The organism is Streptomyces sp. NPDC059875 (genome assembly GCF_042731085.1).
Taxonomy (GTDB): domain Bacteria; phylum Actinomycetota; class Actinomycetes; order Streptomycetales; family Streptomycetaceae; genus Streptomyces.
Genome location: NZ_JBHWJZ010000001.1, coordinates 57,672 through 115,342 on the forward strand (window position 1 = coordinate 57,672; position 57,671 = coordinate 115,342).

The window sequence follows — 57,671 nt, forward strand, 5'->3', positions numbered from 1 at the left end:
GAGGGCCCGTCTGAGCCGGGGCGGGCCATGAAAGACCGCCCGCCCCGGTCCTGCGTCATCGCACGTACTTCGCCGGCTTAGTGGCGGCGTTGAGCAACGCCTCCAGCGGTCCGCGGCGGAAGAAGCGGGACCAGACCGCGGCGAACACGATCGCCCCGAAGATGAACGTGAGCACGGGGATCCAGGACGTCTGGGTGCTTTCGCCGGCCGATACGCCGACCATGGACTGCGCGAGGAAGTGGCCGACGTAGGCCGTCAGCGACATGGTGCCCACCGCGATGACCGGCTTCGCCAGGCGGCGCAGGCGCGGCAGGCGGTCCATGAGCACCGTCGCGCCGACGATCACGAGGATGGCGACGCCGACGCTGCCGATGATGTCGAAGGTGGTGCCGCTGTGCGGCCCGGCAGACAGCAGTTCCGAGGCCGCCCGCTGAGGGGCCTCGAAGGATCCGCTGCCGAAGGACGACGCCTTCTCGAACCCGGCGGACGACTTGCCGTCCTCCGCCATGCTACGCAGAGCGTCCTTGCCCGCCAGGAGCAGGGACAGGCCGTACGCGCCGACGGTCAGGGCGGCGCCGAGCGCGGCCAGGCGACGCTGGACGGAGACGGCCGAGAGGTCGAGGCGGGCCAGTGCCATGCCGGCGACGACGAACGACATCCAGGTGATCGTCGGGTAGAAGCCGGTGAGCAGCAGGTCGAGCACGCCGACCTCGCTGAGCTTCTTGAGCGGGTCGTAGGCGTCGACGGTCTGCTGGACGGACTCACTCAGCCGCGAGTTCAGGACGAACGCCAGCTGGGGTGTGACGAGCGCGAGCCCGGCCGCGGTGATCGCCAGTGCCTTGGCGGGCAGCCGCAACAGGGGCAGGGCGAGGAGGAAGTAGACGCCGTAGAAGCCGAGGATGATCACTCCCCCGTACTCCATCGCCAGCACGGTGCCCAGCGTCAGCAGGACCACGGCGCGGATCGCGATCCGGGCCTTCGCCTGCCGGCCGGCCAGGCCGGTCTTCGGCTCGCGGCGGCCGGCGATCAGCATCAGCGAGAACCCGGCGAGGGTGGCGAACAGGACCGACGAGTGCCCGTCGGCCAGGTACCGGACCCAGGTGCCGGCGCCGTGCGTGGAAGAGAGCACCGGGCCGATGTGGACGATGTACATGCCGAACACTGCCAGCGCACGGGCCAGGTCCACCCCGACCAGGCGTCCCATCGAGGGGCCGCCCGAAGGTTTTCCGGCGGAGCCGGGCGAGGCTGCGGGCACGGGAGACGCGATCTCCCGCGGAGCTGACGTCGCCTGCGGCGGCTGTATCTGTGTCATACGAGCAATCTCCCGGTGCCGTGCCGAGGCGGACCATCCGGCAGGTTTCGGTGGCACCCCCGCCGACCGGCCGGGACCACCCCGCCGACCGGCGGGCCGGGCGGACGGATCAGAGGTGGTGGTCGATGGCGGGCAGGAGGGCTTGGAAGGTGGCCCCAGAGGCGGGTTCGCCGATGGCGGTCAGCTGCCACGCCCCGTTGATCCGGGAGATCATGGCCATGATCTGGGCGGTGTGGGAGCCGCCGCCGGACAGGGTGTACCGGGCGAGTTCAGCCCCCGTCGAGTCGTCCACCAGGCGGTAGCAGGCATTCTCGACCTCGTCGAAGGTCGCGCCGGTGAAGGAGTTCACGGTGAAGACGATCTGGTCCACTTCCGCCAGCATCCGAGTGAAGTCGACCGTGATGGCCTCATCGTCCCCCGGCCCGTCGCCGCCGGTGCGGTTGTCGCCGGAGTGCTTCACGGCACCGAAGATGCCGGTCAGGTGCTGGAAGGTAGACGACCTCCACGACTCGCCGGCCCGCGTACAGGACCGCGGAAGCGTCGAGGTCGATCTCGATGGGGCCCATCAGCCTTCCGAAGAAGCCCGTGCGCGTCCGCGCCTACCAGCCCAGCCCCATCCGTACGTGGCTGAGGGGGGTCGTGTCGGGCTTGGTCAGGCTGATCCTTTGGCCCTTGGTGAGGTCGATGGACATGAAGAACTCCCGTAGTGGGTGGAGGCGAAGGGGGTGGCCGGGGCCGAGCGGGACGGTCGGCGGGTAGGAACCGCCGCCGCGCGCGGAGGGGATGTCCACGCGACGGCCGGCAGAGAGGGGCGGGACGGGCGTCCCTGGGGTCACCGGCGTACTCGACCGAACCGTCCGGGCTCGTGAGGTTGTTGTAGAAGACGAAGAACGCGTTGGAGGCGACCTCGACGCGCTCGCCGCACAGCAGCGCGCCCGCGTCCAGGTCGTAGTCGGCGCCCGTGGTGGCGCGTACGTCCCAGCCCAAGCCGATCTGGACCGCGGTGAGGCCCGGAGCCTCCTTGCTCAGCGAGATGTTGCCGCCCTTGGACAGCGAAACACTCATGACGTTTTCCCCTGGCTTGGGTGCACTCGAAGGAGGACCGCAAGGTCCCGTCTGGGCGGCAGGCGGTAAGGCGTGGCAGACAGGCAACGACCGCTGCGACGGCACCGGCGAGCAGGGTCCGGCTGGTGGCCGACATGGGTGCTCCTTGCTTCTGCTCCTGGCCGACCCACGGCCACGGCCACGGCCAGCGGACACCGGATCATCCGTCCGTCGGACAGGGCCGACGCTCCCGGCGTCCCGGCTTGCACGTCCCCAACCTCGCCGATGCTTCGGCCCGGCTGTATCCGACGGGTGACCGGTCACCACCCGCCATACGGCGGGAGGATCATCCGCCGCTCGGCGGCGGTCACAGACCGGGACCGTCGCCGCTCCGCCACCCCCGCCACCTGGCGGGGTACGTATGACCCGTTGCCGGGTGGTGAATCCTCCGGATCCTCACGAATCTGCATCAACCACCCCGGCGACCGCAGCCGTGAAGCCTCACCCGACCGTGGTCACCCCGCGGTGCCGCCGCGCGGCGGCCACGGCGAGCGTCTGGTACCTGCGTGTCATGGCTATGCCCAATGTGCTGGCGGTGCTGTCCGTTCCCCTCCGCGACCGGGTGCGGGAACACAACAAGGGCGAGTACTCCACGCCGCGCGCTTGCGCCTGCGCATCGGACGCAGGGCGCCGTGGTGGACCACTTCGCCGGCCCTGCCGACACCTCACGACTCACCTGGTGGAGAAGCAGACGCTGCCGGTCCCCGGCAGCAGACAACCTTCGGCCGGCGGCCAGATATAGCGGCCGGGGCATGCGAAGAAGTCGTTTCCCGCATCGGTCGTGCTCACCGGCTACCCCGGCAACGCCAAGTACCTCATCAAAGTGCTGCGGGCCCCGTCTCCCCCTACTCCGACAGGGCGGCCACCAGGGAGCTGGCCAGCACCGCGCCGTACACACCCGCGACCAGCACATGGGGCCGCTCGGCCAGGCGGCGCAGGGCACGGACGGGCTGACGCAGGAGCAGGCAGGGCAGAGCGGGGCGGTCCTCGAAACGGTACGGACATCGGCTGCGGCCTCCGGACTCGGCGCGGGGCCACAGACCGATCGCATGGACCGATCCCACGGTACGAGGACGACGGGCGCCATCCGCCGAGCCTCGCCCGTCGGCTCTGCCGACCGGCCGGAGCGCACCCCCCGAACGGCTGGAGCCGACCCGCCGGGTGTCCACACTCCAGGGGTGAGCACGCCACCACGTACCCTGCCGGACGTACGGTCGACGTCAGGCGAACCCGTACAAGCACGCGAAGCACCTGGGCGGGGTCGCAGAGCAGCTGGACAGAGCAGATGAGAGCGTGAGGCGGAGCGCCGGTGATCCGGGTAGTGGTGGTGGACGACGAAGCCCTGGTGCGGTCCGGGTTCCAGATGATCCTGAACGCGTCCGACGGCATCGAGGTCGTAGCGACCGCCGAGGGCGCCCAGGCGGCCGACGTGATCCGACGCGACCTGCCGGACGTCGTGCTCCTGGACATCCGCATGCCGGACGTGGACGGCCTGACCGTCCTGCGGCAGATCCAGGAACTGCCCGAACCGCCGTGCGTGGCCATGCTGACCACCTTCGACACCGACGAGTACATCCTCACCGCACTGCGCTCAGGGGCCTCCGGCTTCCTCCTCAAGGACACCGAGCCCGAACAGCTCGCCCAGCTGGTCCGCACCCTGGCCGCGGGTGGAGTGGTGATGTCACCGAAGGCCTCACGCGCGCTGCTCCGCAGCCACCCGGGGGCCGGAGTACCTCAGGACGCGGACGTCGCGCGCGTCAGCCTGCTCAGCGACCGGGAACGCGACGTCCTCACCCTGATCTCGGAAGGACTCTCCAACGCAGACATCGGCACCCGCATCCACCTGAGCCAGGGCACCGTCAAGGACCACGTCAGCTCGATCCTCACCAAACTGCGGGTCACCAGCCGCGTCCAGGCCGCACTCCTCGCTGAGCGCGCCGGACTGCTCACGCGCACCGACGACGGCCCGACACGGGACAACGGACGATGAGCACGGGCCGGGCACTGTGGCGGCGCCTTCCGCCCTGGGCCGTCGACACGGGCCTTGTGATACTGGCCGCGCTCGACGCCTGGATCAACCTCCTGGGCGAGGGCACCCCTGTGATGTGGGCCTGCGCCGCCGTCGGCTCCGCCGGACTGTTCCTGCGCAGACGCTTCCCGCTGGCCGTCTTCCTGCTGACCCTGCCCATGACCCTGTTCATGGACGTCGCGGTCGCCCCGATCGCCGCCCTGTACACACTGGCCGCGTCCACCCGCAACCGCCCGCTGCTGGCCGGCTGCGCGCTGCTGAACGCCACTGCGGGCACCCTCGCCTGGCCGCTGTCCGACGGGTTCGACGGCGACCGGACCTGGACGCTTGTCCAGTTCGTGTACACGCTGGCCACGGCCGTCGCCCCCGTCCTGTTCGGCCAGCTCGTCCAGGCCCGGCACGACGTGGCCCGCCAGCTCGTCGAAGTTGAAGAGGCCAGGGAGCACGAACGCGCCCTGTACGCCCAGACCGTCCTCGCCCGCGAACGCGCCCAACTGGCCCGCGAGATGCACGACGTCGTCTCCCACCAGGTCAGCCTCATCGCTGTACAGGCAGGAGCCCTGCAGGTCGCCGCCAAGGACCCCGACGCCCGCGAGGCCGCCCGCACCATGCGCACCCTCAGCGCGAACACCCTCGACGAACTCCGCCACATGGTCACCCTGCTCCGCGCCTCTGGCGGCAAGGAAACCGAACTCACCCCCCAGCCCACCCTCGCCGACCTCCAGCAGCTCATCGCCAACAGCGGCATCGAGACCACCCTGTCCGGAGAGCTGCCGGCCGACATCAGCACCACCGCCCAGCGCACCGTCTACCGAACGGTCCAGGAAGCCCTGACCAACGTGCGCAAACACGCCCCCGGAGCCCGCGCCGACGTCCACCTGTGGCACGACGCCCACCACTTCGGCGTCACCATCACCAACACCACTCCTACTCGTCCGACCGTCGCCCTGCCCAGCGCCCGCCACGGACTCATCGGCCTGAAAGAACGCGCTGAACTGCTCGACGGCACCCTCAGCGCCGAAACCACCCCACAAGGCGGATACAAGATCGAACTACGAGCCCCCGCCCGGCCCTCCTGACAACAAGCCAGCCGATGCTTCCGGAGGCCTGGTCCGCTTCAACATGCGTGACCCTCCGGATCCGCCCGGCAGATCGCCCGGCTGCATCCGATCCACCGCCGGGAGCCGCAGCCGCAGCGGCCGGCCGATCAGGCTGCGGCGGGCGGCCAGGACCACCGACTCCGCCGTCCGCTCGAGCACATGGGCGCCGAACGCCTCGGCCACCGTGCTCAGCAGCACCAGGACAGTCAGCGCCAGCAGGACTGTGGAGAGCGTGCCGCCGGACGAGAGCCGGTCGACCAGCACCTTCGTGGCCAGCGGCTGCAGCAGCCCTCCGGCCGCCTCCACCAGCGCCAACAGCAGACCGAGCACGACGACCCACCGGTGCGGGCGGACATATCCGTACAGCGCCTTGAGCGTCTCGTGGACGCGCAGGGACTCGGCACCCTCGCCTCCGGGGCGGATGCGGTGTTCACAAGATTCCTTTCCTACGTGGTCTGCCCCGCGCCTGGTCAGCGGCGGGGGGCATCGGCCCGCAGAAGGGCCTCGGCTCAGCGAGCCAGTTCGGCGGCCGTCACGGCGAGCGGGTACACAACGCATCGCGGAGATCAGGGCGTGCGGCAGCCAGAAGGAGGCCGCTCGCCACCAACGCCATGACGAGGAGCTCCCAGAACTCGCCCCTGGGCCGCCCGACGTCACGTCGAGTCACTGTCTGGGCCGGGGACCGACGGGCGGTAGCGGGCACCTTCTCCTGCGTACGGTGGGTCATGCCCCCAGCCTGAGAGCTCGGGCTCTCCGTCGGCCATCCGGCGATCGACGGGTGGACCCCCGCCAAGTGGCTGGAGAAGCCCGCCCATAGTGTGACCAGAGGAACACAGCGCTGACGGGGTCGTCCGTCAAGGTCAGCGGCTCAGGATCAGAACCGTGCCGCCTCGCGGCTGGCGCTCGCCCGGGAAGGTGCGCCATGACCACCGGCCCATGCACCGCGAACGGAGCCGTCCGCTGCGACGGACGACCGCCCTCCGACCAGGTGTCGCACTGGTCAGGAGGGCGGCATTCCATTGCGGACAGCACGCCGGCTCGGACGTCAGACGTGCGTCCGTTCCGGTGTTGGCGTCAGGACGGGTCGCCGTACTGCAGGCCGCGTCCGTTGGTGCCGACGTAGACGCGGCCGTAGGTGTCGGGGTCGCCGGTGATGACGCCGACGCCGCGGATGGCGCCCCACTGGTGGGCCTCGTCGTTGACGCGGAGCCAGGTGGCGCCCTCGTCGGTGGAGCGGAAGACTCCGGTGACGTCCTTGACGGTGCCGATCAGGTACAGCGCCTGGTAGGAGGCGCCCGGCGCGGCCTTGCCGAAGCCGAGGGCGGAGGCGGACTGCACCGTCTTGAGCGGGGTGAAGGTGCGGCCGCCGTCGGTGGAGTGCAGCAGCCCCTTGGTGCTGCCGGCGATCCACAGGTCACCGGCGATGCCGGGGACGGCTGTGAGCCGGCCGGACGGCAGGTTGCCTGCGCGGGCGGTGAAGGTCGCACCGCCGTCGGTGCTGGCGTAGAGCGTGCCGCCGGACAGTGAGTAGAAGGTCCTGGCCGAGGAGCGGTCGGCGACGACCACGGCGTCGTCGCCCAGGCCGCTGACCCTCGACCAGCTCGCCCCCTTGTCGGTCGAGCGGTACGGGGCCTGGCCGGCCTGGGTCCAGACGATGGTGGAGCCGTCAGCCGCGAGCGCGACACGGCCGTCCTGGGCACCGGCCACCGGCTCTGCCTTGAAGCCGTTCCAGCTGCTGCCGCCGTCGGTGGAGTAGGCGCCGTCCTGCGCGCCGCCCCGGCCGACACGGACCATCATCGACGGGTTGGCCTGAGCGAAGTCGATGTCGGTGCTGTTGGTCATCAGCGGGTTCTTCAGCCGCCCGGCGGGCACCTTGGTCAGGGAGTCGTGCCGGAAGCCGCCCTGGTCGCCCATGGAGGTGATGACGGTGGCGCCGCCGGGAGGGGCGATCGCGTCGATCAGCGCGGTCTCTTCCAGTCCTCGGGCGCCCATGCTCCAGTGGCTGGTACCGCCGCTGTCGGACGCGGCCGCGTCCTTGCTGCGCAGGATGCCGTTGCCGGTGCCGTACAGCACGTGCCCGGAGTCGAAGGGATCGATGGCCAGGGCGGTCATCCAGTGCCCGGTGTGGGTGCCGACGTAAGGAGCGGCGGAGGCGTTGCGCACCGACTTGTCGGCCAGCGCCTTCCAGGTCGTGCCGCCGTCGGTGCTGCGGTAGAGCTCGTCCTCGGGCCACCAGCGGCCGAGGGTGGTCACCATCACCGTGGACGGCTTCTGCGGGTCGACTGCGAGTCCGGAGAACCCGTAGCTGCCCTGGGACGGGGAGATGTTCTTCCACGCACCGCCGGACGGCGTGTACTTCCACACCGAGCCCCCCGTCACGCCGTTGGGTCCGAGGGCGTTGGTGTACGACAGGTACAGCGAGCCGTCACCGGAGAGCACGCCGTGCTGCGGCAACTGGCCCGTGGGCTGGCCGGGGACGGCCTGCCAGGTGCTGCCGCCGTCCGTGGAGCGGTACAGGGAGGTGGACCTGTCGGCGACACCGACGTAGACCGTCTTGCTGCCGGCCGGGCCGTACGTCACGAAGGAGATGCCCGCGCCGCTGCTCGCCCCGTCCTTGACGGGGAACGAGGAGACCTGACTCCATGTCGCGCCGAAGTCGGTGCTGCGCCACAGGCCGTTCTTGCGGGTGCCCAGCAGCAGGGTGCCGTGGTTGGCCGGGTCGATCACGAGCCGCTCGCCCGCCCCGCGGCCGTCCTCGTTGCCGCCGACCTTGAACGGCAGATCGGTGCGCTTGAAGGTGCGGCCCCGGTCCGTGGAGCGCAGGATCGCGCCGTTGCCCGCCCACTCGTTGGTGTAGGTGCCCGCCATGAGGTAGAGCCGCTGGGGGTCGACCGGGTCGGTGGCCACCGAATCGATGCCCAGCAGGTTCCAGTCCTTCTCGCCGATCCAGTCGGTCAGCGGGATCCACTGCTCGGCCGCGGCGTCCCAGCGGTAGGCGCCGCCCATGTCGGTACGCGCGTACAGCAGACCCTTCTCCCGCGGGTTGAACACCAGCCCGGTGACGTAACCGCCGCCGACCACCTGGGCGTTCTTCCACGCGTACGGTCCGGTCCCGGTGGCCGGGGCCTCGGACGTCTTCACCAGCTTCCACTGCTGGTTGGTGCTGCCATGGCCGCCGTACTGGATGACCGCCGCGCCGTCGGCCGTGGAGCCTCCGGAGACGTCCAGGACCTGGCCGCTCCTGCGGGAGGTGAGGGTGACGGCGTCGGAACCGCTCACCGTGTCGATCCGCCACTCCTGGGAGGCGGAGGAGCTGTCGGTCTGCTGCTCAGCGGCAGCCGCCTGCGCGGTCGAATCGCCCGCTATGCCGAGCACTTTGCCGCTGTTGCGGTTCACCAGCTCGTAGTAGCCGTCGCCGGTGGACCTCAGCCTCCACTGCTGGTTGGCGGTGGTCTGATCAGTCCACTGCTGGATGCGGGTGCCGTCGGCGGTGGAGAAGGCGTTGACGTCCAGCACCTTGCCGCTGCGTACCGAGACCAGCTTGTAGTAGGCACTGTCGTCGACCGTCGCGGCCTGCGAGTCGTCCTGCACGAACAGGAGGTACGGCACGACGGTGGCGGGCACACCGAGCAGCAGAGCGGTGGCGGTCCTGCGACGGCGGTGACGTCCGCGGCGCCCGGCGTTGGTGGGGTTGTTCATGGGGGGTGTTTCTCCTTGTGTGCAACCGTGGATCGGGCAGGTCAGCGCTGCAGGGTGAGGACACCCGGCCGGTACGGCAGCTGGTCGTAGGGTCCGCCCGCGGTGGGGGACTTGCCCTGGTACAGGAACTGCAGGTTGCAGGGGTCGATGGTCATGGTCTGGTCGGGGTTGGTGCGGATCAGGTCACCGTGGCTGATGTCGTCGGTCCAGGTGGCACCGCTGTTGGCCTTGCCCGCGAAGGGGTTGCTTTCGCCGGCGGCCTGCGGGGTCCACGAACCGCTCAGGCTGGAGGCCGTGAACGAGCGGAAGTAGCGCCGCTCGTTCGCACCCCGAGCCTCGACGATCATGAGGTACTGGTTCTGGCCCTGGACCTTGTAGACCTGCGGCGCCTCGAAGAGGTTCTTCGCGGTGTCGCTCATGACCGTCGTGTACGACGAGCCGAAGTTGCCGGGGAAGTTCCCGATCGGCATGCTCGCCCGGTAGATCTTGCCGTTGTCACCGGCGAAGAACAGGTACATGTTCTGGTCGTCGGCGATCAGAGTCTGGTCGATCGGGCCGGTGCCGGATTCGGTGCGGGGGATGCTGCCGGTGAACAGTGGCTGCGGCGCGGACCAGCCGTTGGGGTTGGTGGGGTCGCTGGACGTGCGGTAGCTGAAGGGCGACGCACCCCACTGGTACGCAAGCACCCAAACCTTCTTGGGCGCGAAGTAGAACAGTGTGGGCGCCACCGCGTTCTGGCTCATCCTGGACTGGCCGGCCGACGCCATGTCCGACCAGTTCGTGAAGGGGCTGAACGCCATCGAGCCGTATGAGGTACCCGACGCGCTCGACGCGTAGACCAGGTGCTTACCGTCGTGCGTCACGTGGGTGAAGTCCTTCACCGCGGCCCACCCGTTCGACGGCTGTGCGAGGGGACCCGTCGAACTCCACTTGTACGTCGACGGAAGAGCGCACGTGCCGCCGCCCGTCCCGGTCGGGGCGGTCCACTTCTGGTTGCCGACGGACGCGCAGGCGTACAGCTGGATCCTGGTGCCGTTCGCGGTGGCCGCGCCGACGGCATCGAGGCACAGCCCGGACTGGACACCGGTGATCGTGCCGTCGGCGTTGACGTTCCACTGCTGGTTGGCGCCGCCGTTGCAGTCCCAGATGACCACCGAGGTGCCGTTGGTGGTGCCCTTGCTCTTGGCGTCCAGGCACTTGTTGTCGTGGACCTTCAGCTGCTTGGCGGCGGTGTAGGTCCAGCGCTGGTTGGCCTGTCCGCTGCAGTCCCACAGTTGTGCCTGGGTGCCGTTGGCGGTGGCGGAGCCGGGGACGTCGATGCAGCGGCCGGAGGCCACGCCCTTGATCTCCCCGGTACCGTCGGTCGGCTTGGCCGGGGTGGTACCGGAGCCGGACTTGAGAGCGTTCATGACGGCGGTGTACGCGGGCTTGGGCTTGCCGTTGTTGTCGAACAGCAGGGGACTTTCGCCGCTGCGCCAGGAGTCGCTGTCACGGACGCCCCACACCGTGATGCCGGTGCACCGGGCCACGGACAGGCAGGTGCTGACCGAGTGCGCGTAGTGGGTGGGTGATGCCTGGGCGATGTCCAGCTCGGTGATCTGGACGTCGACACCCAGGGCGGCGAAGCCGGCCAAGGTGGTCTTGAAGCTCGCCGGCGGGCCGCCCGCCCCGAAGTGGCTCTGGAAACCGACGCAGTCGATGGGTACGCCACGGGACTTGAAGTCCTTCACCATGCGGTAGACGCCCTGCGTCTTGGCGTCCGACCAGTTCTCGATGTTGTAGTCGTTGTAGCAGAGCTTGGCCGAGGGGTCGGCCGCGCGGGCGGTGCGGAACGCTTCCTCGATGAAGCCGTTGCCGAGCACCTTCTGGAAGACCGAGTCACGGAGCCGGCCGCTGCCGCCGTCGGCGAACGCCTCGTTGACCACGTCCCAGGCATAGATCTTGCCCTTGTAGTGGGTCATCTGAGTGCTGATGTGGTGGTTCATCACGCTGCGCAGCGTCTTCGCGTCGCGGATGGAGCCGACCCAGGAGGGGAGCTGCGAGTGCCAGACCGTGGTGTGGCCGCGTAGGCGCTGGCCGCGTGCCAGGGCACGATCGACGATCCGGTCTGCGGGGCCGAAGTTGAAACGGCCGCGGGACGGTTCGATGGCGTCCCACTTCATCTCGTTCTCCGGGGTGATCATGTTGAACTCCCGGTCCGCGATCGCGGTGTACGCGGAGTCGCCGAGCCTGCCGGCGGCCACGGCCGTGCCGAAGTACCTGCCCGAGGGGGCAGCCTGGGTGCCCAGGCCCGCGGCTCCGGCGGAGCTGGGGAGGAGCGTCACGACGCCGGCCACCAGCGCCGTGGCCGACAGTCCTATCGCCCATGTCCGGCGTCGCCGGCGGAGCCGGTGCAGGCCCTTCATGATTCTCCTCGGGAGCGCTGCGTACCGGTCGCCCGGAGTTCGTGGATGTGCTGCGTCATGGGGGGAACTTTCTTCAGGGGTTACGTCAGTCGGGGAAGTCGGCCTGCCGCGCCGGTACGTCATGGCGGGCGGCAGGAAGGACACCCCTGAAGTGGAGGCTTCCGAGCGCGCAGGCTCGTAACAGAAAAGTCGCGCCGTCCGCGGGATTGCCCGGTGATGCATCTCGCAGGCGGAAAGCGTTATGCCGGGCGCCCCGGACTGGTCGGCCCTGTGGAGAGCGAGCGCCGCGGAATGACCGAGGAGCGGTGCTCAGGCCCTGCGCACGATGAACGAAGCCTGGCCGGCGAAGGCCCGCGTGCCGTCGGAGCCGTCGAGCCATACGCCACCGTCACGGTGGCGGAGGACCGATCCGGGATAGTTGTGCGCGAGCAGGGTCACCGACCCGGCGACCGCCCCGGGACGGGGACAGAAGGTGGCGTCCTCACGGAACAGTTCGCTGCCGTCGTCGGCGCTCAGCCGCAGCCGCAGGTAATGGTGGCGGAGATACCGGCCGTCTGCGGCGCGGAAGGTGACGCACCGCGTGTCGGCCAGCCCCCCGACGACCGTGAAGGTGACGCGTTGCCGTGCCTGCGCGCCGCCGGACGCGGAGACGCGGTCGAGCGTCGCGAAGTCGCCGGTGTAGGTGACGAACAGGCCGGGCTGGTCCGCGGACTCCAGCGACCGGGCGCCCAGCGGAACGGTGCCGGCGACGGCGGACGGGCTCACCGGGGACGGGCTCGCGGGAGACGGTCCGGCCGACGTGGTGGTGCGCGAGGGGAGCGGCGTGGGACGGCCGACGGTGGGAGCGGCGATGACGCCGGGCTCCCGGTGCGCCGGTTCGGGCCAGGTCGCGTAGGTGGCGGTCCCGGCGATGAGCACCGCGCCGGTGGCGAGGCTCACCAGCGGATGAGCGGTCACCGCGTGGAGTTTGCCGGCCAGCGCGCCGTGCAGGCCACCGCCGCCCGTCGCCGTGCCGACGGCGACGGGTGCCGTGGCCAGCCCGGCGGCGGCGGTCGTACCCGACAGCAGGCCCTTGGCGGCCAGCGCGGCGACCAGTCCGGCCGGGACGGCCAGCGTCGTGAGGCCGAGGGGCAGCAGTTCGGCCGGAACCCGCTCCGTCGACGCCGCCACGCAGACCGGGCAGCCACGGGTGTGCCGAGCTATCCGCTTGCGCCACACCGATGCGGGAAGGCCGTCCCAGCCGACGACGGTCTCGCCCAGCTGCGGACAGCGCGGGTCGGCCTCCAGCGCGGCGACGATCGTCCGGCACGACTCCAGCTGCTCGCGCATGCGTTGCAGGCGCACGCCGACGTGGGGGACCGTGAGCCCCGTCGCGGCGGCGATGTCCTCCCGGCTCAGCAAGCCGGCGCATTCCTGCCACCACAGCGACAGCAGCACCCGATGGTCCGGGTCGAGCCACCGGCCGGCTTGGACCACCCGACGGCGCTCGTCCGACACATGCAGCCGCAGGATCGCCGTGTCCACAGGCTCGGCGCCGGCGTCCGGTATCCGGCGTGCCTCGTCGATGACCGTGGTCCGGTCGGCGAACACGTGCTGCCGGTGCCAGTGGGTATTGATCTGGCGGATCGTGATCGACACCAGCCAGGACCGGAAGCTCTCCGGGGCACGCAGGGCTGGCAGGTCGCGCACCACGCGCAGCAGGGTTTCCTGGACGACGTCGTCGGCGTCCGCATGCCCGCTCAGCGCCCGTCCGACGATGTTGTAGACCAACGGCAGGTACGCGGCGATGAGCTCCTCGCGCGCTCGATCGTCACCGGCCTGCGCCGCGACGACCAGATCCGCGTGGTCTGCGTCCTTGAGCCCCATTCCCACCTTCTCCAGGGGAGCGATCCGCCGAGTACGGCGGCACACCCTAGCCTCGACGAAGGCATACGGCCAAAGCCTGCGCCTCGGGCGGACGGTCCGGCCCGTGCCGACATGGAAGGCCCGGTGCCCGGGGGGTGTGTCCGGTCGCACTCGGCCAACTCGCTGACGGCCCATTCAAGCCGGCGATCTCGGAAGGCCGCGCGCGGTGAGGCTCCACGCTCCGAAGAACCAGTGTCCGACTCAGCACCAGGTGATGCTGCTCGCCTTCAAGGCCATCGCCAGTGCCGCACTGGACATGCCGCTGCCACATGGCGCAGTGGAGGAGTGGCAGCGAGCGCAGGCCCCGACGGTTCCCTGTACGGGATGCCGTTGGTGACGGGGATGCTGCACCTCGCGCTGAGACGGGCCGCCCCAGACCATTTCCTGACCTGACGACGGCTCGCCCGTGGAGGTCCCGGGCCGGCTCGACACCTACCGCTTCATGACCTTCTACCTGGACAGCGACAAGGCCAACTTCGAGGACTTCTACGGCAAGGTCGTCGACCAGACCTGGCTGACCGGCAAGGACCCGAACGCTGCCGCCCTCCGCCACACCCGCCAGTCGGCCCACAAGCCCCCGTGCTGGCGCGTCACCTCCGTCAGCCGCAAGCTACCCGACACCGTCCCGGACATCGCTCCCGCGCAGGAGAAGGCCATGCAGAGCGCGGACATCAGCAGCAATACGAACTCCTACGCCGCCTGGAGCCGAACCTCGACCCGTCCGTCAAGAACCACGACGAGCAGGTCGAAGCCGCGGTCAAGCACCAGCTCCCCGAAGTGGCCGCCCACACCCCGACCATCACAAATTCCTCGCCGCCTGCAACGGCGTGATGGAGAACCGCCCGGTCTCCGGGGGTCCGCGCGGGCCCCCGGAGGTGTCCTTCTTCGACACGATCACCGCGAACGCCTGGGTAACCACGCGCGATGGGCCACCTCGGGTCCGGCCACCGACGAGGTGCTGCGCCGCCCGCTGCTTGACGGCCATCGCTTTGTCTGAGGAATAGGCTCCCACGCCCCCGGGGAGCAGCGCGGCGAGGTGTGCGGTTCAGGCGTCCCAGCGCTGGTCGCTGACTTCGTGGATGCTCCAGCCTCGGCCGACGAGCTCTTCCGTATAGGGCGCAGCGTACTTCCGCTGGATGGCCGGCACGAGCAGATGCGTGGGGCGAGTGGCCCCGACGAAGATGAGCTGTGCGGCGCGCTGCACGGTTACCTGGGCACGCTGGATGTCACCTCCGGCCAGGAGCTTGAGCGTCTCGTGCATGTCGTGCTTGTGACCTCGCCTGTCCAGGCACTCAAGGATCAGCGTTGCTGCATGGGTCTCCCCCTTGGCGCTCTGGATGGCCCCGGCGACGGAAGGCAGCACGCGTGGAGCGCCTCGACCCCCTGAACACGCCGCCCCGGCTGCCCGACATCCCCGAACCACGAGCCGACGATCTCAGGCCCTTTCTCGGGCACTGGAAGTCCCTACGGCCCCTGACACAACACGCACCGGAAACCCAACCTAGCGTCACGGAACGTCACTACCGAGAAGCGGATGGGGCAGGGGCAGCCAACAGCTCGGCAGCCAGTGCCCCAGCCACCCAGGATGCCTCCGACCTGCCTCGCTACCTGAACCAGGACCTGCTCCTGCAGTTGTGGCCGGTGCTGCGCGCCCTGGTCGGCCCGGTACTCCCATGTTTGACGCGATGTCAGAGGTGCGAGCCAGACGAAACCCGCCAGTAGCCAAGTCTTCCGTGTCGCGAGACTAGACAGGAGCAACGTCCGTATCCGTTAATCCATCCCATGTATCACTCGAGAGGGTTGATCGAACCGAGACCCCAACGGATGAGCACGTGACGCGTCGCGCCCGACCGCCCGACCTGTGAGCGAACGCACCGAAGACCAAGCCGCCACCTCCCCCCACCGAAAGGTGCGAGATGTCTTCCTCCGTCAGCAGACGGCGTCTCCTGCAAGTAGCCGGGGCCACGGCCGCCGCTTCTGCCACCGGTTCCTTCATCGGCGCATCTCCTGCCCGAGCGGCCGTCCCTCCCACAAGGGCCGACATCGGGGTGTCAGCGCATCCCTTCGCGCTCGGCCAGGTCCGGCTCACCGCGAGCCGCTGGCTGGACAACCAGGACCGTACGCGGAACTACCTGCGGTTCGTCGATGTCGACCGGCTGCTGTACAACTTCCGCGCCAACCACCGCCTGTCCACCAACGGCGCGACTGCGAACGGCGGTTGGGACGCGCCCTCGTTCCCCTTCCGCACCCACGCCCAAGGGCACTTCCTCACGGCGTGGGCACAGCTCTACGCCGTCACTGGGGACACCGTCTGCCGGGACAAAGCAACCCATATGGTTGCGGAGTTGGCCAAATGCCAGGCCAACAACAGTGCCGCCGGTTTCGGCGCCGGGTATCTCTCCGGCTACCCCGAGTCCGACTTCACCGCTCTCGAGCAGCGGACCCTGAGCAACGGCAACGTGCCGTACTACACCATCCACAAGACCCTAGCCGGCCTGCTGGACGTGTGGCGCCACATCGGCAGCACACAAGCCCGCGACGTCCTGCTCTCCTTGGCAGGGTGGGTCGACCGGCGCACCGGCCGGCTGAGCGGCCGGCAGATGCAGGCCATGCTGCAGACGGAGTTCGGCGGCATGAACACCGTGCTGACCGATCTCTACCAGCAGACAGGCGACGCGCGGTGGCTCACCGTCGCCCAACGGTTCGATCACGCCGCGTTGTTCGACCCTCTGGCGGCCAACCAGGACCAGCTCAGCGGACTGCACGCCAACACGCAGTTACCCAAGTGGATCGGGGCCGCCCGGGAGTTCAAGGCCACCGGCACCACTCGGTACCGGGATATCGCCACCCATGCCTGGAACTTCTGCGTCAACAACCACACTTATGCCATCGGCGGCAACAGCCAGGCGGAGCACTTCCGCGCCCCGAACGCCATCGCCGGCTACCTGAACAAGGACACGTGCGAAAGCTGCAACACCTTCAACATGCTCACCCTCACCCGGGAGCTGTTCGCGCTGGTCCCGAATCGGGCCGCCTTGTTCGACTACTACGAGCAGGCGTGGCTGAACCAGATGATCGGCCAGCAGAACCCGGCAGACGACCACGGCCACGTCACCTACTTCACCCCGCTCAACCCTGGAGGCCGACGAGGTGTGGGCCCGGCGTGGGGCGGCGGCACGTGGAGCACCGACTACGGCACCTTCTGGTGCTGCCAGGGCACAGGCCTGGAGATGCACACCAGGTTGATGGACTCCCTCTACTACCGCAGTGACACCACGCTGATCGTGAACATGTTCGCGCCCTCGGTGCTCAACTGGTCGGAGCGCGGAATCACCGTCACCCAGACGACGACCTATCCCGTGAGCGACACCACGACCCTGCGGGTCACCGGGAACGTCGGCGGAACCTGGGCGATGCGCATACGCATCCCTAGTTGGACCTCCGGGGCCACCGTCAGCGTCAACGGCGCGGCGCAGAACATCACCACCACGCCCGGCAGCTACGCCACCTTGACCCGCTCCTGGACCTCCGGCGACACGGTCACCGTCCGCCCGCCCATGCGGGTCGTCATGCGGGCGGCCAACGATGACGCGAACGTCGCCGCGATCACCTACGGCCCGGTGGTCCTGTCCGGCGACTACGGCGACTTCGCGCTCAACTCCCTGCCGACGCTGGACACGTCCTCGATCAGACGGACCGGCAACACGTCGCTCGCCTTTACCGCCACCGCCAACGGATCCACCGTCGACCTGGGCCCGTTTCACGACGCGCACGGCCACAACTACACCGTCTACTGGAACACCAGCGGTACCGGCACCGTCCGAATCGCCAACGTGGGCAGCGGTCTCGTGCTGGGCATTCAGAACATGTCCACGGCCGACGGCGGCCGCGCTCTTCAGTGGAACGACTCGGGCACCGCCGACCACGACTGGCACATGATCCCCGACGGAAACGGGTTCCGCTTCCGCAACGCCCACAGCGGCAAGGTGCTCGGTGTCCAGGACATGTCCACGGCGGACAACGCGACCGTCCTGCAGTGGGCGGACAACGGCACCACCGACCACCGCTGGACGCTGCTCGACCAGGGAGACGGGACCTACAAGATCCGCAACGTCCACAGCGGCAAGTTGCTCGCCATCGCGAACAACTCCACCGCTGTCGGCGCGTTCGCGGTGCAGGACTCGGACGACGGTACCGCCGACAACCGCTGGCGCCTCGTGCGGAACTGACGCCCCCCGGAAGCAGATTGTGATCACTCTCCCCACTCCCTTGCGCGACACTTCGACCATTGTTCGAAATGACGAACATTGTCGTTCGATATGGCGAACACCAAGGTCGGGTTGTAGCGCCTCAACAGTCCGGACAGCCTCTGACGGGTCCGACCGGAACCGCTCACTCAAGGAATGAGACCCCCATGCGCAGACGTGGTTTCAGCGCCAGGCATCTGTCTGTGGTGCTCGCGGCCCTGGTCGCTTCGGCGGCGACACTCGTCGCCAACCCGGCTCAGGCGGCCACCAGCGGCGCGTTGCGCGGCGCCGGTTCCGGCCGGTGTCTCGATGTGCCGAACGCCGGCCAGACGGACGGCACGAACCTGCAGATCTGGGACTGCCACGGCGGGACCAACCAGCAGTGGACGCGGACGGACAACAACCAGCTGACCGTGTACGGCAACAAGTGCCTGGATGTGCCCGGCCACGCCACCACGGCTGGTACGCGGGTGCAGATCTGGGCCTGCCACGACGGTGCGAACCAGCAGTGGCGGGTGAACTCCGACGGCACGATCGTCGGAGTGGAGTCCGGGCTCTGCCTGGACGTCAGCGGCGGTGCTACGGGCAACGGCACGGCGGTACAGCTCTGGAACTGCAACGGCGGCAGCAACCAGAAGTGGACAGGTCTGTCCGCGCCGCCGGACGACACGTGTGCTCTTCCGTCGGCGTACCGGTGGTCGTCGACCGGCCCGTTGGCGCAGCCGTCGAACGGCTGGGTCGCGCTGAAGGACTTCACCACCGTGCCGTACAACGGCCAGAACCTGGTTTACGCGACCACCTCTGACGGATCGTCGTGGGGCACGATGGCGTTCCGTCCCTTCACGAACTGGTCGGACATGGCGACGGCCCCCCAGACCGGGATGAGCCAGGGATTGGCGGTGGCGCCCAAACTGTTCTACTTCGCGCCCAAGAACATCTGGGTGCTGACATCCAACGGGTGGGGTACCGCCTGGCCCTTCACCTACCGCACGTCCAGCGACCCCACCAACCCCAACGGCTGGTCCGCCCCGCAGCCGCTGTTCACCGGCAGCCTCCCCGAAGGCGGCCCGATCGACCCGACCATGATCGCCGACGACCAGAACATGTACATGTTCTTCGCCGATGACAACGGCAAGATCTACAAGTCGACCATGCCGATCGGGAACTTCCCGGGCAGCTTCGGCTCGTCGTACACCACGGTCATGAGCGACACGAAGGAAAATCTGTTCGAGGCGCCGGAGGTCTACAAGGTCAAGGGCCAGAACCAGTACCTCATGATCGTCGAGGCGATGGGTGCGAACGGCCGCTATTTCCGCTCGTTCACCGCCTCCAGCCTGAACGGTCCGTGGACACTGCAGGCCGGCAGCGAGAGCAGCCCTTTCGCCGGCAAGGCCAACAGCGGTGCCAACTGGACCAACGACATCAGCCACGGTGACCTGGTCCGCACCAACCCCGACCAGACCATGACCGTCGACCCCTGCAACCTGCAGTTCCTCTACCAGGGCAGGAACCCCGCATCGGACGGCGCCGACTACCTGAAACTGCCGTACCGGCCGGGTCTCCTCACCCTGCGACGTTGACCCGCGCGCACATGATCACACACTCCTGACCCGCCGATCAGGCCCGCAAAGCGGCTACCACTTTGCGGGCCAGGAAGGAACCCCCCATGGTTCTCCTGCCCCGACGATTACTGCGTCTCCTCACGGCCACCGCACTGACGCTCAGCGCCTGCGCCACAGCCTCCGTCGGCACGACCGCACAGGCCGCGCCGGGCAGCCCGGCGCTCACCCCGCCGCTCGGCTGGAACAGCTGGAACAGCTTCGGATGCGGGATCACCGAGGCGCAGGTCCGCCAGGCCGCCGACGCGATGGTGTCCTCGGGCATGACGGCCGCGGGCTACCAGTACGTCGTCGTCGACGACTGCTGGTTCGACCCCCAGCGCGACGCGGCGGGCAACCTCCGGTCCAACCCGACCACGTTCCCCAGCGGCATGAAGGCGCTCGGGGACTACATCCACAGCAAGGGCCTGAAGTTCGGCATCTACCAGGCACCCAACGAGAAGACATGCGCCCAGGGCGTGGGCACCTACCCCGGCTCCACCGGCAGCAAGGGCCACGAGGCCCAGGACGCCGCCACGTTCGCCTCATGGGGCGTGGACTACCTCAAGTACGACTGGTGCTCCGGCAGCGGCACCCTCAGCGAGCAGATCGCGCAGTTCACGACCATGCGCGACGCCCTGCGCGCCACCGGCCGTCCGATCGTCTACAGCATCAACCCCAACAGCTTCCACTCCCCCACCGGCGCCACCTACGACTGGGGACAGGTCGCCGACCTGTGGCGGACGACCGAGGACCTGCTCGACATCTGGCAGAACAACAACACCAACAGCTACCCCATGGGCGTCGGCAACGTCCTGGACATCACCGCGCCACTGGCCGCGCAGTCGGGCCCGGGGCATTGGAACGACCCGGACATGCTCGTCGTCGGCCGCCCCGGTCTGTCACTGACCGAGTCCCGTTCCCACTTCGCGCTGTGGGCGCTGATGGGCGCCCCTCTCATCGCGGGCAACGACATCCGCACCATGTCCGGTGACGTGAGCGCGATCCTGCGCAACCCGCGTCTGCTGGCGGTCAATCAGGACTCGCTGGGCGCGGGCGGTCGCCGGGTGCGCGACGACGGCGACACCGAGGTGTTCGCCAAGCGCCTGTCCGACGGCTCGGTCGCCGTGGGCCTGTTCAACCGAGGGAGCAGCACCGCGACCATCACGGCCACGGCCGCACAAGTCGGCCTGACCGGAGGGTCGTTCGCCCTCACCGACCTGTGGACCGGCGGCACGTCGAGCACCTCCGGGCAGATCTCCGCGAGCGTCCCGGCACATGGTGTCGCCGTGTACAAGATGACCGGCGGCAGCCCGCTGGCCTCTACCACCGGGCGCCTGCGCGGTGGCGGATCCGGCCGCTGCCTGGACGTGGACGGCGCCGCCACCGCGGCCGGGTCGAAGACGCTGCTGTGGGACTGCCACACCGCCGCCAACCAGCTCTGGACCAGCTGGGCCGGAGGCGAGATCCGCGTCTACGGTGACAAGTGCCTGGACGCCTCCGGCCGGGGCACCACCAACGGCACGCCGGTCGTCATCTGGCCTTGCAACGGCCAGGACAACCAGAAGTGGACGGTCAGCTCCGACGGGTCGGTCCGCAACGTCCGCGCCGGGCTGTGCCTCGACGCCAAGGAGGCCGGCTCCGCCAACGGGACCGCAATCATCCTGTGGACCTGCAACGGCCAGAACAACCAGAAGTGGACCACGCTCCCGTAATCCGTAACCCGTCACCGCGTAGACCAGCTTGACGGGTTCGCGAAGCACCTCGGCCATGGCGGGACCGCAGGCGGTAGTGCCTGCGGCCCCGCTCACGGCTCGCCTGGAGGGGCCAGGCAACCGTCTCGCCCAGGCGGTCGGGAAGACGAGGCAATGTCCAAGCTGGTTGGGCAGACAGCCTGTTCACTTCACCGTCGCCGCGACGCAGTGCGGCGTCCCGGGCCTTCGTCAGGGCGGGCCGCCCTCGCCCGTACCCGCCGGGCCTGATGCCAGAGCCTGGAGCGACCCACCGCCGGACCAGGCCGATCCCCGCGGGTCGGCATCCAGCCGAAGCCGTTCACCGCAGCACACACGATGTCGAAGCGCTTCACCTATCGAGTGGAGTCCGTGAGAATTCTCTGGCGACACCAGAGGTACGAAGGCGATGCTGCCTTGCTCGCGCGAGGCATTGACACCGTATCCAGCGCAATGGGAGCGTCGAAGCGCTTCACCATCCGATCTTCGTCCCGTCCGCGCCGGATTCCAGAAAGGACAGCGTCATGTCCCCGCAGTCCAAGAAGAGAAGCGTCAAGGATGTGCTGTTAGCCCTGCTGATGGGGATCTCGCCGCTGATCGCGGCGCTCGTACTGACCGGCACCTCGGCCACCACCGCGTCGGCCGCGTCGCTGAAGGAGGTGACCAACTTCGGCAGCAACCCGGGCAACCTGCGGATGTACACCTACGTGCCGGACAACGTTCCGGCACGCCCGGCGGTGGTGGTGGCAGTGCACTACTGCACCGGCACGGGGCCCACCTTCTACTCCAACACGGAGTTCGCCCGCCTGGCCGACCAGCACGGGTTCATCGTCGTCTACCCGGACGCGAACGTCAGCGGGCAGTGCTTCGACGTCTCATCGCCCCAGGCACTCAAGCATGACGGGGGCAGTGACCCCACGAGCATCGCCCAGATGGTCCGGTACACCGTGCGGAACATGAACGCCGACGCCGACCGGGTCTACGTCACCGGTGCCTCGTCCGGCGCGATGACGACCAATGTCATGCTTGGCGCATACCCCGATCTGTTCAAGGCCGGTGCGGCGTTCATGGGCGTGCCGTTCGGCTGCTTCGCCACCACCGACGGCTCCGGCTGGAACAGTGACTGCGCCACCGGCAAGATCACCAAGACCCCGCAGGAGTGGGGCGACCTCGTCCGGAACGCCTACCCGGGATACACCGGCCCCCGGCCGCGGATGCAGCTGTGGCACGGTACCGAGGACGAAGCGCTGTACTACGCGAACTTCGGTGAAGAGATCAAGCAGTGGACCAATGTGCTCGGGGTGAGCCAGACCCCGGCCTTCACCGACTCCCCACAGTCCGGCTGGACCCGCACCCGCTACGGCTCCACCGGCGCGCAGGCACCGGTCGAGGCGAACAGCTTCCAGGGTGTCGGGCACAGCCTGCCCGCCAGCGGTATGGCGGCCCGGGCCATCACCTTCTTCGGACTCGACGGCTCCGGCGGGACCACCACAGGTCCGATCCATGCCACCGGTTCGGGCAAGTGCCTGGACGTGCCCGGCTTTTCGCAGACCAACGGCACCCAGACGCAGATCTGGGACTGCAACGGCCAGACGAACCAGACCTGGACCAGCACGTCGACCAAGCAGCTCACCGTCTACGGCGGTGCGAAGTGCCTCGACGCGACCGGCACCGCGGCCGGCGCCAAAGTCGCGATATGGGACTGCAACGGCGGCACCAACCAACAATGGAACCTCAACTCCAACGGCACCATCACCGGCGTCCAGTCAGGCCTGTGCCTGGATGTGACCGGTGCCTCCACCGCCAACGGCGCACAGGTCGGACTGTGGGACTGCAACGGCGGCAGCAACCAGCGGTGGCGCCTCGGCTGACACCACCGCCCCAAGGCTGAGAGGCTTCTCGAAATCCACACGCGGTTCGAGCAGCCCTCCACGCTCACGCCTGCGCGATCCGGCCGCACTGCAAAGAGGCGAGACCTAGTAACTGTCATAGCCGGGCTTGCCGTTCGGGCGGTAGACGCCGACGACGGTGCCGCTCTTCGTCGTCGAGACACTGACCGGCTCCAGGAGTGGTGGGGACCGCTCCGCCGGTGAACAGCCGCTTGTCGGGGCCGATGATCACCGGATGGATGGTCAGCCGGTACTCGTCGACCAGGTCGTGTCGCATGAGCGCCTGCGCCAGGTCGCCGCTGCCCACGACGTTGATGTCACCGCCGCCGGACGCCTTCAACTGGCGCACGGCGTCGGCGACATCGCCCTCCAGCAGCGTGGAGTTCTCCCACTCCAGGGACGTCAGGGTCCGGGACGCCACGTACTTGCGCATGCTGTTCATCCGCTCCGTGAACGGGTTCCAAGGACCGGCGGTCGGTGCCAGCCCATGTTCTCGATGAGAGCCTCGCCCCTCGCGGCGGCTCCGCAAGGGGACCTCTTCGTCGGCGCCCTCCAGTCCCTCGTCCGTCTTGTCGTTCGCCTCCGGAAGGCACGGGCAGGGTGTGGTGAACGCGCTCCAAAGCTTGGCGTCGGTCCGGGTGACGCGGTGGCGACCCTGATGGGCAAGACAACCGACCTGGTCACCGTCGTCCTGGCGATCTGGCGGCTCGGCGCGGTCTACGTCCCGCTGTTCACCGCATTCGCACCCCAGGCCATCGCCCTTCGCCTGGAGGGCGCTGGTGCGCACGTCGTGGTCGTCGGCCCGGACCAGCGCCACAAACTCGACCCGGGCCCGACGTGCCGGAGGACCCTCAGCGCCGCGTCGTCGTCACCGGATCCACCCGGCGACAGTGAGCAGACCCTGTGCGTCTACAACGTCGAACCCGGATCCGACACCGCCCACGCCCTCCAACTCCTCACGAGCTGGACAACACCCCAGCAGGAGATGGTCGCGCGCCCCCCGGATTCCACCCCCACGGCCCACTGAAGAGTCGGGAACGTCCTCACGGAAAACACGTCGGTCGCCGAACTCGCCACCCAGTATCTCCTGGACCGACGGCAGCGCGGACTCGCCTTCCTCGTCCCCGCCGACGACGTTCGCGCCGACGACATCGCCGAACCCGTACCTGGTTCGACGCCGGGTCGCGGCGTCGGTGGCGGCTTGAGGGATGGCCCGCCGAATCGCAGCGGACGTCACGCTCCGCGGCGAAGCCGCGAAATCCAGACAGGCCACGGCCGCATGCGCGCTCCGGCCCTCCGTGGTTCAAGTGGCCGAGGGCTCTGTTTACGGCTGCTGCCGGTCGCGTCGGCTCACCTGTCCCAGGGCCGGTACTCCAGGCCAAGGCTTCAGCGCGAGGCGGACAAGTAGGGCATGGTCAGGCCATGTCATCAAGTGAGATCCGCGAGCGTACGGGCGAACTTCACGACCGCGAGATGCCAGCGAGACCTGATGCGTAGCCCCGCCATGACACAGACACGCCGGCGCCGGGGCTGGTTCAGGAGTCGACGCGCCGCGCCTCCACGAGTACCGCCCGCTCCGGGAACAGCGCGGGCGCCTGCACGCCGGCGGTCTCCAGGACGTGGCCGGTCAGTTCCACCCGGTCGCTGTGCCACCAGGGAAGCTCGGAGCCGGTCGGCCCCTCGGGGTGGTCCCCGGGCGCGAGTGGCGTCAGACGGTACACGGTCTGCGGGTCGAGGCCGGGAAGGCGGACGCGGCCGGGCGGGGACTGCACGCTGGTGGCGGTCTGGACGAGGGCGTAGACGGCGTGGGACCGGTCGCTCGCGACGACGCCGTGCAGCCACAGGGCGGGGTCCGGGTGGTCGGCGTGGACGACGGTGCCGGAGTGCAGCAGGGGCCGCAGCCGCTTGTACGCCGTGACCCACTCGGCCAGCCGGGCGCGGTCCTCGGCGGAGGCGAGGGTGAGGTCCCACTCGATGCCGAAGTGGCCGAACACGGCGGTCGCCGCACGGAAGTCGAGGGTGTGCGCCCGGCCAGTGGTGTGGGCGACGGGCGAGGAGACGTGGGAGCCGAGAAGCTCGGGCGGCAGCAGGAGCCCGGTCCAGCGCTGGATCTGCTGGCGCTCCAGGGCGTCGATGCAGTCGCTGGTCCACACCCGGTCGGTGCGCTCCAGGATGCCCAGGTCGATCCGGCCGCCCCCGGACGAGCAGGACTCGATCTCCAGGCGGGGATGGCGGGCGCGCAGCTCGTCGATGAGCCGATACACGGCGAGGGTCTGCGCGTGCACTCCGGGCGTGCCGAGCGGGCTGTGCCCGGCCTCTATCAGGTCCCGGTTGTGGTCCCACTTGATGTACGCGATGCGGTACTCGCCGACGAGTGCGTCCAGGCGTTCCAGCAGGTAGGCGTGTGCCTCGGGGTGGCCGAGGTCGAGGACCTGCTGGTGCCGGGAGGCCGGCGGGGTGCGCCCGCCCGTGGCCATGATCCACTCGGGGTGGGCCCGGGCGAGGTCGGAGTCCGGGTTGATCATCTCCGGCTCGAACCAGAGCCCGAACTGCATACCCAGCGCGTGCACATGGTCGACCAGCGGATGCAGCCCTTCGGGCCATACGTCCTTGTCGACGTACCAGTCGCCGAGTCCAGCGGTGTCGTCGCGGCGGCCACGGAACCAGCCGTCATCGAGGACGAAGCGTTCCGCCCCGGCCTCGGCGGCCGCGTCGGCCAGGGCCTTCAGCTTGTCCTCGTCGTGCTGGAAGTAGACGGCCTCCCAGGTGTTCATGGTCACGGGCCGAAGCGAGCGCGGGTGGTGGGCGCGGTCGCGGAGGTAGCCATGGAAGCGCCCGGCCAGTTCGTCGAGCCCGCGTCCGTAAGAGCCGTAGATCCAGGGCGAGTTGTACTGCTCTCCGGCGGTGAGCCGGATCTCGCCGGGCAGCAGGCTCTCGCCCCCTCCGAGCAGGCGTACGCCCGCCGGGGTGCGCTCGGCCAGGGAGCGGTGGTTGCCGCTCCAGGCGACATGCAACCCCCACACCTCACCGGTGCGGAACCCGAATCCGCTCTCGCCCGCGACCTGGACCAGCGTCGCGTCGATGCCGGTGCGGCCGCGCCAGTTCTCCCGCAGGTGGGTGCCGACCGTGAACTCGTGCCGCTGCGGGGCGCGTTCGCGCAGGTGCCGACCGGTGAGGTCGAGCAGCTCGGTGGCCTGGCCGGGCACGGGCAAGGTCAGCATCAGCCCGTCCAGGGTGAAGGGGCGGTCGCCCTCATGTCCGCCCTCATGTCCGCCCTCGTTGGTGAGGGTGGCCCGCTGCCGGACCAGGCCTGACCGTGTCAGCTCGATCTCCAGTACCAGGGCGAGGTGCGCGTGGTCGTCGACGGCGTCGACGGTCAGGCGGTGTTCGACCGGGTCCTCGCCGGTTTCGGGCCGTACGGACCGGACGGTGAAGGCCGTCGAGAAGTCCTGCCCGTCGCGGTGCCCGGTGAGCCCGGCGGTGCCGAGCCAGCCGGCGGACTGCTGCGGCAGCACGCTGAGCGGGACCGGCTCGTCGATCGAGCAGGACACGACTTGTTGCGCGTCGACGAGGGCCAGGCAGGCCAGTTCGTCGCCGGTGAGGTCACCGAGGTCCGCGCCCCAGTGGACGACCCGGGGCAGCAGGCCCCCGGTGCAGTCGAGGACGAGGCTCGTCCCGGCGGCGCGGAAGTGGAGGAGGTCGTCGTCGTACGGGCGCTCGGGCATGCGGATCCCTTGAGAGGAGTGCAGACGGACTAGAAGCGACTTTCGCCGTGGAATCATTCTGCCGTCAACCCCTGCGACTCAGCCCGACATCTCTGGGCGAACTCCGGCACCTCATTTTCGTACCGGAAGTAATCTGGCCGTGTGGGACGCTGACCCTCATCTGCCGACCGTCCCTACTTCGCGGAGGTAACACTCGGTGTCCGCCACCTCAGCGCAGTCGACCCCGATGACCCGCGCGACCCGCGCCGTCACTCTCGAAGTGCTCCTGCGCGGGCCCGTCTCCCGCAGCGAGATGGCCCGGCGTCTGGACCTGTCGGCGGGCAGCCTCACCCGGCTCACCAAGCCGCTGGTCGACGAAGGGCTGCTCGTGGAGGTGGCCACCGGCCCGGACCAGGAGATCCGTACGGGGCACCGGACCCGGCCGCTCGACATCAACCCGGCCGCGCATCACTTCATCGGCGCCAAGGTGACCGGCGACGACGTCCACGCGGTCCTCACGAACCTGCGTGCCGAGGTCCTCTCCTCCGCACGCAGGCCGCTGACCGGCCAGGACCCGGCATCGGTTGTGACGGCCGTCCGAGAGCTGACGGAGGAGCTGACCGCCGGGGGGCCGCCGGTCAGCAGGGCCGGCATCAGCCTCGGCGGACACGTCACCGGGCACACGACCGTCACAACGGCGCCCTTCCTGGGCTGGACCGAGGACGTGCCCCTCGGCGACCTTCTGACCGACGCCCTCGGCCTGCCCGTCACCGTGGACAACGACCTGCTGGCGCTGACCCGGGCCGAGCACTGGTTCGGCGTGGCCCGCGGTCACGACCGCTTCGCCATCCTCACCATCGGGGCCGGCATCGGCTACGGCCTGGTCATGCACGACACCGTCGTCGACAGCCCGGACGCCGGGATCGGGCTGCTCGGCCACTGTCCCCTCGACCCGATGGGGCCGCTCTGCCCGAGCGGTCACCGGGGCTGCGCCACAGCCATGCTGGCGAAGTCGTCGCTGAGCGCCGCCGTCTCCGTGGGCTTGCGGCGTTCGGTGACCTACGACGAGTGCCTCGATCTCGCGGCGAGCGGGGACCCGGTGGCCGTGCAGGTCGTCACCGCGGCGGGGCGCGCCCTCGGTCGCCTGGTGGCGACGGTCGCCAACTTCACGCTGGTGCGCAAGATCGTGCTCGCGGGCGAAGGCGTACGGTTGGCCGAGGTGGCCCGGGCCTCCGTCGACGAGGCGATGCGCGCCGACCGCGCCCCGACGGCCGCCCCGCTCGAACTGGACGTGCAGCACAGCGATTTCACCCACTGGGCCCGCGGCGCTGCGGCCAGCGCGATCCAGGCGCATGTCCTGAGTAGGTAGCGAGGGCATTCGCACTGGATCAACATCCCCGCTAGGCGGTTGCGAAGAGGGTTGTTCCGTCCCTCTTGCCACTCGGGTTGTTTCCGCGCCCGCGACGGCGCTCGGGTGGCACGGTGACGGGCACGACGCCCTGCATCGCTACGTCGTCTTGTGCGCGGTCGCCCGTATGTCCCGTGGGCTCGCGCCCAGTTCACGGCGGCAGGCCTTGTTGAAGGCCTGGAGATCGGCGATGCCGACGGCCGCGGCGACGGCGGTGATGGACAGGGTGGAGGACAGCAGGAGGTGGCGGGCGCGTTGGAGGCGCCGGTGGCGGATGTACGCCACGACCGTGCGGCCGGTCTCGGCGCGGAAGACGCGCGTCAGGTACGTGTGGGAGCTGCCGACCGCGCGAGCGATGTCCGGTACGGAGACCGGGCTCGCCAGGTGTTCCTCGATGTAGGCCTGTGCGGCGGCGACGAAGGGGTGGTGGCGTCCGGCGTCATCACCCCTCGGCAACTCGGCGATGCGCCACAGAGCCGCCCAGACCTCGGCGGTGGCCCGCGCGGGAGAGGTCGGCATGGCCGTCACCGCGTTTCGGAGCAGATCGGCCAGGCGCGCGCTCTCGGTCGCGGCGTCCTGCATCACCGGGACCACGCGCGCGGTTCCGCCGTCGGGCAGCCGCAGGTGGACGTAGAAGTGCTCCGACCTGCCCCGGTAGTGGAAATGCACCTCCGTGTTCGGCGGCACGAGGCTGACGTGGCCGGGGCGTATGGGGTGGACCGACTGCCCGAGGGACAGCGCACCCTCGTAGTGGTAGAGGTGCAGCTGCCACAGGTCGGGCAGCAGGAAGACGTCGTGCGCGGTGGAGACGCCGTGCACGCCGATGCCTGCCCCGACCACGGTGGGCGCCTGGTCGAGCCGTAGCATTACGAGCTTCACGAGGACGAGAAATTACCAGCAGTGGACGATTTCAGCCCACGACGGAGCGGGAGTCGGCCCGTACGTTCGTCGTATGTCAACCAGCAAACAGCTCCTGCCATCGGTTCAGGTGGCGCGCTTCGTCGCGCAGGGATTCCTGCGCCTGGACGGGGTCGTGCCGGAAGAGATCAATCAACGGGCTGTCGCAGCCTTGGCGGAGGGCCTGCCGGAGGTGTCCTACGGCACTCCGCTGGGCAAGGCGTTCGCGCAGGACACCTTCGTCCATGAGCTGCTCGCCCTTCCGGTCGTCGCCGGCGCCGTGGAGAGCCTGGTCGGGCCGGAGCCGACCGTCGACCACCATGCGGTTCACGTGCGCGAGCCGTACGAGGGACAGGCGCAGGCGCTCCACGGCGACGCGATCATCGACGTACGGCCGGACGCGTTCGACATCCAGCTCATGTACTACCCGCACGAGGTGACCGCGGAGATGGGCGGCACGCTCAGCGTGCCCGGAAGCCATCTGCGCAGGATCAACGAGACGGACGTCGGCCGCGTCCAGAACCTCAGGGGCCAGACGCGGCTGACCTGCCCGGCGGGCACGGTCGTCCTCGTGCACCACGGGATCTGGCACGGTGGCCGCCGCAACGACACCGTGCGCCGCCGCTACATGTACAAGCTCCGCCTCAATCCGACCGTGCCGCAGGTGTGCCTCTGGGACACCTCCGACCTCGAGGACCCGGCCGTGACCGCGGAGCTGAACACGCACTTCCCCTGGTACGAGCAGGCGACAGCGCGGCTGGAGATCTACAACCGGGTCCTGCTGTGGCGGGCCCTGACCGGCGACGACTCGTTCGACATCGACTACTGGGTCACGCGCGTCAGCAACCGTCCGTCCCTGAGGAGTCACGCATGAGGCAGCAGGTACTCGTCCTCTATCTCTCGACATCGGCACTCGACTCCGACGTCGTGGGCTGGTCCCGGTACGACGGGACCAGCCGGACCCGTCCGACGACCGGTGACAGCGACGAGCCGCCCTACCCCACCGGGCTCGCCGCGCTGCACGACGGGTGGCGCCTCTTCCAGACCTCGCAGTTGCTGCCGCCCGAGTCGGGTCACGAGTACGACGTCTCCTTTCTCAAGCACGAGTTCTTCTTCGAGAAGCTGGAAGGCAGCCCGCGACCCTGACCGCTCAGCGGTTGAACGTCAGGCGCGGTGCCGCGTTGCGGGCCAGTGCCTGGGCCCGGTCGGGCCACCAGGTGCCGGCGGACGGGTCGACGATGCCGTACTCGGGGTCGATGGTGCCGCCGGTGTTGCGGGTGCCCCGAGCTCGCGCGCGGCCTGGTAGTTCCGGCGCGCCACGCGCTCGACGCCGCGGTGATCTCCAGCGACCACAGGTGCTCCAGCCTGAGGAACACCAACTCCACAGCATGCTGCGGCTCTTGGGAGGCTTGCGATAACCGTACTCCGGAGCGGTCACCTTTCCCCACCCCCTCGATCGCTGCCGCCGTCATTCTCGCACCATTCCGTTGACGCCCACTCGGGCGCGTCATTACTGTGCGCCTCAGATCTCCGACCTACCGACCAATGTTCGATATTTCGACACCGGAAGCGCTACCAACCCGCATCGCTCGACGACGGCGAACCGGCAGGCGCCCCGGCTGGAGCCGCACTCAGTGAAGGAGAGTCGATAGATGATTGGCATGCGCATGGCATCGACGGCCCCGTGGTGGAGGCGCAGCAGGCGTACGGCGGTGTTCACCGCGGTGACCGTCCTGCTGACGGCGCTGCTGTCCACGCTCGGCGCCGCCGGGCCGGCGCAGGCGGCCACCGTCGATCCAAACGGCTGGTACGTCCTGGTCAACCGCAACAGCGACAAGGCCCTCGACGTGTCCGGCGCGGACACTGGCAACGGTGCCGCCGTCCAGCAGTGGACCCGGCACGACGGCGCCAACCAGCGGTTCCAGTTCGTCGATTCGGGCGGCGGCTACTACCGGATGAAGGCGCAGCACTCCGGCAAGGTGCTGGACGTCTCCAACTACTCCACCGCCGACCACGCGGACATCGTGCAGTGGAGCGATGCGGGCGGCGCCAACCAGCAGTTCCGGCTGGCGGACTCGCCGGACGGTTACGTCCGGCTGATCAACCGCAACAGCGGCAAGGCCGTCGAGGTCCAGAATGCCTCCACCGCGGACGGGGCGAAGGTCGTGCAGTACGCCGACTGGGGCGGGGCCAACCAGCAGTGGCAGTTGGTCCGGGTCGGCAGCGGCACCGGAAGCGGCGCGCTGCCGTCGACGTTCCGGTGGTCCTCCAGCGGCGTCCTGGCCGGTCCGAAGCCGGACGCGCAACATCCGCAGGCCCTGGCCATCAAGGACTTCTCGATCGTCCGGCACAACAACCAGTGGCTGACGTACGCGACGACGGCCAGCCCCTCGGGCTGGGGTCTGGTGCAGTTCAACTTCGACGACTGGTCTCAGGCGGCCTCCGCGCCGCACACCTACCTCGACACCTCGCCCATGGGCCCCGGCTACCGTGCCGCGCCCCAGGTGTTCTACTTCGCGCCGCAGAACCTGTGGTACATGGTCTACCAGACCGGTCCGCCCACCTACTCCACCAGCACCAATCCCGCCGACCCGCGGTCCTGGTCCGCGCCGCGCCTCTTCATGTCCGAGGAGCCGCAGATCGTCAAGGACAACAAGGGCGACGGCACCTGGATCGACTTCTGGGTCATCTGCGACACCACCAACTGCCACCTGTTCTTCAGCGACGACAACGGTCACATCTACCGCGCCCAGACCAGCCTGGCCAACTTCCCCAACGGCTTCGGCAACACGCAAATGGTGCTGTCGGACACCAAGAACAACCTCTTCGAGGCGACCAACGTCTACAAGGTGCAGGGCAGCGACCAGTACCTGCTCCTCCAGGAAGCCATCAACAACACCTCGGGCCGGCGCTACTTCCGCTCCTTCACCTCCCCCAGCCTCACCGGCACCTGGACGCCCCTCGCCGCCACGGAGAACGAACCGTTCGCCGGCCGCAGCAACGTCAGCTTCCCTGGCGGCGCCTGGACCCAGGACATCAGCCACGGCGAGATGGTCCGCGCCGGCAACGACCAGACCCTGACCATCAATCCCTGCCGACTGCAGTACGTCTACCAGGGCATAGATCCCGGCGCCTCGGGCGACTACCTCCGCCTGCCCTGGCGGATGGGTCTGCTCACCCAGACCAACTCCACCTGCTGAGCGCTTGGTTCGTCACCGGACAGCGACGCGTCCCGCCGGAGGAGCCACTCCGGCGGCGTGCCGTCACCCGTCAGGGATGGGGCGGCGGGGGCGGCATGGTGGACTGGGCCAGGATCAGCAGGTCGCGCCCCTCGGCCGCGGCGACGACCTCTCGCTCGACCCGGCCGGTGCGCTCGGTGCGGGTACAGGGGCACCCCAGCCGGTCGGCGGCGGACGGGAGCAACTCCTGGGCGGACGCGAACGACGCCGGAGTCGGCCGGCGCGTGGGCACGGGCGGCGTCCACGCACGCGGGCCAGGTGCCCTCGACGATCCAGACGACCACGGGACATGCGTCACCCTCCTGCGATGACGGCCAGCGAGACCCACAGTGCCGGCACCGCGGCGCCCAGGCTCGCCGGCACCGCGTACACGCCGCGCCGGGTGAACTCCCTCAGCTCCACCTCGCCTTCGTGGGCGTGGAGGCAGAAGCCGAGCCAGTACCAGTACCGCCGCCAGGAAACCGACCACCGGCCCCAGTCGTTCGACCTCGTCCAGTGCGGCACCAGGACGAGCAGGGCCGCGGAGGGAGCGTCTCCGCGAGCTCGGTGTTCAGAATCGGGTTCTTCCGTGCAGTGGCGGACGAACCGCCTCCACATCACACCGCAAGATACCCCTCACAGAAGTGGAAACCCGCATGAGAAAGTCCTGGATCTCAACGCTGATCCTGCTCGTCGCCACCACGCTCGGGGTGACGGCGACAGGGGCGCCTCCCGCCTCGGCCGCCTCGGCCGCCTCGAACACGCCCTTGCGGGTCATGCCATTGGGCGACTCGATCACCTGGGGGGTGGGAAGCAGTACGGGTAACGGCTACCGGGGTCCGTTGTGGGACAAGCTTGCGGCGGACGGCCATCCGCTGGACTTCGTCGGCACGTTGCGGGGCGGTTCGATGTCCGACCCCGACAACCAAGGCCACTCCGGATACCGCATCGACCAGATCGCCGCACTCGCCGACGCCTCGCTGACCCGCTACCGGCCCAACGTCGTGACGCTGCATATCGGAACCAACGACCTCCAAGGGGCCTCCGAGGTCGACACCGCCATCGCCCGGCTGAAGTCGCTGGTCAACCAGATCACCGCCGACGTCCCCGACGCAACGGTCCTCGTCGCCTCCCTGGTCGTGTCCACCAGCCCCTCGGAGGAGCAGCACCGGGGCGCGTACAACCAGGCCATCCCCCGAATCGTCAGCGACGCACAGGCCGCGGGCAAGCACGTCGCCTACGTGGACATGAGCAGCTTGACCACGGCCGACCTGGCCGACCCCCTGCATCCCAACGACGCGGGCTACCGGAAGATGGCGGACGCCTTCCACCGCGGTGTCCAGGCCGCGGACAGCGCCGGCTGGCTGAGGAGCCCCGCGCCCGCCGCCGCGAGCGTGCAGTCCGGCCTCGCCGGCAAGTGCCTGGACGTCAACGGCGCCGGCACCGCCGACGGGACCGCCGTCCAGATCTGGGGCTGCAGCGGCAACGTCAACCAGCTCTGGTCCGCCTACACCGACGGCACCCTGCGCTCCCTGGGCAAGTGCCTCGACGCCGCCGCCGGGGGCACGGCCAACGGCACCAAGGTGCAGCTCTGGGCCTGCCACGGCGGCGCCAACCAGGTCTGGCAGCCCTACAACGGCGGCTACCGCAACCCCGCCTCCGGCCGCTGCCTCGATGTTCCGGGCACCTCCACGGCCGACGGCACGCAGCTCCACCTGTGGGACTGCCACGGCGGCACCAACCAGAAGTGGACCACCCTCACCACCGGATGACCCCCACTCCCGGGACCTGGACCTGGACCTGGACCTGTTCCGGGCCCCGGTCCCGGGAGCGCTTCGGCGTCGGCCATGCTGTCCAGCAGCAGATTGCCCTTCCAACTCGCGGAGGCTCCACCCCGGTCCTCGGGGTGGAGCCTCCGCGGTCGTTGTCGCTGGTCGCCCTGACCGGAGATCACAGCTTCTTCGCGTAGCTGAGACCAGTACCGTGGTCGGATTGCCGGCGGCCCTTCACTTCTGGTCGCCGTAGATGACTCCCCGTCCGTTGGTCCCGAAGTAGACACGGCCGTAGATCCGGGGGTCTCCGGTGATGGTGCCGCCTGTCCAGGCGTACTGGTGCTGGTCGTCGTTGATGCGGATCCAGATCCGGCCCGCGTCGTCGGACCGGAAGATGCCGCGCACGCCACCGATCTTGGAACTGGTGAAGACGGCGGGGTACGTGGCGCCGGGTGCGGCCTTGCCGAATCCGACGGCGTCGCCCTCATCCACCGCCGTGAACCTGGTGAAGGAACTTCCGGAATCGGTCGACCGCCACATCCCGTACGGCGTGGGAGTGGCGGGCTTGCTGGTGCCGCCGACCAGCCAGATGTCGCCCTCGTGGCCCGGCACCGCCTTGAACCGGACGTTCCCCGCGACGGGCAGGCCGGCAGCCGCCGTGGCGTTGAAGGTCTTGCCGCCGTCCGTGCTGAGGTAGAAGACGCCGGAGTCGTAGGCGTAGAACTTCGCCGGGTTCACCCGGTCGGAGCGCACGGGGGCCCCGGCCGGCAGCCCCTTCGAAGTCGTCCAGGTAGCTCCGTGGTCGTCGGACCAGCTGACCGGCGCACCGGCCGGTGACCAGACGATCTGCCTGCCGTCGGCGCTGATGGCGACGGCCTGGTCCTCGATTCCCGGCCCGGTGACGCCGGACGGCTCGCTGCCCGACGGCTTCCAGGTGTCGCCGCTGTCGGTGGATACGGCGAAGTGCTGCGTCCAGCCGCTGGTGGGGTGGCCGACCCGTACGACGGTGTGGGGCGCCAGCTCGGCGTAGTCCAGGGCCGGCGTGCCGCCGAAGGTCGGGTTGTCGTACATCTTCGTCGCCTTGTGGAAATCCGTGTCCCGGAAGCCGCCGACATCGCCCACGCCGGAGAAGAGGTGCGCGCGACCGGCGGGCGGGCTGATCAGGCACATGACCGCGGTCTCCTCGAGGCCGTGGGCACGCACGGACAGGTGTACCGTGCCGTCGCTGTCCCAGTCCGTCAGGTTGTCGGCGCCGTAGATCGTCGCTCCGGTGCCGTACATGAAGTGGTCGGAGTCGAAGGGGTCGATCTGGACGGACTCCATCATCCAGCCCAGCTTGGGGGTCATCTCGGGCAGCGACGCCGTGGCGTTCCAGGTCAGCCAGGGGGCGGCGGAGATGTCCATGTCGTAGCGCAGCCGGCGTTCGGGATTCGTGCCCAGGTCCCACGCCCGAGTCCAGCTCGCACCGCCGTCGGTGGAACGGAAGAGGATGCAGTCGGGGTACCAGCTGACCTGGGTGGACACCATCAGGGTGTCCGGGTTCTGCCGGTCGATGGTCAGGCCGCTGTAGCCGTAGTAGTTGTCGTCGCTGGTGGACGGGACCGGGCTGATCCGGGTCCAGGTGTCGGTGGCGGTGTCCAGCTTCCACACGTCGCCCTTGGAGCCGTCATAGGGGCCGGCGGTGTTGCTGGTCGCCAGGTACAGGTGGCCGCCGACGTGGTCGAAGACCGCGTGGTGCGGGATGTAGCCGGTGGGCTGCCCGGGGACGCGTTCCCAGGTCGCTCCCGCATCGGTCGACCGGTACAGGATGTTGTCCTTGTCGGCGACGGTGACGTAGAGGGTCCGGGTGGCCCTGCCCGCTTTGCCGGTGCGCTTGTCGAAGACGACTTGCAGCACGCCCAGGTTGTCGCCGTTGTAGCCGTCGGGGTCAGTGGGGTCGGGGACGAAGTTGCCGACGTTGGGGAAGCTGGTCACCTTCGCGAAGGTCTTGCCGTGGTCGGTGCTGCGCCACAGCCCATGGCCCCCGCGCACTCCGAGGTAGAGGATCCTGTTGCGGTTGGGGTCGATCACCAGCCGTTCGCCGATCCCCCGGCCGGGCATGTTGCCGCCCAGCCGGAACGGCAGGGGAGTGGTCTTCCACGTGCGGCCGCGGTCGGTCGAGCGCAGGATCGCCGCCATGCTCGGATCCCAGTCGGGAAGGGTGTAGGTGCCCGCCGCCAGATAGACGCGGTCGGGGTCGACCTCGTCGGTGGCGATGCTGATGATGCCGGTGTGGCCGTACTCGTCCCAGCCGATCCAGTCGGTGAGGGGGATCCACCGGCGGGACGCCGTGTCGAGACGGTAGGCGCCGCCGATGTCGGTACGGGCGTACAGCAGTCCGGGTTCGCGCTGGTTGAAGACGATGCCGGTGACGAAGCCGCCGCCGACTATCTCCGCGTTGCGGAAGATGTACGGCGTACGTCCGGCCTTTCCGGTCGCGGCGGATGCGGCAGATGCGGCGGAGGAGGCGAGCACCGGAAGCGCGGCCGCGGCCGCGCCGGCGGCCAGCACTCCTCGCCGGGAGAGGTGCGGCGTAGGGGACATGGGGGTCCTGCCTTTCTCGTGTGGGCCTGTACTGGGCGTGCGCAGGTGCAGTCTCTTCACCGTGGTGCCCCGCTCGCGGAGAAAGCCGAGCCACCCGCTCCGTGCCCCGCTCCGTCGGAGAGTCCGACAGATGCGCTGTCCGGGCTGCCGACCGTGCTGGGCAGGTGGCGGGCAGCTCGACGGCCAAGGCCCTAGCCGCCGCTGCCAAGTGCGGCCCCTCGTTTTCGTGGATCCGACCGGCGGGTTCGTGGATCCGACCGGCGGGGCGGGTCGGCGCTGAGTCGTTCGGTGGCGCGATGTCCGGAGGGCTGGAGAAGGCGTCGATGCGCTTCGACACTTCGGCGACACTAGCGGCGCATTCCCAAGGAAGACAACGGGTCGTCGGGGTGAACTTTTCGGTCGTAGTTGCGGTCGAGGGTGGCTGCACTTCGGCCTTCGAGGCATCATCACCCGATGAGCTGGGGTCAGCGAATCTCGGACGTCAGTGCCGGCGCTGACGAACAGACCTTGCGGCAGGCGCGTGATGCATGACTGACCCGCAGCAGGCATCACGGCGCCTTCGAAGCGCTTCGACTGCGACGGCGTGACCTGTGGTGCTGGCTGACACTCGACGAGGACGTCTTTGAGGACGGCGGCTACACCCTGCAGCAAGGCGGACGAACCGCTTGCAGCAGCGTGGGCTGAGTCTGCGGCAGTCCCTGGAACCCGGCTTGCCGGGTTCCAGGGACTCGGACCTGTGCGTTCGCCCCTTCCGTTCAGCCCTGACGTGGGCGGCGTCGACGACGACGACGCGGGTGACATCGATCAGGTAGGCATCGTCGAGCCGGTGAAACGCAGGCCTTCCAGGTCCGGAGGAGATCAGGCGAAGCGGGCTGCGATGTCGGCCCCTTCCCGGACGAAGACCGGGATGCGTTCCAGTGGGGCCTGGACGTCGAGCGTCGTTCCGCCCTCCAGCACGCGTCCGGTGACCGGGTCCAGCCAGGTGGCGCCGGACGGCAGATACACCCGGCGGGCCCGGGCGCCCGCCTCGTACACGGGTGCCACCAGTACATCGGGGCCGAGCAGGAACTGGTCGTCCACGTCCCAGGCGCGCTCGTCCTCGGGGAAGTCGAAGAACAGCGGGCGCATCGGCGGGGCGCCGGTGCGGTGGGCGTCCTCGGACAGCCTCCGCAGATACGGGCGCAGGCGCTCGCGCAGCAACAGGTGGTCGCGGAGGATGCCGTACGCCTCCTCCCCGTACGACCAGACCTCGTTCGGCCCGCCGGTCATGTCCGTGGAGAAGGCGGGGTGGTTGGGCTCGCGGTCCCCGTGCAGCCGCATGACGGGGCTGAAGGTGCCGTACTGGAACCACCGGATCAGCAGTTCCCGGTACGCGGGGTCGCCGGAGTCGCCGCCGCCGAAGCCGCCGATGTCGGTGTTCCACCAGGGGATACCGCTCATCGCGACGTTCAGCCCGGCCCTGATCTGACGCGCGAGGGAGTCGAAGGTGGTGGGGATGTCACCGGACCACAGCAGGGCCCCGTGACGCTGGCTGCCCGCCCACGCGGATCGGACCAGCGACAGCGGCCGGTCCTCGCCCGCCGCGCGCAGGCCGTCGGCCACCGCACGGGTGTGCAGGAGGGGGTAGAGGTTGGCGACCGCCGCCGACGGGCCGGCCGCGTAGACGGCGCGGTCGGCGATCTCCCGGGGCAGGTCGGGTTCGCAGGCGTCCAGCCAGAAGCACCCCACGCCGAGCGAGCGGTAGTTGGCGTCCAGCCGCTGCCACAGTGCTGCGCGTGCTCCGGGGTGGGTGGCGTCGTAGTACGCCATCGGGCGTATCAGCGCATCCCCGCTGTGCCGGGACGGCCACGGGAACGTGAGCAGGCCGCCGTCGGCGTCCCGGACGAGGTGTCCGGCCGAGCGCAGCTCGTCGTGCGTGTCGCTGCCGGGCTCGACGGTCGGCCACACCGAGACGGCGAGTCTCACCCCGAGGTCCGTCAGCTCCTTGACCATGGCGGCGGGGTCGGGCCACTCGCTCTGCTCGAAACGCCAGTCGCCCATCCTCGGCCAGTGGAAGAAGTCGCAGACGATGACGGACAGCGGCAGCCCACGCTCCTTGTACTGCCGTGCCACCGCCAGGAGTTCCTCCTGGGTGCGGTAGCGCAGCTTCGACTGCCAGAAACCGGACGCCCACTCCGGGAGGAGGGGCGGACGTCCGGTGGCCCGGGTATAGGCGTCCAGGATCTGGGCCGGGGTGTCGCCGGCGGTGATCCAGTAGTCGACGCGCCCGCCGCCGTTGGCGACCCACCGGGTGGTGTCGGCGCCCAGTTCGACACGGCCGGTGGCGGGGTTGTTCCACAGCATGCCGTAGCCGCGCGAGGAGTGCAGAAAGGGGACGGCCGCCACGGTGTTGCTCTGGACCAGGTCGACCACACAGCCCTTCTGGTCCAGGCGCCCGTGCGGATGCTGCCCCAGACCGTGCAGCCGTTCACCGTCGTATGCCTCGAAGTGCTGTTCCGTCCGGCCGCCCACCGCGTGGACGCGAGGGCCGGCGGGATGCGCGAACGGGCTCTTGTCGGCGAGGAGTTCGCGGCCCGAGAGGGCGTGGCGGAACCTCAGCCGGCCGTCCGCCGAGGCCTCGACAGCGAGGCGGCCGTTGACCAGGCGGGCACAGCCGTCGTCCGATACGGACAGGTCGGCGTGCGGGGAGGGCGACGGGCCCTCCAGGGCACCGAGGGCGGCGGGGTCGAGGGTCCCGGCCGAGGCCCGCACCCGGACTGCGTCCGGTCCCCAGGGCTCGATGCGGAGGACCTCCGCGGCGGTGTGCCGTTCCAGACCGCCCGCGCGGATGCTGAATGGCAAGGTGACTCCCTTGTCCGTCTCAAGCGCCCGGACGCGCGTATCCGTGCGGGCGCCATGGCCACGGTGGCCGGTACCGTCCAGTGCACTCGACGGAACCGGCCACCCCGGATCAGTGCTTCGCCACTGTGGTCGGGGTGTTACATGGTTCGGGGGCTGTCTCCGCGGTCGGGGACGGAGGCGCGCTCCGGCTCGGAGGGCGGATCGGGTGCGGGGTGCAGGTGCGCAGTGACGTCGTGCGTGCCTGCTTCGTCTGATCGGGCGAGACGGTCGTTCCCCGAACGGAGACGGATGGCTGCGATGCAACGGTCACTGCTCGGGTGCGAGCCCGCGCTCGGCCAGCCAGTCCAGTTGGACGGGTGGGTTGGAGCCGCAACCGCCGCCGTGGTCGGCGAAAGGCCAGACGGTCATGGTCCGGTCCTCACCCGCGTAGTGGTTGAAGGCGGCGTAGACCGTGGAGGCGGGGCAGATCGGGTCCATCAGGCCGACGCTGAACAGGGCCGGTGCGGTGGCCCGCTGGGCGAAGTGGACGCCGTCGAAGTAGTCGAGGGTGGCGAAGGTCGGCTCCACGCGGTGGCGGCTGTGCCAGCGCAGGTACTTGGCGATCTCCGGGTAGGGGCCCTCGCCGGTGATCTGGACGGCGCGGCGGAAGTGGCACAGGAACGGAACGTCGGGCATCACCGCCGCCACCCTGTCCCCCAGGAGTCCAGCGGCGGCGAGGGCCAGTCCGCCGCCCTGGCTGCCGCCCGCGACCACGACCCGGCGGGCGTCGAGGCCGGGCAGTTCCGCGACGGCGTCCACGGCGCGCACGCAGTCGGTGATCAGGCGCCGGTAGTAGTAGGTCTCGGGCGAGTCGATGCCGCGGGTCATGAATCCCTCGGCCCACTGCGTGCCGTCGCCCTCGGTCCGGTCCGGGGTGTCGTGGCCCTGGCCGCGGCTGTCGACAACGAGCTGGGCGTAGCCGGCGGCGGGCCAGAAGAGGTGGTCGGTGGGCAGACCGCGGCCGCCGCTGTAGCCGATGTAGGTGACGGCGACGGGCAGCGGGCCTTCGGCTCCGCGCGGGCGGAGCAGCCAGGCGGCCACCGGTTCGCCGTTCCAGCCGGGGACGCGCACGTCATCCACCTCGACGGTGCGCAACCGGAATCGGTCGGTGACGCGCTCGGCCTTCACCGCTCCGCCCTGTGATCGGGCGTCATCGAGGGTGCGCCGCCAGAAGACGTCGAAGTCGTGCGGTGCGGTCGACACCGGTCGGTAGCCGACGAGTTCGTCAAGGTCGAAGTCGGTGAGAGGCATGGGGGACTTCCTCCGGATGGAGAGACGGTGAAGCGGCGGGATGACGGAACGTGAACAGCCCGAGAACTACTGGCCATGGGCGGCGTCCTGTCACCACCCGAGGACGAGCGGCCGCCGGGCCTGGAGGCGGACGCTCAGCCGTTCGCCCGGGACGAGTCGAAGCGGAACGCTGCGAGGCGGATGCGGCCGTGGAGGACCAAGGTCAGGTCGTGCAGGCCGGCTTCGACGCCGGACAGCTCCGTGGCAACCGTGGTCCAGGCGTACTGGTCGCCGGTGACCGGCACCGCGATCCGCGCCAGCTTCCGCTCGCCCGCCCGCAGCTCCACGCTCGGCTCGCCCGCAGCATCGCCCTCGCGGGCGACCTCAGCCTCGCGGGCAACCTCGGCCTCGAACCGGACCGCGCCGGTCAGGTCGACGGAGCGGAACAGCAACGTCGCGGGGCGCGCCGGATAGGCGGGGGCGACCGCGTCGCCGGAGGCTCGGGTGGCGTCGACGAGGGTGACGTCCGCGTGGTCGTCGAAGTCGACGGCCAGAGTACGGCGGTCGACGACCGCGCGGGGGCTGGGCGCGGGCCCGGTCACGGTGAGCCGGATGGTGCCGACGATGTTCCCGGCGGAGCGCGCCAGCAGCACTTCGTAGTCGCCGGGGTCGACGGTGAAGGCTCCGGTGGTGACGTCCCAGTGGGCGAGCCGTTCGGCGGAGAGCTGGAAGACGAGCTCCCTGGTCTCGCCCGGCTCGAGCCGGACCTTGCGGAAGTCGGCCAGCCGCAGCCGGGGCGCCTGGTAGCGAGCGTCCAGAGGGCGGACGTAGAGCTGGACGACCTCGCTCCCGGACCTGGAGCCGGTGTTGGTCAACGTCACCGTGACGTCCACCGAGCCGTCCCGGGTCGTGGAGTCCGCGGAGAGCCTCGGGTCGCCGTGGACGAAGTCGGTGTACGACAGGCCGTGTCCGAACGGGTAGAGCGGCGCGGCGCGGTGGTACTGGTAGGTCCAGCCGACCTTGATGATGTCGTAGTCGAGCGGGTGCGGCAGCTCGTTGTCGCCGCGGTACCAGGTCTGCGGAAGCCGCCCGGCCGGGTCGGCCTCGCCGAGCAGTACCGCGGCCAGCGCGTGGCCGGTCTCCTGACCGCCATGGGAGGTCCACAGCACGGCCGGCAGGTGCGTGTCGGCCCAGTCGACGGCGTACGGGTAACTGCTCATGACGACGAGCACGGTCTCCGGGCGGACCGCGGCAACCGTGCGCAGCAGCGCTTCCTGGGTTCCGGGCAGGGCGATCCCGGTACGGTCCTCGGTCTCGCGGCCGTTGATCATCGGGTGGTTGCCGAGGACGACGATCGCCACATCGGCCTCCTCGGCGGCGGCCCGCGCCTCGGCCGCGCCGCCGTGCAGCAGTTCTCGCTGCCAGCGCTCGGCGGTCGCGGGGCTCTCGGCGGTGACGCGCACCCCTCCGTCGGCGGGATCGAGGGCGGCGTAGCGGCCGGTGCGCACGCTGAGGAGCAGAAAGGTGTTGCCCTCCCCGTCCGGGGCGGGCTCCAGGCGGAAGGTCTCGTCGACGAACCAGCTCTTGAGCAGCGTCCGTTCGGCGACGAGCGAGGCATCGTCCTCGACGCCGAGGTAGCGGCCGGTGCCGGACTCGCACAGGGTGAGGACGCCGTCGCCCCACTCCTGGACGCCGAAGGCGGTCCCGCCCAGCGGCTCGCCGGTGGTGCGGGAGCGCAGCGCGATCCGGTCGGCACCCTGCACCCGGACCACCTCGCCGCCCCGTTGCGAGAGCGCGGCGCGCAGGCCGGTCGCGATGCCGACCTGGTACGGCAGGGTGCCGCTGTACCAGTCCTCGTACAGCGAGTCGGCGTGCGGGCCGATGACCGCGATCCGCGGTGCCCGGGCCGGGTCCAGGGGCAGGAGGCCGTCGTTCTTGAGCAGCACCACCGACTCGGTCGCCGCTCTCCGGGCGAGGGCGCGGTGCTCGGGGCAGTCGATCACCTCCGGGCCGATACCGGCGTACGGGTCGAGGTCCGGGTCGAACTCACCGAGGCGGAAGCGGAGTTGCAGCTGACGGCGTACCGCCCGGTTCACGTCCTCCTCCTCGATCAGTCCGCGCTCCAGCGCCTCTCGCAGTCGGCCGATCACGATCGCGCTGTCCTCGCGGTGGTCCGTGAAGCTGTCGATGCCCGCCTTCAGCGCGGCCGCGTGGGACTCGGCATGGTCGTCGAAGTAGTGCTCCAGGTCGACGAGATTGGATGGCGCCGCTTCGTCGCTGACCACGAACAGCTCGTGGCCGGCCGGCCGGGCCCAGGCCCGCAGCTCCTGCTCGATCAGCGGACTGACATGGCAGGGGCGGCCGTTGACCAGGTTGTAGGCGGCCATGGCGCCGGTGGCCGCGCCGGAGGCGATGATCGGGCGGAAGGCGGCCAGGTCGTACTCATGCAGTACACGGGGGCGGAGGCTGGAGGAGGTGACGCAGCGGTCGTTCTCGTTGTTGTAGGCGAGGAAGTGCTTGAGCACCGGGGCGGCGCGCAGGTAGGCGGGATGGTCGCCGGCCAGGCCCTGGCAGTACGCGGTGCCGACGCGTGCGGTGTGCAGCGGGTCTTCTGAGTAGCCTTCCTCGTTGCGGCCCCACCTCGGATCGCGCAGCAGGTTCACCACGGGCGACCAGATCTGCAGGCCGTTGGTGCCGGACCCGGTCGGGGTCGGCCGATGGCGGTGGAAAGCGCGCACTTCGACCGAGACGGCCTCGGCGACGGCGCGCACCAGATCCTCGTCCCATGAGGCGCCCAGCCCCACGGCCTGGGGAAAGACGGTCGCCACCCCCAGTCCGGCCACACCGTGCAACGCCTCTGTTCCCGTACGGAACGAAGCGATGTCCAGGCGTGGGACGGCAGGGACGTACTGGTGCAGCATGGCGAGCCGCTCGTCGAGAGTGAGCCGTTCCAGCAGGTCTTCGAGGCGCTTGCTCATCGGAAGCGAGGGTTCGCGGTAGGGCGGCGGGGCGGCGGACGGGGTCGCAGAAGTCACGAAACGGATCCCTCGGCAAGGGGGCGCGGATGTCGGTCGAGGCGATTGTCGAAGCGCATCGACGCTGTCACTATCACTATCAGGCTGTCAATGCCCCAGGTAGGAGAATTTACTTCGGGCCCTGGTCCGCCCTGACCCTTGTTTCACGAGGGAGATGTCCGTTAACTTTCCCCATGAAGTGAAGCGCTTCGATAATCTGCGGAGCAGAGCGCCACCGTGAAGCACGGGTTGAACCGCCGAGGCCTCGTGGGCGCAGCGGCGCATGGGGACGTCGGGGGCCTTTGCCCGTCGCCCCTTCCGCGTCATCACACCGGCATCCACCCCAGGACGAACAGGCGTATCACCCAAGTCCGCTGGCAACCAGTCAGAGCGCCACACGATTCCCCAAGCCCGAGGAACCGTCATGACGGCACGCAGCATCACCGACCACCTGGGCGGCCTGGCCTTCGGCGGGGACTACAACCTCGAGCAATGGGACGAGCCGGTCCCGGAGGGAAGACGACGACCTCATGCGCCGGGCGAGGGTCAACCCAGCCACGGTGGGCGTCTCTCCTGGGCACTGCTCGAACCGGGGGAAGGGCGCTACGACTTCACCTGGCTCCACGCCCACATCGACCGCCTCCACGCGAACGGCGTGGCCGCCGACGTCGCCACCCCGACCGCCTCCCCGCGGCCCTGGTTCTGACCGCCCGGTGGCAACGAACCTGATGCTGCCCTATTACCTGCGGCTGAACCTCTGGACCTTCGCCCGCGAACTCGACGTCGTCACCCCCGACCAGTAACCGACCGAGCCCGGCCTGGCCGGCGGCAGCCCGTGGCTGCCGGCCCTCTTCGTCCAGGGGCGGCAGTCCCGGCCGGCGCCGAGACCTGGCACTCAGCGAAGCTCCCGCACGCGGGCCCGACAGCCGCGTCTTGCGCGAGGTCACACGCCACGAACTGCTCACCGACACCACATCCCACGAGCTGCCGCCCGGCGGCTGCGCGGTCCTGCGCGGCCACTGACCTGGAAAGGACACCATGGAGAACGAACAGCGGAGCTTCCGCTGGGGTCACGAGGCCCTGCGACTCGACTTCGTCCTCGGCGACGACGGCAGTGCCCGCCTCACGCATCTCGGACTGCCCGGCGAGACGGGCGAGCCCGGCGAGTCCCTGCCCCTGGTGGAGGTGACGGCCGCGGGTCACGGCCGTGGCTGGTCGGGCAGCCGCCTGATCGGGACCGCTCTCGGCGGGCGGCTGCGCCACCGGAGCCACCGCACGGCCCGCGACGGCGACTGGCACACACTGACCGTGGACCTCCATGACCCGGAAACCGGGCTGGCCGCGGAGGTGGTCTACCGGACGCCGGACGGCATCCCCGTGCTGCGCAGCGAGGTGACGCTGCGCAACGAAGGGCCGACCACTCTGCACCTGGAGTCGGTCAGCTCCTTCGTGGCGGGCTGCCTCACCCCCCGCGATCCTGCGGCCATCGACGCCGCCGACCTGCTGTGGGCGGACAACGACTGGGTCGCCGAATGCCGCTGGCAGCGACAGCCCATGCGCCGAACCACCCCCACCCACAGCGGACGCGTGACGTACGGGCACGGCAAGGCCGGCTTCGCACTGACCGGACAGGGCACCTGGTCCAGCTGCGGACACCTGCCGATGGGCGGCCTGACGGACCGGCACACCGGCCGCGCCTGGGTGTGGCAGATCGAGCACAACGGCGGCGGCTGGCGCTGGGAGTGCGAGGAGCACGACCGGGCGGCGTACGTGGCACTGTCCGGTCCCACCGACACCCACCACGGCTGGCGGCACCCCCTGGAGCCCCGGGCCGCCTTCCGCACCATACCCGTGGCGGTGTCCTTCAGCGCCGACGGCGGTCCCGACGCCGCGTTCGCCGCGCTGACCCGCTACCGCCGCGCCCACCGCCGCACGCACGCCGACCACCAGCGCCTGCCCGTCATCTTCAACGACTACATGAACTGCCTGATGGGAGACCCCACCACCGACAAGCTGCTGCCGCACATCGACGCGGCGGCCGACGCGGGCGCCGAGTACTTCGTCATCGACGCGGGCTGGTACGACGACGGTGACGGCTGGTGGACCAGCGTCGGCGCCTGGGAACCATCCGCCTCACGTTTCCCCGGCGAGAAGGGGATCCACGAGGTGCTGGACCGCATCCGGGAGCGCGGCATGGTGCCCGGCCTGTGGCTGGAGCCGGAAGTGATCGGCGTCCACAGCCCGCTGGCCAAGTCCCTGCCCGACGAGGCGTTCTTCCGCCGCGACGGCGCCCGCGTCACCGAGGCCGGCCGGCACCACCTGGACCTGCGCCACCCCGCCGCCCGCGCCCACCTCGACCAGGTCGTGGACCGCCTGGCCGGCGAGTGGGGCGTCGGCTACCTCAAACTCGACCACAACATCGACCCCGGCTCCGGCACCAGCGCCCACCCCGGCGAGACACCCGGCGCCGGCCTGCTCGGCCACAACCGCGCGCACCTCGACTGGCTCGACGGCATCCTCGACCGGCACCCGCACCTGGTCGTGGAGAACTGCGCCTCCGGCGGCATGCGCTGGGACCACGCCCTGCTCTCCCGGCTGCACTTGCAGTCCACAAGCGACCAGCAGAACCTCCAGCTCTACGCGCCCATCGCGGCCTCCGCACCCACCGCCGTCACCCCCGAACAGGGCGCCGTCTGGGCCTACCCCCAGCCGGAGGACTCCCTCGACGAGGTCGCCTTCACCATGGCGAGCGCCCTCCTCGGCCGCATCCACCTCTCCGGCCTCCTGCCGGAGCTGGAACCGGAGGCCCGCGCCCTGGTCCACGAAGCGGTCGCCGTGTACCAGGCCATCCGCGCCGATCTGCCCCGGGCCGTGCCGTCCTGGCCACTTGGCCTCCCCGCCTGGGACGACCCGTGGATCGCCCTCGCTCTGCACACCCCCGCCACCAGCTACCTCACCGTCTGGCGCCGCCCGGGCGGCGAGGCCACCACCACCCTCCGGCTGCCCGAGCGAGCGGGCAGCGCAACCCGTGTCGAGGTGCTGTACCCCGCCGACCGTCAGGCCGTTGCCGTCTGGAACCCGGACACGGCCGACCTCACCGTGACCCTGCCCACCGCGCCCTCCGCGGCGCTGCTCCGCATCACCCGCACGGAGCCGGACGCTCCCTGAGCGCCGTCCCTGCTGCCCACCCGACGAAAGGACGACCAAGGGTGCCCGCTCAGAACCGGCCCGCCCGCGCCGCCAACCCCGTGCTCCCCGGGCTCCACCCCGACCCGAGCATCTGCCGCGTCGGCGACGACTACTACCTCGCCTGCTCCAGCTTCGAGTACTTCCCCGGCGTACCCATCTTCCACAGCCGTGACCTGGTGCACTGGCGGCAGATCGGCAACGTTCTGGACCGGCCTGAGCAGTTGCGTCTGCCGGCCTCCATGCCGTCCTCAGCCGGCATCTACGCCCCCACCCTGCGCCATCACGACGGTCGCTTCTGGTTGATCGTCACCAACTGCAGCGAGGGTGGCGGCAACCTGATCGTCACGGCGACCGACCCGGCCGGACCATGGTCGGATCCGATCCCGGCACCAGGCGTGCCCGGTATCGATCCCGACCTGGCCTGGGACGAGAACGGCACCTGCTGGTGCACGGTCGCCGGGGTGTCGCAGGTCCGTCTCGACCCGTCCACCGGGCAGACGTACGGGGCACCGCGCAAGCTCTGGTCCGGCGCACCCGGCGCCAAGGCACCGGAGGCGCCGCACCTGTACCGGATCGGCGGCTACTGGTACCTGCTCATCGCCGAGGGCGGCACCGAGCGCGGCCACGGCGTGTCCATCGCCCGCGGTCGCACGCCGACCGGGCCGTTCGAGCCGTGCCCGGCCAACCCGGTCCTCACGCACCGCGGCACGGACCACCCCGTGCAGAACACCGGGCACGCGGACCTGGTCCAGGCACCCGACGGCTCCTGGTGGATGGTCTTCCTCGGCGTACGACCGCGCGGCGGCACCCCCGGCTGGCACGTGCTCGGCCGGGAGACCTTCCTCGCCCCCGTGACCTGGGAGGACGACTGGCCGGTCGTCGGCGAGGTCACGATGGACCTCTCCGCGCTCCCCTGGCCGCTCTCCCCCGGCCCCGTCGAGGAGCAACGGGACGACTTCGAGCTCAGCGAACTCGGGCCGTCCTGGATCTCCCTGCGGGACCGGCCCGCCGAGCTCTGCACCACCAAGGAGCGCCCCGGATGGCTGACGCTCCGCGCGCGGGGCGGCTCCCTGGACGAGCCCGACGTCGTGTTCACCGGCCGTCGCCAGCAGCATCTGTCGTGCCGGGCGCGCACCCTGGTCGATTCCTCGGCAGGCCGCGGCGGGCTCGCGGTCCGGCTGGACGAGCGGCATCACTACGCGATCGAGGCGTCCGGCACGGAGGTACGGGTGATCGCGCGCGTCGGCTCCCTGAGCGCTGTCGTGGCCGAACAATCCGTGCCGGCCGGGCCTGTGGCCCTTGCCGTCACGATCAGCGCCCCGCCACCACCCCACGGGCCGTGCACCGGACCTGACGTCGTCTCCCTCGGGGTCGAGGCCGCGGGCGGCACGGTCACCGAACTCGCCACCCTCGACGGCCGCTACCTGTCCACCGAGGTCGCCGGCGGCTTCACCGGCCGCGTCCTCGGCATGTACGCGGCCCAAGGCACCGTCCACTTCGACTGGTTCGACTACGAGCCCCTCGTTGACTGAGAGCTGGCCGCCGATGAGCGGGTGAGCCTCCGGTCGGTGGAGCGGTGCGCCGGTCCTGGCGCGGAGGAGGGCGACGCGCACTGCGCCCTTCGGGCCCGGCCAAGCGGCCCAAGGTCGACGCCCGCCCCGGGCAGGGCACCGGTCACGTGGTGTTCACCACCTGATACGAACCGCGACCGGTGCAGCGCACCAGACGGAGTGGACCTAGGCTGGAAACAGCCGCTGGAAACCAGTCCTGGCGAGCACCGCTGTCCGGACGGAGGCGTGGCGCGTGGAGATGGCTGGCATGCAGGATGCCCCGACTGCCGCTGTCGTGGTGGCCCCGGACGGTGTGGTGAGCGGCTGGAGCGAGGGCGGGCGACTGCTGCTGGGCTGGACGGATGAGGAGACCGTGGGGCGGCCCGTGACCGACCTGCTGGTCGATCCCCCACCCGACTTCCCCGAGAACCACGTCATCGGCTCCGACTCCACGGGAGTCGTCCCGCTGCGCCACCGGGACGGTTCCACGGTGGACGCCGTGGTGACGGCTCATCCGCTGCGCGGCGCGGACGGCCGTGCGCTGGGCCACGTGGTGACCGTCCAGCCGTGGGGACGCCGCCCGGTGATCGCCGACCGGGCATTCGAGCAGTGCCCCTTCGCTCTGGGCGTCTACGACCCTGAGCTGCGGTTCCTGTGGGTCAACGCCTCCGCGTGCCGGGTGATGGCGCACTCCGAGGAGCAGGTGCTCGGTGAGAAGTACCGCGAGCTGTTCCCCCAACTGGACGACATGGCATACACCAACCAGCTCTCGGAAGTGGCCAGGACGGGAGAGCCCGCGCGTCTCATCACCGTCTTCCGCCCGCTCGGCAGCACCCACGCCAACGCCTGGGCCACCAGCATGTGGCCCGTCCGGGACGCCGAAGGCAGGATCCGCGCGGTCGCCAACTGGGGATTCGACATGAGTGCCGAATACTGGGCTCGGCAGCGCCTGCTCGTCCTCAACGAGGCCAGCAGCGGCATCGGCCGGACACTCGACGTGGTAGGCACCGCCCAGGAACTGGCCAGGACCTCGGTGCCGGGATTCGCCGACCTTGTCACCGTCGACCTCTTCGACGAAGTGCTGCGCGGAGAGGAACCGCTTTCCTTCTCCGCGTCCACCCCCGGCGAAACCATCGCGCTCAGCCGTGCCGCCCAGCACAGCACAGAGGAGGGCATCGACCACCGCCCCGGGCACACGAGGCCGGTGAGCCACCCTCCCGATTCCATCGCCACCCGCTGCATGGTCACCGGCAGGTCCACGGTCCAGCTCGCCACTGAACCCAGCCAAGGCGGCGAATGGGCCTTCGGACCCGGGCTCGCCGCCGACCCCGCCCACTGGCCACCGGGCAACCCGTTGATCGACGAGTCCATCGCCGCAGAAGGGCTGACCGGCCGAATCACCGTGGCCCTCCGCGCGCACGGCGCGCTGCTCGGCGTCGTCATGTTCGCCCGCAGCGACCGGCCCGAGACCTTCACCGCCGACGACCTGATCCTCGCCGAAGAGCTGACCGCCAAGGCGGCGGTCGCCGTCGACAACGCCCGCCGGTACTCGCGCGAGCGCACCACGGCGCTGACCCTGCAGCGCAGCCTGCTGCCCCAGCGACTGCCAAGCCAGGAGGCGATCGAGGTGGCCTCCCGCTACCTGCCCGCCGGGACCGGCGCGGAAGTGGGCGGTGACTGGTTCGACGTCATTCCGCTGTCCGGCGCCCGGGTCGCCCTGGTGGTCGGCGACGTCGTCGGCCACGGCCTGCACGCCTCGGCCAGCATGGGCCGGCTGCGAACGGCGGTCCGCACCCTGGCCGACGTGGACCTGCCACCGGACGAGCTGATGACCCACCTGGACGACCTCGTCATCCACCTGTCCAGCGACCTTCAGCCCGCCGGCCATTTCGAGCCGACCGGCGAGTTCGGGGCAACCTGCCTGTATGCCGTCTACGACCCGGTCTCCCGCGGTTGCGCGCTGGCGAGCGCCGGCCATCCGCTGCCGCTGATCATCTCCCCGGACGGCACCAGGACCTCCGTACTCGCACAGCCGGGACCGCCGCTCGGCATCGGTGGGCTGCCGTTCGAGGCGACCGAGCTCGAGCTGCCCGAAGGCAGCCTGCTCGCCCTCTACACCGACGGATTGCTGGAGAACCGAGAGCGCGACGCCGACCAGAGGATCGACGAACTGTTCCAGGTCCTGAACCGGCCGACCATCTCACTGGAGGCCCTCTGCGACAGGGCGATGGACGACCTGCTTCCCGAACGCCGCACCGACGACGCCGCTCTGCTGCTCGCTCGCACTCACGCGCTGGCTCCCCACCACGTCGCTGACTGGGTCGTCGAGCCCGACACCGCGCAGGTGCCGCGCGCCAGGAAGTTCGCCGTCGAACAGGTGGACGCCTGGGGTCTGGAGGAGGCGTCATTCGTCACCGAACTGGTCGTCAGCGAGCTGGTCACCAACGCCATCAGATACGGCGAGCCGCCGATCAGGCTCCGGCTGATTCGCGATACTTCCCTGATCTGCGAGGTCTCCGACGCAAGCAACACCTCTCCACACCTACGCCGGGCCCGCGCCTTCGACGAGGGCGGCCGGGGCCTGTTGCTCGTCGCCCAGCTCACCCAGGGGTGGGGCACCCGGCACACCACCAACGGCAAGACGATCTGGTGCGCGCAGACCCTCCCCTAGCCGAGCCGCGTTTGGATCCGATCCCCGCGAGCCGTCGCCGGCCTCGCGGCCGGGCATGGCGACGGCACTGAGCGTCGGTACGGTAGCCCGCCGCCTCCCGGTGGCAGGCACTTCATCCGGCCGGCGAGGCCGGCCGACCGCCTCCGTCCCGCGCCGGGGACGGCTTCTCGCCGACCTCACCCTGGGGAGAATGTGCTGGTCGCTGCGTGGGTACAGCGCCCTGGACCGCTGCCCTTGTGTCGTCCCCACCATCCCGCTGCTCGATGGGCACGAGAGGTGACCGGGGGGATGAGAGGTGCTCACAGGTCAGCACGGGCACGAGCAGGGGGCCTGCCTCCGCGCAGACAGGCCCCATCCGACCTGCAGCCGGCGCGGTCGAGGCTGACGCCGCGAGTGTGCAGGCGCTCAGCGGGCGGCGGACCGGTGTTTGCCAACTCCGGTCCGTCGCGCCGGTACCCCGCCTTCTGGGGCGGCCCCGGCACGGTGGCGGGATGGGCGTCGCATCCCAGTATCATCAACGTCACCCTCGGCATGCGGACTTCGGAACAGGTCGGACGAAACGCGGAAATCCGTGATCAGCAAGTCCCGGACAGCTTCTGGGACGATCTCCGCACTCAGGGTCTGATCAGGTCGGACGTGCTCACGGGGACGGTGGGGGGAGGGATGAGCGGTGTCTCTGACGGACAAGGCCATCGAGCAGATCCGTGAGCTGATCCGGACCGGTGCCCTGGCGCCGGGTTCGAAGCTCCCACCGGAGCCGGACCTGGCCACTCAGCTGGGACTGTCCCGCAACCTCGCCCGGGAAGCGGTCAAGGCGCTGGCCGTCGCGCGGGTCCTGGAGGTCCGGCGGGGCGACGGCACGTATGTGACCAGCCTCCAGCCGAGCCTGCTGCTGGAGGGGCTCGGCAGCGCGGTGGAACTGCTGCAGGGCGACCCGGTCGCCCTGCAGGACCTCATGGAGGTACGGCGGCTCCTGGAACCGGTCGCCACGGCGCTGGCCGCGACTCGAATCTCCGACGCCCAACTGGCCGGGGTGAAGCGCCACTTGGATGCCATGCGCGAGGCCCGGTTCGACATCGAACAGCTCAACGCCCACGACGCCGCCTTCCACCGCGCCGTCGTCTCGGCCACGGGCAACGAGACCCTCCTCAGCCTCCTGGAAGGGATCTCCGGCCGCACCCTTCGCGCCCGCATCTGGCGCGGACTGGTCGACGACAAGGCCGCGGGCCGCACTCTCGCCGAGCACGAGGCGATCTTCAACGCGCTGTCCACCCGTGACGCCGCCCTCAGCCAGGCCGCCGCACTGCTGCACGTAAGCAACACCGAGCAGTGGCTGAGGGAACACTTGCACTCAGGCGAGCCCCTCCCCTTCGGCACGACAGCGCGGAAGTGACGGGTGGGCGCTGCCCGCAACGGTGCCCTGCAACTAGGCGACCGAGGGTCGCCCTTACCTGCAGTAACGGAAACCTCGACGTGAATGGACGGCGAGGCGGTGGTCCATCCGGCCCCGCCGGAGCCCACCCCCCCGGCTCGACGCGCTCGAGATGGCACCCGCACGGCGGGACTTCACCCTGGAGCACCTGACACAGGAGACCGCGGCCGCGGCATCGACCCCACGCCGCTCCGCTCCGGCCGGGTCGGTCTGGCCGCCGATCTTCAGCTGTGCTCGGTCGCTCGGAGTGAGCCCGAACCGGGCGCCGTAGCGCTGCACCTGTGCGTCGGCCGCGTCGAGCGCCAGGAGCCAGGCGTTCTTCCCCACCCGGGTGCCGGTGACGTCGCCGTTCTTGCTGTAGACGGGGTGCTCGACGACGGCGCCCTCCTGGGCGACGTGCTCGGCGGCGGTCCGCCGGCGGGCGACCGCGTCGCACCAGTTGGCGTAGGCCTCGACGTCCCAGGCGGTGAGGACTCCCTTGGCCGTCAGCTCGTCAGCTCGTCAGCTCGTCAGCTCGTCAGCCAGGATGCGCCAGACCTCGAGGGCGCCGTTGCTCAGCCAGACAGGCGGGGTGATCTCACCCTCGTCGGGCTGCGGCTCGCCGGTGTTGATGCGGTCCTTCCGGTCACCGTGAAGGACGCGCAGCGCGGTCGGCTTGGGGGCAGGGCCACGCCTTCCCGTGATCACCTCCGGTCACATTCGGTTACGGCGGGGGCCCGGTACGGCGGATCCGGAAACCTTTCAGCGCGAGGCTGGGCTCCCCCTGACGGTCAGTAGCGAGGACCTGCGTTCCAGCCTCCGGGCTGGTGCTTCAAGGTCTCCTTGGAGTGGCACGAGGCGTACAGGCCTCGGCCTCGGCCTCGGCGGGGGTCGTGCTCGTCGAGGCCGCGGGCCCGCAGGTCACGCTTGGACAGCGGCCAGTGGTCGGCCTGGGTGGCCTCGGCCTGCCTGCAGGCCACGCACACGCGGTCCCGCTCGAGGACGCCGGCGCGGAACCGCTGCGCGTGCTCACGTCCGTACCCCTTGGCCCTGGCAGAACGGCGGGGCCGGCGCTTGTCGTGGGTGGGGCACTTGGAGGCAGGGGGGTGGCCATCGAGGCGCAGCCGGGGTTGTGCAGCGGCGCGCGGCTCGGGACGGCATAGCGGCACCTCCTGAGCGACGGGGGTTCACTCCGTCGGCTGCGGCCACAGAGATGTCGCGTGTCGGCGGGCTGATCGTGGACTCATGGCGAGTGACGCAGCCCCATCGAAGGGGCAGAGGGTCAGGGAGTGGTTCGCGTTCATTGTGTCGGCTGTGGCCGTGATCATTGCCGTGCTGAGCTACTACCAGGCGCAGAAAGCCGACGAGACTGCCCGAAAAGCGGCGGAGCGGGAGCACGCAAGTCTTATCGACTTCTTGGCCTGGAAGACGGCTGGCGTGGAGTCACTCAGCATCGGGAACCACACGCGCAAGCCGATCACCGACGTAACAGTGAGCTTTACGGACGGCGCGTACATCAACGTGGACACGGTGCCGCCGTGTGTCATGTGGTACGTCCAGCCACTCAGCACGACCACGCAGTACAACGAGGTCATCACACTTAGACGGCCGGCGCGGCTCGATTTCACTGACTCCAATGACCCTCCACAGGAGTGGACGGTTACCGAGAAGCTGGAGAAACGGTCGTCGCAACCGAACCTCGAGGTCGATGTCACCGCGCACTTCAGCGGACAGATGTACCAGCAGGCCACCGCATGCGGATGATGTCCTCGTGACCATTCGGATGAACGACACTTTCGCGGCGACGATTGCTGTGGTAGTCCCGGTGATCTGGCTGGTAGGTGCTGTGGAACTGCACCAGTACATTGAAGCGTGGCGCTGCCAACGCGGCCAATCTGGAGCAGATTTTGCAGACGCCGACGAGGTGGGGGACATACGCCGTCAGGACTGTGATCGCCACACCCGTGCCGCCCACGATCGGCGGCCACGTCAGCGCACCAGGCGTGCTTCGCGCAGCCGGATGGTGGTTGCAGGGCCAACCGCTTCGAACCGAATCTCGGCGGTCCCGGCACGACGGTTTGCGTCCAGCGGGAGTACCTGGGAGATTTCCTTGCCCTCGGGATGCGACAAAGGCGTAAGCGTGCCCAGCACATGGCCGTCGACCAGCACGCGGGTCGATCCGGCACTTCGGTCCGAGAGGTGGGTCACCTGCAGGCCGGTAGCGGTGCCGTCCGGGTCTGTCAGGCGGTAGGAACACCATCCCGTGGCGGCCCGCCACGTCAGCCCGTCGGTGAGGCCCGACCATGTGTCCTGCCCCTCGAACAGATGGTCGCTTTCGGGTTGTTGCTGACCGGCGGCAACAGCGTCAACGGTTCGGTCGTGCAGCGCGAGTGCCGCTTCGTCGGCCGCTCGCGGAGCCGCTCCGGTTCCGCCAGGGGGAAGTAGACGTGGTAGCGGGATTCATGAACGCCGGCGAACGGTACGAGGATGACGGACTCACCTGGTCGCGCGTCCACGTGCTCCAGGGCGAACGCCAGCCGGTTCGGGGCGAGTCGGCGTACGCCGGCCGCCGGATCGGAGGTGCTCGGGGTGAGCACGACGGGCAGGTGCTCCAGGGGGCGCAACGGGCCGCCGGCGACATGTCCCATCCTGGAGTCGTCGGCGAAGAGCCCGACCAGGTCGTTGCGGTCGCCCTCGGCCGCGAGGACGCTGGGTCCGAAGCGGAACGACACCCACGGCGAGCCGTCGGGGAGCAGCTCGGCGCTGATGCGCGGGCGAAGGCGGACGGTGATCGTGTCCCCTTCGTGCCACTGCCGCTCCAGACGCAGGTATGCCAGGGGCTGTCCGCCTGCCCCGCGGCGCGTCGTGAGCGGGTCGGGTCCATCCACGGGCGGTGCGCCGTTGATACGGACCTGCGGCGTCCCTTCGTGCCGGCTGGGGACGCGTATCTGGAGCGCTACAGGCGTGGCGGGAGCCCCGCGTACCACGAGTCCGACCTCGTCGTCGTAGGGGGCTGTCCCGGTCTGCTCGAGCACCAGGTTCTGTTCGGGCAGGTTGAGCCGTGAGGCGATGAAGAGGTTGACGAACAGGTCGCCGCCCTCGGCGGTGTATACCAACTCGCCGTACTTCGCGTGGTTCTCCAGCCCGGTGCCGACGCAGCACCAGAAGCAGTTCTGGGGCGTCGACACCACGCGGTAGTGGCCCGGTAGCACGGGCGTGAAATACACCATCCCACCCTTGGGATGCAGGGACGAGAGGATGTGGTTGACCGTCGCGCGCTCGTAGTGGTGGAGCACCTCGGTGTCCGGCCGTTCGAGGAACAGCGCGCGGCTCAGCTTGAGCATGTTGTAGGTGTTGCAGGTCTCGGGGCCCTCCGGCGACTGGAGCGCGGAGGTGAAGTCGTCGCGGGGGTGCAGGTGCTCGCGTACGGAGTTGCCGCCGAAGGAGAACGTCCGGTGCCGGGTCATGGTCTGCCAGAAGAACCGGGCGGCGTCCCGCAGGCCGGGGTCGTTGACGACCTCGCCGAGCCGCTGGTATCCGACGACCTTGGCGATCTGAGTGTTGGCGTGCATCCCGTCGAGGACGTCGCGGTGCTCGCGCACGGGCGGAGCAGGGACTGGTCGAGGAAGCGCCGCGCCAGGGCGGCGTAGCGGTCCGTGCCGGTGACGTCGGCGAGGTCCGCCAGAACCTCGCACATCCCACCGAACTCCGTGCGGAGCATGGCTTCGTGGGTGTCGTCGTCCATCCTCGCCGCCACCTGGTCCCACCAGTCGGCCAACCGCCGCACCGCGGTCAGGGCCAGGTCCGAACCGGTGTGCCGGTGGGCGTCCAGCAGGCCGGCGAAGAGCTTGTGCAGGTTGTACCACGGCACCCAGGCACCACCGAGTTCGAAGGAGCCTCGCTCCACCTGGCCCGCGGCGACCCGTGTGGCCGTCGAGACCCGAGTTCTCCCAGTTCCCGTAGGACTCGGCGACCGGCGGTAGGCCGGCCTCGCGCCGCAAGGGCGCGAGGAGCCGGTCGGTGTCGAGGGACAGCACGTAGTCGAGAGCGGTGGCCTGTGCGTCCAGGAACGGTCCGGGGAGAAGGCGTACCGCGCTGCGGGGGACTGACTGCATGGGTGCTCGCTTCCTTCGTTCGAACCTTGCGGGCCTGCAGCGGAGAGCAGCGCGACTGATCGTGGCGGCTTCAGCCGCCCTGGCCGTGTCCGTTCTGCTCCGGCCTGTGGTGCACTTGGGCCGACGTGCCCGTCGACAGGGAGATCGTGATCCGTGTGCATTGCCCGGCGGTGAGGGAGATGTTCCGGGCGCGGGCTCAGCATGGAGGGGCCGACCTGTGGCGAGTCCCCCGTGGGCCCACTCCTCCTTCGGCGGAGCCGTGCTCTCTGGGAGAGCGTCGAAGCGCTTCAATGTATAGTGGAACACGCACGCCCAGGCTGACGCTACGGCCAGCGTGCATTTCAGGCGTAAATGATAGGCGCGCACTGTCGAAGCGCTTCACAAGCTGGGAGAGCTGGATGGCAACCCTCGCCGAGGTCGCCCAGCACGCCGGAGTGTCGGCGAGCACGGTGAGCTATGTCCTCAGCGGCAAGCGGACCATCTCCACGGCCACCCGGCTGCGGGTCGAGCAGAGCATCCGCGAGCTGGGATACCACCCGAACGCGGGCGCGCGGGCCCTGGCCAGCAGCAGGTCGAACATCATCGCGCTGATGATTCCGCTGCGCACCGACATGTATGTGCCGGTGATGATGGAGATCGCTGTCGCGGTCGCCACGACGGCCCGGGCGCACGGGTACGACGTGCTGCTGCTGACCGGCGAGGAGGGTCCCGACGCCGTCCGTCGCGTCACCGGCAGTGGGCTCGCCGACGCGATGATCCTCATGGATGTCGAACTCGACGACGAGCGGCTGCCGTTGCTGCGTGGCACCGATCAGCCGTCCGTGCTGATCGGACTGCCCTCCGACACCTCAGGACTGACCTGCGTCGACCTCGACTTCAAGGCGACCGGCGCGTTGTGCGTCGAGCATCTGGCGATGCTCGGCCACCGCGACATCGCTGTCATCGGCGAGGCCCCCGCGGTCTACGAACGGCACACCGGATTCGCCGAGCGCACCCTCGACGGACTCCTTT

At 69.8% G+C, this 57,671-nt stretch carries 38 protein-coding genes and 7 pseudogenes (1 of these 45 only partly in view); 20 read left to right on the top strand and 25 right to left on the bottom strand.

Translation table 11 applies throughout. The features are described from left to right. Positions 1 to 55: 55 nt before the first annotated feature. From ACFV9D_RS00235 to ACFV9D_RS00250, 4 genes and pseudogenes are all read right to left on the bottom strand, one after another. Positions 56 to 1,312, bottom strand: coding sequence for a DUF418 domain-containing protein (locus tag ACFV9D_RS00235; RefSeq protein ID WP_385138495.1), 1,257 nt, complete (start codon positions 1,310 to 1,312; stop codon positions 56 to 58). 109 nt (positions 1,313 to 1,421) lie between these two features. Further along, a pseudogene (locus ACFV9D_RS00240) lies at positions 1,422 to 2,004 on the bottom strand (TerD family protein). Positions 2,005 to 2,143: 139 nt separating this feature from the next. Continuing rightward, positions 2,144 to 2,377, bottom strand: a pseudogene (locus ACFV9D_RS00245) (TerD family protein); the annotation flags it as partial. Between the two features lie 884 nt (positions 2,378 to 3,261). Beyond that, on the bottom strand, positions 3,262 to 3,480 hold the full coding sequence (locus tag ACFV9D_RS00250) for a hypothetical protein (RefSeq protein WP_385138497.1): 219 nt from the start codon (positions 3,478 to 3,480) through the stop codon (positions 3,262 to 3,264). Positions 3,481 to 3,725: 245 nt separating this feature from the next. Between ACFV9D_RS00250 and ACFV9D_RS00255 the strand changes: the two genes are divergently transcribed. Further along, the gene (locus ACFV9D_RS00255; RefSeq protein ID WP_385138499.1) at positions 3,726 to 4,406 is read left to right on the top strand and encodes a response regulator; all 681 of its coding nucleotides are present in this window, start codon (positions 3,726 to 3,728) and stop codon (positions 4,404 to 4,406) included. Continuing rightward, a complete protein-coding gene (locus ACFV9D_RS00260) occupies positions 4,403 to 5,524 on the top strand; it encodes a sensor histidine kinase (protein WP_385138502.1) in 1,122 nt (373 codons plus the stop codon). The genes ACFV9D_RS00255 and ACFV9D_RS00260 overlap by 4 nt, the downstream gene beginning before the upstream one ends. Positions 5,525 to 5,589: 65 nt before the next feature. On the opposite strand, the pseudogene ACFV9D_RS00265 reads toward ACFV9D_RS00260, so the two are convergent. From ACFV9D_RS00265 to ACFV9D_RS00280, 4 genes and pseudogenes are all read right to left on the bottom strand, one after another. Next, positions 5,590 to 5,979, bottom strand: a pseudogene (locus ACFV9D_RS00265) (ABC transporter transmembrane domain-containing protein); the annotation flags it as partial. A gap of 640 nt (positions 5,980 to 6,619) precedes the next feature. After that, the gene (locus ACFV9D_RS00270; RefSeq protein WP_385138505.1) at positions 6,620 to 9,244 is read right to left on the bottom strand and encodes an RICIN domain-containing protein; all 2,625 of its coding nucleotides are present in this window, start codon (positions 9,242 to 9,244) and stop codon (positions 6,620 to 6,622) included. A 41-nt stretch (positions 9,245 to 9,285) separates the two neighbouring features. Further along, positions 9,286 to 11,649 (bottom strand): non-reducing end alpha-L-arabinofuranosidase family hydrolase, encoded by a 2,364-nt coding sequence (locus ACFV9D_RS00275; RefSeq protein ID WP_385138508.1) that lies wholly within the window; start codon positions 11,647 to 11,649, stop codon positions 9,286 to 9,288. Positions 11,650 to 11,958: 309 nt separating this feature from the next. Continuing rightward, positions 11,959 to 13,515: a sigma-70 family RNA polymerase sigma factor gene (locus ACFV9D_RS00280; RefSeq protein ID WP_385138511.1), complete on the bottom strand. Its 1,557-nt coding sequence runs from the start codon at positions 13,513 to 13,515 to the stop codon at positions 11,959 to 11,961. Positions 13,516 to 13,960: 445 nt separating this feature from the next. Here ACFV9D_RS00280 and ACFV9D_RS00285 point away from each other — a divergent pair, with 445 nt between their 5' ends. After that, positions 13,961 to 14,551 (top strand): hypothetical protein, encoded by a 591-nt coding sequence (locus ACFV9D_RS00285; protein WP_385138513.1) that lies wholly within the window; start codon positions 13,961 to 13,963, stop codon positions 14,549 to 14,551. A gap of 48 nt (positions 14,552 to 14,599) precedes the next feature. Here ACFV9D_RS00285 and ACFV9D_RS00290 read toward each other — a convergent pair whose 3' ends face one another. Further along, positions 14,600 to 14,917, bottom strand: a complete 318-nt coding sequence (locus ACFV9D_RS00290) for a hypothetical protein (RefSeq protein ID WP_385138516.1) — start codon at positions 14,915 to 14,917, stop codon at positions 14,600 to 14,602. A 553-nt stretch (positions 14,918 to 15,470) separates the two neighbouring features. Here ACFV9D_RS00290 and ACFV9D_RS00295 point away from each other — a divergent pair. The 4 genes from ACFV9D_RS00295 to ACFV9D_RS00310 all read left to right on the top strand — a co-directional run bounded on the left by ACFV9D_RS00295 (position 15,471) and on the right by ACFV9D_RS00310 (position 23,000). After that, positions 15,471 to 17,783 (top strand): beta-L-arabinofuranosidase domain-containing protein, encoded by a 2,313-nt coding sequence (locus tag ACFV9D_RS00295; RefSeq protein WP_385138518.1) that lies wholly within the window; start codon positions 15,471 to 15,473, stop codon positions 17,781 to 17,783. Between the two features lie 185 nt (positions 17,784 to 17,968). Then, positions 17,969 to 19,381, top strand: a complete 1,413-nt coding sequence (locus tag ACFV9D_RS00300) for a non-reducing end alpha-L-arabinofuranosidase family hydrolase (protein ID WP_385138521.1) — start codon at positions 17,969 to 17,971, stop codon at positions 19,379 to 19,381. An 86-nt stretch (positions 19,382 to 19,467) separates the two neighbouring features. Next, positions 19,468 to 21,114 (top strand): glycoside hydrolase family 27 protein, encoded by a 1,647-nt coding sequence (locus tag ACFV9D_RS00305; protein WP_385138523.1) that lies wholly within the window; start codon positions 19,468 to 19,470, stop codon positions 21,112 to 21,114. 539 nt (positions 21,115 to 21,653) lie between these two features. Further along, positions 21,654 to 23,000: a PHB depolymerase family esterase gene (locus ACFV9D_RS00310; RefSeq protein ID WP_385138526.1), complete on the top strand. Its 1,347-nt coding sequence runs from the start codon at positions 21,654 to 21,656 to the stop codon at positions 22,998 to 23,000. A 105-nt stretch (positions 23,001 to 23,105) separates the two neighbouring features. On the opposite strand, the pseudogene ACFV9D_RS00315 reads toward ACFV9D_RS00310, so the two are convergent. Further along, positions 23,106 to 23,496 (bottom strand): annotated as a pseudogene (locus tag ACFV9D_RS00315) (dihydrofolate reductase family protein); the annotation flags it as partial. Positions 23,497 to 23,676: 180 nt separating this feature from the next. On the opposite strand from ACFV9D_RS00315, the gene ACFV9D_RS00320 reads away from it, so the two are divergent. Beyond that, the gene (locus ACFV9D_RS00320) at positions 23,677 to 24,045 is read left to right on the top strand and encodes an AMP-binding protein (RefSeq protein WP_385138529.1); all 369 of its coding nucleotides are present in this window, start codon (positions 23,677 to 23,679) and stop codon (positions 24,043 to 24,045) included. Between the two features lie 508 nt (positions 24,046 to 24,553). Here ACFV9D_RS00320 and ACFV9D_RS00325 read toward each other — a convergent pair. Continuing rightward, positions 24,554 to 26,743 carry an alpha-galactosidase gene (locus ACFV9D_RS00325; RefSeq protein ID WP_385138532.1) on the bottom strand — a complete coding sequence of 730 codons (2,190 nt, stop codon included), beginning with the start codon at positions 26,741 to 26,743 and terminating at the stop codon, positions 24,554 to 24,556. Positions 26,744 to 26,939: 196 nt separating this feature from the next. Here ACFV9D_RS00325 and ACFV9D_RS00330 point away from each other — a divergent pair, with 196 nt between their 5' ends. Next, complete coding sequence (locus ACFV9D_RS00330) at positions 26,940 to 28,091, top strand: ROK family protein (RefSeq protein WP_385138535.1); 1,152 nt, start codon at positions 26,940 to 26,942, stop codon at positions 28,089 to 28,091. Positions 28,092 to 28,229: 138 nt separating this feature from the next. On the opposite strand, the gene ACFV9D_RS00335 is transcribed toward ACFV9D_RS00330, so the two are convergent. Beyond that, the gene (locus ACFV9D_RS00335; RefSeq protein WP_385139389.1) at positions 28,230 to 28,997 is read right to left on the bottom strand and encodes a helix-turn-helix domain-containing protein; all 768 of its coding nucleotides are present in this window, start codon (positions 28,995 to 28,997) and stop codon (positions 28,230 to 28,232) included. Positions 28,998 to 29,082: 85 nt separating this feature from the next. Here ACFV9D_RS00335 and ACFV9D_RS00340 point away from each other — a divergent pair, with 85 nt between their 5' ends. The 3 genes from ACFV9D_RS00340 (at position 29,083) to ACFV9D_RS00350 (ending at position 32,227) form a co-directional block, all read left to right on the top strand. Further along, positions 29,083 to 29,901: a phytanoyl-CoA dioxygenase family protein gene (locus ACFV9D_RS00340; protein WP_385138538.1), complete on the top strand. Its 819-nt coding sequence runs from the start codon at positions 29,083 to 29,085 to the stop codon at positions 29,899 to 29,901. Beyond that, positions 29,898 to 30,173, top strand: a complete 276-nt coding sequence (locus ACFV9D_RS00345; protein WP_385138541.1) for a hypothetical protein — start codon at positions 29,898 to 29,900, stop codon at positions 30,171 to 30,173. The genes ACFV9D_RS00340 and ACFV9D_RS00345 overlap by 4 nt, the downstream gene beginning before the upstream one ends. A 506-nt stretch (positions 30,174 to 30,679) precedes the next feature. Next, a complete protein-coding gene (locus tag ACFV9D_RS00350; protein WP_385138544.1) occupies positions 30,680 to 32,227 on the top strand; it encodes a non-reducing end alpha-L-arabinofuranosidase family hydrolase in 1,548 nt (515 codons plus the stop codon). Positions 32,228 to 32,330: 103 nt separating this feature from the next. On the opposite strand, the pseudogene ACFV9D_RS00355 reads toward ACFV9D_RS00350, so the two are convergent. Both ACFV9D_RS00355 and ACFV9D_RS00360 read right to left on the bottom strand, forming a co-directional pair. After that, positions 32,331 to 32,550: pseudogene (locus ACFV9D_RS00355) on the bottom strand (universal stress protein); the annotation flags it as partial. A 10-nt stretch (positions 32,551 to 32,560) separates the two neighbouring features. Then, positions 32,561 to 32,770: a hypothetical protein gene (locus tag ACFV9D_RS00360; RefSeq protein WP_385138547.1), complete on the bottom strand. Its 210-nt coding sequence runs from the start codon at positions 32,768 to 32,770 to the stop codon at positions 32,561 to 32,563. 131 nt (positions 32,771 to 32,901) lie between these two features. Here ACFV9D_RS00360 and ACFV9D_RS00365 point away from each other — a divergent pair, with 131 nt between their 5' ends. Then, positions 32,902 to 34,017 (top strand): ricin-type beta-trefoil lectin domain protein, encoded by a 1,116-nt coding sequence (locus ACFV9D_RS00365; protein WP_385138550.1) that lies wholly within the window; start codon positions 32,902 to 32,904, stop codon positions 34,015 to 34,017. A 234-nt stretch (positions 34,018 to 34,251) separates the two neighbouring features. Here the strand turns inward: ACFV9D_RS00365 and ACFV9D_RS00370 are convergent, their stop codons facing one another. The 4 genes from ACFV9D_RS00370 to ACFV9D_RS00385 all read right to left on the bottom strand — a co-directional run bounded on the left by ACFV9D_RS00370 (position 34,252) and on the right by ACFV9D_RS00385 (position 43,688). Then, the gene (locus tag ACFV9D_RS00370; RefSeq protein ID WP_385138553.1) at positions 34,252 to 36,600 is read right to left on the bottom strand and encodes a xyloglucanase; all 2,349 of its coding nucleotides are present in this window, start codon (positions 36,598 to 36,600) and stop codon (positions 34,252 to 34,254) included. An 858-nt stretch (positions 36,601 to 37,458) separates the two neighbouring features. After that, entirely contained in the window at positions 37,459 to 39,441 is a 1,983-nt protein-coding gene (locus ACFV9D_RS00375; RefSeq protein WP_385138556.1) for a TIM-barrel domain-containing protein, read from the bottom strand. A gap of 306 nt (positions 39,442 to 39,747) precedes the next feature. Then, complete coding sequence (locus ACFV9D_RS00380; RefSeq protein WP_385138559.1) at positions 39,748 to 40,731, bottom strand: acetylxylan esterase; 984 nt, start codon at positions 40,729 to 40,731, stop codon at positions 39,748 to 39,750. A gap of 134 nt (positions 40,732 to 40,865) precedes the next feature. After that, positions 40,866 to 43,688, bottom strand: a complete 2,823-nt coding sequence (locus ACFV9D_RS00385; RefSeq protein WP_385139392.1) for a glycoside hydrolase family 3 C-terminal domain-containing protein — start codon at positions 43,686 to 43,688, stop codon at positions 40,866 to 40,868. Between the two features lie 460 nt (positions 43,689 to 44,148). Between ACFV9D_RS00385 and ACFV9D_RS00390 the strand changes: the two genes are divergently transcribed. From ACFV9D_RS00390 to ACFV9D_RS00410, 5 genes are all read left to right on the top strand, one after another. Continuing rightward, positions 44,149 to 44,430 carry a beta-galactosidase gene (locus tag ACFV9D_RS00390; protein ID WP_385138562.1) on the top strand — a complete coding sequence of 94 codons (282 nt, stop codon included), beginning with the start codon at positions 44,149 to 44,151 and terminating at the stop codon, positions 44,428 to 44,430. Between the two features lie 332 nt (positions 44,431 to 44,762). After that, positions 44,763 to 46,892, top strand: coding sequence for an alpha-galactosidase (locus tag ACFV9D_RS00395; RefSeq protein ID WP_385138564.1), 2,130 nt, complete (start codon positions 44,763 to 44,765; stop codon positions 46,890 to 46,892). Between the two features lie 41 nt (positions 46,893 to 46,933). Further along, positions 46,934 to 48,445: a glycoside hydrolase family 43 protein gene (locus tag ACFV9D_RS00400; RefSeq protein ID WP_385138567.1), complete on the top strand. Its 1,512-nt coding sequence runs from the start codon at positions 46,934 to 46,936 to the stop codon at positions 48,443 to 48,445. 286 nt (positions 48,446 to 48,731) lie between these two features. Continuing rightward, positions 48,732 to 51,134 (top strand): SpoIIE family protein phosphatase, encoded by a 2,403-nt coding sequence (locus ACFV9D_RS00405; protein WP_385138569.1) that lies wholly within the window; start codon positions 48,732 to 48,734, stop codon positions 51,132 to 51,134. Positions 51,135 to 51,804: 670 nt separating this feature from the next. After that, positions 51,805 to 52,527: a FadR/GntR family transcriptional regulator gene (locus ACFV9D_RS00410; RefSeq protein WP_385138572.1), complete on the top strand. Its 723-nt coding sequence runs from the start codon at positions 51,805 to 51,807 to the stop codon at positions 52,525 to 52,527. A 54-nt stretch (positions 52,528 to 52,581) separates the two neighbouring features. Here ACFV9D_RS00410 and ACFV9D_RS00415 read toward each other — a convergent pair whose 3' ends face one another. The 3 genes from ACFV9D_RS00415 to ACFV9D_RS00425 all read right to left on the bottom strand — a co-directional run bounded on the left by ACFV9D_RS00415 (position 52,582) and on the right by ACFV9D_RS00425 (position 53,525). Further along, on the bottom strand, positions 52,582 to 53,055 hold the full coding sequence (locus tag ACFV9D_RS00415; protein ID WP_385139395.1) for a P27 family phage terminase small subunit: 474 nt from the start codon (positions 53,053 to 53,055) through the stop codon (positions 52,582 to 52,584). Positions 53,056 to 53,067: 12 nt separating this feature from the next. After that, positions 53,068 to 53,253, bottom strand: a complete 186-nt coding sequence (locus ACFV9D_RS00420; protein ID WP_385138575.1) for a hypothetical protein — start codon at positions 53,251 to 53,253, stop codon at positions 53,068 to 53,070. An 83-nt stretch (positions 53,254 to 53,336) separates the two neighbouring features. Next, on the bottom strand, positions 53,337 to 53,525 hold the full coding sequence (locus ACFV9D_RS00425; protein WP_385138578.1) for a hypothetical protein: 189 nt from the start codon (positions 53,523 to 53,525) through the stop codon (positions 53,337 to 53,339). A gap of 265 nt (positions 53,526 to 53,790) precedes the next feature. On the opposite strand from ACFV9D_RS00425, the gene ACFV9D_RS00430 reads away from it, so the two are divergent. Further along, positions 53,791 to 54,309 carry a hypothetical protein gene (locus ACFV9D_RS00430; RefSeq protein ID WP_385138580.1) on the top strand — a complete coding sequence of 173 codons (519 nt, stop codon included), beginning with the start codon at positions 53,791 to 53,793 and terminating at the stop codon, positions 54,307 to 54,309. Between the two features lie 225 nt (positions 54,310 to 54,534). Here the strand turns inward: ACFV9D_RS00430 and ACFV9D_RS00435 are convergent, their stop codons facing one another. The 4 genes and pseudogenes from ACFV9D_RS00435 to ACFV9D_RS00450 all read right to left on the bottom strand — a co-directional run. Beyond that, positions 54,535 to 54,930 (bottom strand): DUF6805 domain-containing protein, encoded by a 396-nt coding sequence (locus ACFV9D_RS00435; RefSeq protein WP_385139398.1) that lies wholly within the window; start codon positions 54,928 to 54,930, stop codon positions 54,535 to 54,537. Next, a complete protein-coding gene (locus ACFV9D_RS00440; protein ID WP_385139400.1) occupies positions 54,825 to 55,736 on the bottom strand; it encodes a DUF4986 domain-containing protein in 912 nt (303 codons plus the stop codon). Before ACFV9D_RS00440 ends, ACFV9D_RS00435 begins: the two co-directional genes overlap by 106 nt. Beyond that, a pseudogene (locus ACFV9D_RS00445) lies at positions 55,722 to 56,452 on the bottom strand (beta-L-arabinofuranosidase domain-containing protein); the annotation flags it as partial. The gene ACFV9D_RS00440 and the pseudogene ACFV9D_RS00445, both read right to left, overlap by 15 nt. 28 nt (positions 56,453 to 56,480) lie before the next feature. After that, a pseudogene (locus ACFV9D_RS00450) lies at positions 56,481 to 56,660 on the bottom strand (beta-L-arabinofuranosidase domain-containing protein); the annotation flags it as partial. Positions 56,661 to 57,058: 398 nt separating this feature from the next. Between ACFV9D_RS00450 and ACFV9D_RS00455 the strand changes: the two are divergent. Beyond that, positions 57,059 to 57,671, top strand: partial view of a LacI family DNA-binding transcriptional regulator gene (locus ACFV9D_RS00455; RefSeq protein WP_385138583.1) — the 5' portion only. The gene runs 404 nt beyond the window's last position; only the first 613 of its 1,017 coding nucleotides appear in the window; the start codon lies at positions 57,059 to 57,061; its stop codon lies beyond the right edge, outside the window.

Excerpts from the sequence above, each read along its gene's own strand:
- ACFV9D_RS00295 (WP_385138518.1), top strand. The coding sequence starts at position 15,471 with ATGTCTTCCTCCGTCAGCAGACGGCGTCTCCTGCAAGTAGCCGGGGCC.
- ACFV9D_RS00405 (WP_385138569.1), top strand. The coding sequence starts at position 48,732 with ATGCAGGATGCCCCGACTGCCGCTGTCGTGGTGGCCCCGGACGGTGTG.
- ACFV9D_RS00305 (WP_385138523.1), top strand. The coding sequence starts at position 19,468 with ATGGTTCTCCTGCCCCGACGATTACTGCGTCTCCTCACGGCCACCGCA.
- ACFV9D_RS00335 (WP_385139389.1), bottom strand. The coding sequence starts at position 28,997 with ATGCTACGGCTCGACCAGGCGCCCACCGTGGTCGGGGCAGGCATCGGC.
- ACFV9D_RS00350 (WP_385138544.1), top strand. The coding sequence starts at position 30,680 with ATGATTGGCATGCGCATGGCATCGACGGCCCCGTGGTGGAGGCGCAGC.
- ACFV9D_RS00280 (WP_385138511.1), bottom strand. The coding sequence starts at position 13,515 with ATGGGGCTCAAGGACGCAGACCACGCGGATCTGGTCGTCGCGGCGCAG.
- ACFV9D_RS00370 (WP_385138553.1), bottom strand. The coding sequence starts at position 36,600 with ATGTCCCCTACGCCGCACCTCTCCCGGCGAGGAGTGCTGGCCGCCGGC.
- ACFV9D_RS00235 (WP_385138495.1), bottom strand. The coding sequence starts at position 1,312 with ATGACACAGATACAGCCGCCGCAGGCGACGTCAGCTCCGCGGGAGATC.
- ACFV9D_RS00345 (WP_385138541.1), top strand. The coding sequence starts at position 29,898 with ATGAGGCAGCAGGTACTCGTCCTCTATCTCTCGACATCGGCACTCGAC.
- ACFV9D_RS00275 (WP_385138508.1), bottom strand. The coding sequence starts at position 11,649 with ATGAAGGGCCTGCACCGGCTCCGCCGGCGACGCCGGACATGGGCGATA.
- ACFV9D_RS00270 (WP_385138505.1), bottom strand. The coding sequence starts at position 9,244 with ATGAACAACCCCACCAACGCCGGGCGCCGCGGACGTCACCGCCGTCGC.
- ACFV9D_RS00310 (WP_385138526.1), top strand. The coding sequence starts at position 21,654 with ATGTCCCCGCAGTCCAAGAAGAGAAGCGTCAAGGATGTGCTGTTAGCC.
- ACFV9D_RS00365 (WP_385138550.1), top strand. The coding sequence starts at position 32,902 with ATGAGAAAGTCCTGGATCTCAACGCTGATCCTGCTCGTCGCCACCACG.
- ACFV9D_RS00430 (WP_385138580.1), top strand. The coding sequence starts at position 53,791 with ATGGCGAGTGACGCAGCCCCATCGAAGGGGCAGAGGGTCAGGGAGTGG.
- ACFV9D_RS00260 (WP_385138502.1), top strand. The coding sequence starts at position 4,403 with ATGAGCACGGGCCGGGCACTGTGGCGGCGCCTTCCGCCCTGGGCCGTC.
- ACFV9D_RS00340 (WP_385138538.1), top strand. The coding sequence starts at position 29,083 with ATGTCAACCAGCAAACAGCTCCTGCCATCGGTTCAGGTGGCGCGCTTC.
- ACFV9D_RS00385 (WP_385139392.1), bottom strand. The coding sequence starts at position 43,688 with ATGAGCAAGCGCCTCGAAGACCTGCTGGAACGGCTCACTCTCGACGAG.
- ACFV9D_RS00395 (WP_385138564.1), top strand. The coding sequence starts at position 44,763 with ATGGAGAACGAACAGCGGAGCTTCCGCTGGGGTCACGAGGCCCTGCGA.
- ACFV9D_RS00325 (WP_385138532.1), bottom strand. The coding sequence starts at position 26,743 with ATGCCCGAGCGCCCGTACGACGACGACCTCCTCCACTTCCGCGCCGCC.
- ACFV9D_RS00380 (WP_385138559.1), bottom strand. The coding sequence starts at position 40,731 with ATGCCTCTCACCGACTTCGACCTTGACGAACTCGTCGGCTACCGACCG.
- ACFV9D_RS00390 (WP_385138562.1), top strand. The coding sequence starts at position 44,149 with ATGACGGCACGCAGCATCACCGACCACCTGGGCGGCCTGGCCTTCGGC.
- ACFV9D_RS00320 (WP_385138529.1), top strand. The coding sequence starts at position 23,677 with ATGGGCAAGACAACCGACCTGGTCACCGTCGTCCTGGCGATCTGGCGG.
- ACFV9D_RS00300 (WP_385138521.1), top strand. The coding sequence starts at position 17,969 with ATGCGCAGACGTGGTTTCAGCGCCAGGCATCTGTCTGTGGTGCTCGCG.